At 51.0% G+C, this 57,671-nt stretch carries 48 protein-coding genes (2 of these 48 running past the window's edge); 1 reads left to right on the forward strand and 47 read right to left on the reverse strand.

The window, feature by feature from the left end:
- Nucleotides 1-488 carry the 3' portion of an O-antigen ligase family protein gene (locus AC0LWM_RS04405; protein WP_474673689.1) on the forward strand. It extends 1,942 nt beyond the left edge of the window, so only the last 488 of its 2,430 coding nucleotides appear in the window; its start codon lies off the left edge, out of view; it ends in the stop codon at nt 486-488.
- Between the two features lie 50 nt (nt 489-538).
- On the opposite strand, the gene AC0LWM_RS04410 is transcribed toward AC0LWM_RS04405, so the two are convergent.
- The 47 genes from AC0LWM_RS04410 to atpA form a co-directional block, all read right to left on the reverse strand.
- A complete protein-coding gene (locus AC0LWM_RS04410) occupies nt 539-1,087 on the reverse strand; it encodes a hypothetical protein (RefSeq protein WP_474673690.1) in 549 nt (182 codons plus the stop codon).
- 23 nt (nt 1,088-1,110) lie between these two features.
- On the reverse strand, nt 1,111-3,642 hold the full coding sequence (locus tag AC0LWM_RS04415) for a hypothetical protein (RefSeq protein WP_474673691.1): 2,532 nt from the start codon (nt 3,640-3,642) through the stop codon (nt 1,111-1,113).
- 231 nt (nt 3,643-3,873) lie between these two features.
- The gene (locus tag AC0LWM_RS04420; RefSeq protein WP_474673692.1) at nt 3,874-6,933 is read right to left on the reverse strand and encodes an Ig-like domain-containing protein; all 3,060 of its coding nucleotides are present in this window, start codon (nt 6,931-6,933) and stop codon (nt 3,874-3,876) included.
- Nucleotides 6,934-7,307: 374 nt separating this feature from the next.
- A complete protein-coding gene (locus AC0LWM_RS04425) occupies nt 7,308-7,652 on the reverse strand; it encodes a hypothetical protein (protein ID WP_474673693.1) in 345 nt (114 codons plus the stop codon).
- Between the two features lie 106 nt (nt 7,653-7,758).
- Nucleotides 7,759-11,562: an S-layer homology domain-containing protein gene (locus AC0LWM_RS04430; protein WP_474673694.1), complete on the reverse strand. Its 3,804-nt coding sequence runs from the start codon at nt 11,560-11,562 to the stop codon at nt 7,759-7,761.
- Between the two features lie 341 nt (nt 11,563-11,903).
- Nucleotides 11,904-13,040: an MraY family glycosyltransferase gene (locus tag AC0LWM_RS04435; protein ID WP_474673695.1), complete on the reverse strand. Its 1,137-nt coding sequence runs from the start codon at nt 13,038-13,040 to the stop codon at nt 11,904-11,906.
- 120 nt (nt 13,041-13,160) lie between these two features.
- Nucleotides 13,161-13,859: a WecB/TagA/CpsF family glycosyltransferase gene (locus AC0LWM_RS04440; protein WP_474673878.1), complete on the reverse strand. Its 699-nt coding sequence runs from the start codon at nt 13,857-13,859 to the stop codon at nt 13,161-13,163.
- 103 nt (nt 13,860-13,962) lie between these two features.
- A complete protein-coding gene (gene csaB, locus AC0LWM_RS04445; protein ID WP_474673879.1) occupies nt 13,963-15,120 on the reverse strand; it encodes a polysaccharide pyruvyl transferase CsaB in 1,158 nt (385 codons plus the stop codon).
- A complete protein-coding gene (locus tag AC0LWM_RS04450) occupies nt 15,096-17,297 on the reverse strand; it encodes a DUF5693 family protein (RefSeq protein ID WP_474673696.1) in 2,202 nt (733 codons plus the stop codon). The genes csaB and AC0LWM_RS04450 overlap by 25 nt, the downstream gene beginning before the upstream one ends.
- 157 nt (nt 17,298-17,454) lie before the next feature.
- A complete protein-coding gene (locus tag AC0LWM_RS04455; RefSeq protein WP_474673880.1) occupies nt 17,455-19,170 on the reverse strand; it encodes a phospho-sugar mutase in 1,716 nt (571 codons plus the stop codon).
- A gap of 155 nt (nt 19,171-19,325) precedes the next feature.
- Complete coding sequence (locus tag AC0LWM_RS04460) at nt 19,326-20,438, reverse strand: RNA-guided endonuclease InsQ/TnpB family protein (protein WP_474673697.1); 1,113 nt, start codon at nt 20,436-20,438, stop codon at nt 19,326-19,328.
- Nucleotides 20,439-20,683: 245 nt separating this feature from the next.
- Nucleotides 20,684-21,115: a 3-hydroxyacyl-ACP dehydratase FabZ gene (gene fabZ / locus AC0LWM_RS04465; RefSeq protein ID WP_474673698.1), complete on the reverse strand. Its 432-nt coding sequence runs from the start codon at nt 21,113-21,115 to the stop codon at nt 20,684-20,686.
- A 173-nt stretch (nt 21,116-21,288) separates the two neighbouring features.
- Entirely contained in the window at nt 21,289-21,831 is a 543-nt protein-coding gene (locus AC0LWM_RS04470) for a CDP-alcohol phosphatidyltransferase family protein (RefSeq protein WP_474673699.1), read from the reverse strand.
- 211 nt (nt 21,832-22,042) lie between these two features.
- On the reverse strand, nt 22,043-22,261 hold the full coding sequence (locus AC0LWM_RS04475; RefSeq protein ID WP_474673700.1) for a DNA-directed RNA polymerase subunit beta: 219 nt from the start codon (nt 22,259-22,261) through the stop codon (nt 22,043-22,045).
- Between the two features lie 142 nt (nt 22,262-22,403).
- A complete protein-coding gene (locus AC0LWM_RS04480; RefSeq protein WP_474673701.1) occupies nt 22,404-23,261 on the reverse strand; it encodes a flagellar hook-basal body protein in 858 nt (285 codons plus the stop codon).
- Between the two features lie 13 nt (nt 23,262-23,274).
- Nucleotides 23,275-24,171, reverse strand: a complete 897-nt coding sequence (locus AC0LWM_RS04485; RefSeq protein WP_474673702.1) for a flagellar hook-basal body protein — start codon at nt 24,169-24,171, stop codon at nt 23,275-23,277.
- Nucleotides 24,172-24,415: 244 nt separating this feature from the next.
- Entirely contained in the window at nt 24,416-25,417 is a 1,002-nt protein-coding gene (gene mreB, locus AC0LWM_RS04490; RefSeq protein WP_474673703.1) for a rod shape-determining protein, read from the reverse strand.
- Nucleotides 25,418-25,511: 94 nt separating this feature from the next.
- The gene (gene spoIIID, locus AC0LWM_RS04495) at nt 25,512-25,799 is read right to left on the reverse strand and encodes a sporulation transcriptional regulator SpoIIID (RefSeq protein ID WP_474673704.1); all 288 of its coding nucleotides are present in this window, start codon (nt 25,797-25,799) and stop codon (nt 25,512-25,514) included.
- A 262-nt stretch (nt 25,800-26,061) separates the two neighbouring features.
- The gene (locus tag AC0LWM_RS04500; RefSeq protein ID WP_474673705.1) at nt 26,062-26,766 is read right to left on the reverse strand and encodes a peptidoglycan DD-metalloendopeptidase family protein; all 705 of its coding nucleotides are present in this window, start codon (nt 26,764-26,766) and stop codon (nt 26,062-26,064) included.
- Nucleotides 26,767-26,847: 81 nt separating this feature from the next.
- Nucleotides 26,848-28,062 carry a stage II sporulation protein D gene (spoIID, locus tag AC0LWM_RS04505; protein ID WP_474673706.1) on the reverse strand — a complete coding sequence of 405 codons (1,215 nt, stop codon included), beginning with the start codon at nt 28,060-28,062 and terminating at the stop codon, nt 26,848-26,850.
- A gap of 119 nt (nt 28,063-28,181) precedes the next feature.
- Complete coding sequence (locus AC0LWM_RS04510; protein ID WP_474673707.1) at nt 28,182-29,489, reverse strand: O-antigen polymerase; 1,308 nt, start codon at nt 29,487-29,489, stop codon at nt 28,182-28,184.
- 663 nt (nt 29,490-30,152) lie between these two features.
- On the reverse strand, nt 30,153-31,484 hold the full coding sequence (murA, locus tag AC0LWM_RS04515) for a UDP-N-acetylglucosamine 1-carboxyvinyltransferase (protein WP_474673708.1): 1,332 nt from the start codon (nt 31,482-31,484) through the stop codon (nt 30,153-30,155).
- 159 nt (nt 31,485-31,643) lie between these two features.
- Nucleotides 31,644-31,901 (reverse strand): DUF1146 family protein, encoded by a 258-nt coding sequence (locus AC0LWM_RS04520; protein ID WP_474673709.1) that lies wholly within the window; start codon nt 31,899-31,901, stop codon nt 31,644-31,646.
- Nucleotides 31,902-31,933: 32 nt separating this feature from the next.
- The gene (locus AC0LWM_RS04525) at nt 31,934-34,741 is read right to left on the reverse strand and encodes a S8 family serine peptidase (RefSeq protein WP_474673710.1); all 2,808 of its coding nucleotides are present in this window, start codon (nt 34,739-34,741) and stop codon (nt 31,934-31,936) included.
- 193 nt (nt 34,742-34,934) lie between these two features.
- Entirely contained in the window at nt 34,935-36,041 is a 1,107-nt protein-coding gene (locus tag AC0LWM_RS04530; protein WP_474673711.1) for an Rpn family recombination-promoting nuclease/putative transposase, read from the reverse strand.
- A gap of 77 nt (nt 36,042-36,118) precedes the next feature.
- The gene (locus AC0LWM_RS04535; RefSeq protein ID WP_474673712.1) at nt 36,119-37,657 is read right to left on the reverse strand and encodes an NADH-quinone oxidoreductase subunit N; all 1,539 of its coding nucleotides are present in this window, start codon (nt 37,655-37,657) and stop codon (nt 36,119-36,121) included.
- A 4-nt stretch (nt 37,658-37,661) separates the two neighbouring features.
- Nucleotides 37,662-39,293 (reverse strand): complex I subunit 4 family protein, encoded by a 1,632-nt coding sequence (locus tag AC0LWM_RS04540; protein ID WP_474673713.1) that lies wholly within the window; start codon nt 39,291-39,293, stop codon nt 37,662-37,664.
- Nucleotides 39,294-41,156, reverse strand: a complete 1,863-nt coding sequence (gene nuoL, locus AC0LWM_RS04545) for an NADH-quinone oxidoreductase subunit L (RefSeq protein ID WP_474673714.1) — start codon at nt 41,154-41,156, stop codon at nt 39,294-39,296.
- Nucleotides 41,157-41,229: 73 nt separating this feature from the next.
- Entirely contained in the window at nt 41,230-41,544 is a 315-nt protein-coding gene (gene nuoK, locus AC0LWM_RS04550) for an NADH-quinone oxidoreductase subunit NuoK (RefSeq protein WP_474673881.1), read from the reverse strand.
- Complete coding sequence (locus AC0LWM_RS04555) at nt 41,541-42,059, reverse strand: NADH-quinone oxidoreductase subunit J (protein ID WP_474673715.1); 519 nt, start codon at nt 42,057-42,059, stop codon at nt 41,541-41,543. Before AC0LWM_RS04555 ends, nuoK begins: the two co-directional genes overlap by 4 nt.
- The gene (gene nuoI, locus AC0LWM_RS04560) at nt 42,052-42,504 is read right to left on the reverse strand and encodes an NADH-quinone oxidoreductase subunit NuoI (protein ID WP_474673716.1); all 453 of its coding nucleotides are present in this window, start codon (nt 42,502-42,504) and stop codon (nt 42,052-42,054) included. The genes AC0LWM_RS04555 and nuoI overlap by 8 nt, the downstream gene beginning before the upstream one ends.
- Nucleotides 42,505-42,528: 24 nt before the next feature.
- The gene (gene nuoH / locus AC0LWM_RS04565) at nt 42,529-43,536 is read right to left on the reverse strand and encodes an NADH-quinone oxidoreductase subunit NuoH (protein WP_474673717.1); all 1,008 of its coding nucleotides are present in this window, start codon (nt 43,534-43,536) and stop codon (nt 42,529-42,531) included.
- Nucleotides 43,536-44,636 carry an NADH-quinone oxidoreductase subunit D gene (locus AC0LWM_RS04570; protein ID WP_474673718.1) on the reverse strand — a complete coding sequence of 367 codons (1,101 nt, stop codon included), beginning with the start codon at nt 44,634-44,636 and terminating at the stop codon, nt 43,536-43,538. The genes nuoH and AC0LWM_RS04570 overlap by 1 nt, the downstream gene beginning before the upstream one ends.
- 6 nt (nt 44,637-44,642) lie before the next feature.
- Nucleotides 44,643-45,695 (reverse strand): NADH-quinone oxidoreductase subunit C, encoded by a 1,053-nt coding sequence (locus tag AC0LWM_RS04575; protein WP_474673719.1) that lies wholly within the window; start codon nt 45,693-45,695, stop codon nt 44,643-44,645.
- Nucleotides 45,692-46,210, reverse strand: coding sequence for a NuoB/complex I 20 kDa subunit family protein (locus AC0LWM_RS04580; protein WP_474673720.1), 519 nt, complete (start codon nt 46,208-46,210; stop codon nt 45,692-45,694). Before AC0LWM_RS04580 ends, AC0LWM_RS04575 begins: the two co-directional genes overlap by 4 nt.
- Nucleotides 46,195-46,560: an NADH-quinone oxidoreductase subunit A gene (locus tag AC0LWM_RS04585; RefSeq protein WP_474673882.1), complete on the reverse strand. Its 366-nt coding sequence runs from the start codon at nt 46,558-46,560 to the stop codon at nt 46,195-46,197. The genes AC0LWM_RS04580 and AC0LWM_RS04585 overlap by 16 nt, the downstream gene beginning before the upstream one ends.
- An 82-nt stretch (nt 46,561-46,642) precedes the next feature.
- The gene (locus AC0LWM_RS04590) at nt 46,643-46,831 is read right to left on the reverse strand and encodes a hypothetical protein (protein ID WP_474673721.1); all 189 of its coding nucleotides are present in this window, start codon (nt 46,829-46,831) and stop codon (nt 46,643-46,645) included.
- Between the two features lie 157 nt (nt 46,832-46,988).
- Nucleotides 46,989-47,993 (reverse strand): FTR1 family iron permease, encoded by a 1,005-nt coding sequence (locus AC0LWM_RS04595; RefSeq protein ID WP_474673722.1) that lies wholly within the window; start codon nt 47,991-47,993, stop codon nt 46,989-46,991.
- A 66-nt stretch (nt 47,994-48,059) separates the two neighbouring features.
- Nucleotides 48,060-48,842, reverse strand: a complete 783-nt coding sequence (locus AC0LWM_RS04600) for a hypothetical protein (RefSeq protein WP_474673723.1) — start codon at nt 48,840-48,842, stop codon at nt 48,060-48,062.
- 94 nt (nt 48,843-48,936) lie between these two features.
- On the reverse strand, nt 48,937-50,496 hold the full coding sequence (locus tag AC0LWM_RS04605; protein WP_474673724.1) for a glycosyltransferase family 39 protein: 1,560 nt from the start codon (nt 50,494-50,496) through the stop codon (nt 48,937-48,939).
- A gap of 11 nt (nt 50,497-50,507) precedes the next feature.
- Nucleotides 50,508-51,359, reverse strand: a complete 852-nt coding sequence (locus AC0LWM_RS04610) for a glycosyltransferase family 2 protein (protein WP_474673725.1) — start codon at nt 51,357-51,359, stop codon at nt 50,508-50,510.
- Between the two features lie 205 nt (nt 51,360-51,564).
- The gene (locus AC0LWM_RS04615) at nt 51,565-53,055 is read right to left on the reverse strand and encodes an alkaline phosphatase family protein (RefSeq protein WP_474673726.1); all 1,491 of its coding nucleotides are present in this window, start codon (nt 53,053-53,055) and stop codon (nt 51,565-51,567) included.
- Nucleotides 53,033-53,986, reverse strand: a complete 954-nt coding sequence (locus AC0LWM_RS04620; protein ID WP_474673727.1) for a lysylphosphatidylglycerol synthase transmembrane domain-containing protein — start codon at nt 53,984-53,986, stop codon at nt 53,033-53,035. Before AC0LWM_RS04620 ends, AC0LWM_RS04615 begins: the two co-directional genes overlap by 23 nt.
- A gap of 335 nt (nt 53,987-54,321) precedes the next feature.
- Complete coding sequence (locus tag AC0LWM_RS04625) at nt 54,322-54,720, reverse strand: F0F1 ATP synthase subunit epsilon (protein ID WP_474673728.1); 399 nt, start codon at nt 54,718-54,720, stop codon at nt 54,322-54,324.
- A gap of 27 nt (nt 54,721-54,747) precedes the next feature.
- Nucleotides 54,748-56,154: a F0F1 ATP synthase subunit beta gene (gene atpD, locus AC0LWM_RS04630; RefSeq protein ID WP_474673729.1), complete on the reverse strand. Its 1,407-nt coding sequence runs from the start codon at nt 56,152-56,154 to the stop codon at nt 54,748-54,750.
- A gap of 31 nt (nt 56,155-56,185) precedes the next feature.
- Nucleotides 56,186-57,046 carry an ATP synthase F1 subunit gamma gene (atpG, locus tag AC0LWM_RS04635; protein WP_474673730.1) on the reverse strand — a complete coding sequence of 287 codons (861 nt, stop codon included), beginning with the start codon at nt 57,044-57,046 and terminating at the stop codon, nt 56,186-56,188.
- Nucleotides 57,047-57,060: 14 nt separating this feature from the next.
- Nucleotides 57,061-57,671 carry the end of a F0F1 ATP synthase subunit alpha gene (gene atpA, locus AC0LWM_RS04640; RefSeq protein ID WP_474673731.1) on the reverse strand. It continues 904 nt past the right edge of the window, so the window shows 611 of its 1,515 coding nt (coding positions 905-1,515); its start codon lies beyond the right edge, outside the window; it ends in the stop codon at nt 57,061-57,063.

Raw genomic sequence — 57,671 nt, forward strand, 5'->3', positions numbered from 1 at the left:
CACGTGCACTGAATGCCTCCTTAGAAGGGGTGGCGAAATTACCTTGGGACATCGATATGTATGACCGATCAATGTCACTGCTCTTCGAACACGGTGACAAAGCGCGTTTAGATAAGAAGTCCGATTTACAAAATCAACAGTGGGATAAATTACTCGAGTTATATTCAACGGTTAATCGGAAGACAGAGGAATTAAAATTATTGCCGAAGGGGCAACTTCAGGGAAGGCCATTTGGTATAACACCGAATATGAGTCTCGTTGCTGGCCAAGTTTACTTCATTCGCGGCGATTACTCGAATGCGGTTATAACTTTGAAACAAAGCCTACCTGAAGTTCTCGACAATAAAACCAATGTAAGTCTTGCAAGGTGGTATTTAGCCGCGCTTACGAAGATGAATCAGTCTGATGATGCAGTATACGATAAACTTATCCAAGCTGACCCGAGAGAAAAAGAATATCTTGAAGGCATTGTGAATTACAATTTTTGAATTCCATAATACAAAAACCACGTTTCGATTGAAACGTGGTTTTTGTATTATCATCCCTCAATAGAATAGTTGCCGCGTACTAATACTATAATTCCGTTCTTCTGCTTAGGATCTGGCATAACCCCTCGTCCCTCTCTCGGCACAAGTATGAGATGATTTTTCTCAACGGTTTCCCCGTTCTGTATGTCTAGACCCGATGTTAAATCTGATACTCCGCTGCCATCTGCACTATGAACAACAGCCTTGCCTGTTCTAACAATATATTCAGCGCCTTCAGCCAGAATTAATTTCTGTTTAGCTCCAACTGTAACCACTTCAATATTATTAGTACTTGGATTCTTTTGGTTCATTTCTTTGCGGAAATCATCAAGCATTTGCTGCATTTTTTGTTCATCTACGGTCTGTTTTCCTAATTCCGATTTAACGATCTGCTGAACTTTCTCATCGACATAGCTTTTAGTCACCACAGGGTCAATGATCGAGCCCGGTTTATTACCAGACTCGATTCCTTCCGCATTAGACGAAACAATTGAACCTAATACTATTCCAATCCCCAACGCCCCTAGAACTACGAATATTTTGGGCAACGACTTTATCATCTCTCTCCTCCTACATTAATAATTTAATAGTTTATAGGAAGAGTATAATAATAACTCTTAGTTCCAAGCAAGCGTTTATGTCCTTCAAACTCGTCATAAACATTCACTTTATAGGTGCCGAATAATTTATCCTTAGCTATAGCACCGGCAGTAGCAATAGAATACTCTGCTGTGTTTCCGCCTAAATTCAATATGGAGTCTCCTCCTTCTTCAAGCGAAAACGATTTACTGAATGCAATTCCTGTACTTGTATCTACAATTTCGATATTTAACTTATGGCCTTTTACAACGAAATCATAGTCAGAGTTACGTTTTAATGTGTAATAGAAATGAGCCTTTAAATCTGTAGAGCCTGATAAGGCAGCTTCGAAATTATTAATTGAAATCGTATACGGATAAATACCCAGATCCGTTAAATCTGTTTTTACCGGTTCATCAGCATATGGAATATCCAACTGAGCCGCATTGACAAAATAATTCGGTACTCCCTTAACAGGTGTAAAAGAGTTATCTGTTACCGCTTCTCCAATGATAAGTTTTGTATTTCCTGCACTATAATCCTTAGGAAGCTTGACCCAGATCGCTGTAAGCACCTTTCCTTCAGGTTGTACGATTTCTTCTGTTGATGTAATGGTTGCCGGCAAATATAAGCCATCAGTTGTTTGATAATACGCAATTAATGTTGGCAGATATGTGTTACGTTTCTCTAGATTCTGCTCTACAAGCTCAGCGTATACCAAATTAGTCGTTAATGCATTATATACTTTAACTTTATTTATTAATAGAGACGTATTTCTTCCGGGTTCAGGTACAATATATGGGTCTCCAATACCGATGGTTTTTAACGCATCATTAGCTTTTCCATTTCCCAGCTCTGTAATATCGGCTTTTTCTTCGCCTAGTTTCTCTTGTAGAGATACACTGATAGATTTGTAATCGGCTGTATAAGGTACTTTAGAAACTAGATAAATAATTACTTCTGACATTGGTTTAATGTTCACAGAGTTTTCAGGCACAATTACAAAAGATTTTTCGCTGTCTTGTTTAAAGCCATCAAGATTAAAGAAACCATCTACGGAAATCATTGGCAACGTTTGTAGAGAATTGTTCTTAATTTTGATTTTTGCTGCCAAAACATCCCGATCGTTCATCGGTAAACGTTGAATCGACTGTAATTCAAAATTGTAATCGCCGTTGCTATTCGTGTAACGATACTGTGTACCAACAGTTGGAGTTCCTTTAGACATGTCAGGTAGTTTGTACGACGCAATTGGGTATCTCAACTGGTCCGGTTTATCCTGCACTTTAGGGTTGTATAAAAGAAGAACAGCATTATTAATGTTAATTTCTTTTGGCATCTTGGCCGATAGCACAAATTCTTTATCATTGCGCGGGTTAATCACCAGATTATTAAGTGCATTAGTCGTAATTGGATATGTAATGCCATCTGTCGTACGAATGGCAAATTCATAATTTGGGACCGTAATGGATTTATTTCCGCTATTACTCATATTAAAAGTAACCGTAACATTTTGGCTATTCTGGTTTGTATTATTTAATGCGCGTTTCACTGATGTTTTAAGAGCTGTATTGTCAACAGTCAAGGTTCTTTCCTGGTTAAATGGAGTTACAGTGCTGTCTGTAGTTGCTTTAGGTAACATTAGTGAAGCAAGTGAAGTCGTTATTTTATCAGCTTCTTCCTCTTTAGCAATAACAAGAGACATTTGATCTAAAGAAACATTCTTTCGTAAAAGTGCATTTAATTGAATTTGTTTCTTGTCTTGAGGAAGTAACTTCTCATCCGTTTGTATTGAAGTTGTACTCAGCGGAAATAGAAGCCCGCTTTTGCTTTTCAGCATAAACTTGTAATTTATATTGTCTAACGCAGTAAATCCGATGTTCTCAAGGTATAAATTTAACGAAAGTAGGTTGTGTTCATCAATCCCATTTATGGTAAATCCTTCGACGTTTGCTTTCAGCTTTGCTCCTGAAGTTCTAATAATTCCTTTAGATCCGACTGGAACATCTACACTATAGTTCTTGGGGGCTACAATTTTTCCAATTGTTTTTTCAAAATTACTTGCCGAAAAATCCCATTTTATGATATCGAAGACCAGATCTTCTAGCTTCACATTATCACTTACGTTCATGTAGAAATGAAAAGTTGTAGTTGCATTTGCTAAAATTCTTTTTTTGTCTTTGTCTTGTTGAACTAATACAGGCTTGTACTGGCTTCCATTTTTATTTCTGGCTTTTATCCAATAATCAATGAAATTAATTTCGGAATTATCCTTGTTAGTGAAAGATAGGGTAAATGTAATTGTTTTCCCTTGACCCGTCTGCATCATGTTTAAATCATATATTTCGATGTAGCTTTTTTTCGAAATATTCACCTTATTTAGAGCGGCAGGTCGAAAAATTGTCTCTTTTGGGGCAGCAGCTAGTGTCGTAACATTCGAATTCTGTGCCGCTGCAACATTTGGAATTGCAATTGAGCATACTAAGCTTGCAGCCAGCTGTAAACGCAAAAACTTATTAAACTTCGTTTTTGACATCTTTGATTTTACCTCCATCTTGTTCTAGCTCATTTATTTAAAATTATCATAAATAAATTCAATGAGCACAGGGCTTCTTTGTTCGATTATGTATCGATTTGTTATTTACTTCTTATTAACTTAGACGCTTTATCCCTACGAAAAGTTTCACCACCACCATACGTATTAAAAGAAAAAGAACCTACGTAAACGTAGGTTCTTTTTCTTTTAAATTACGATAACTGTAAGATCTTAGCGAACAGTCACACCGTTAGTGTTAACGTTGAACGCATTATTTTTGTTACCAGCACCGTCTTTCAATCCAAAACCTGGCAAGCTAATTTCAGTAATTGCTTTGCTATAAGTTCCAGAGAACGTGATAACTAATTGACCAGCACCGTTGATTGCAGCAGTGTATTGAGAGTTAGCTACCAATTGACCATCACCATCTTTTACTGTCAAAGCAAGTGCAAGAGCCGTAGGATCTGCTAATACAGTAGTATCCAATGCTACAGCCTCATCAAACGTTACAGTAACAGTACCAGCATTAACGATTACATTTTGGTTAGCTGTTGGACCGATATTGTCAACAAGACCAACCGATGTGATTCCGGAAATCGGCAATCCAGTAGCCGTTTTCGTTCCAGCAATAGTTGTTTTTGCTTTTACATAAACATTTCTTGTTACAGTATCACTAACTTTGTATTGTCCATCAGCTTGCAGCGTTTCATAAACGTTCAGTACAAGATTGGAACCATCAACAGAAATTCCAGTAATTGTGAGTTGTTTATCTGCTGCCACATTCGGGCCAGCTGCAGCATAAACTTCAAAGTCTCCCGCATAAACAGTCGCTGGCATTGTACCAGTTACAGGGATTTTGATTTGGTTTTTACCGGATGCATTAGCAACAGTAAACACAGGAGCACTCTCAGTTTGAGCAGTTGCATTATAAAGCGCTGCTACCATCGTGTTGCCAGCTTTGTCCTTGATATTACGGATGCTGATCGCGTTTGCCGCCGTCAAGTTAAGAACTGTACGAGCTTGATTGTTATATGTCCATGCGTTTCCAGGAATAGTGATGATTACAGTTTGGCCATCTGGAAGCAATTCATAAGATGCAGTTGTAGGCAGGCCAACATATCCTACTCCATTTTCAAGGTATGCATAGTTATTCGAGTCAAGTGCAGTGGAAGGATCGACTGCTTCAGAGAATTTCACAGCGATTGTTCCATTTGTACCAGCTGCATAAGTTACAGAAGTGATCGAAGGTGCAATCTTATCTGGTACAGAAACTGTGAACGCATAAGTCAAGCTTTGATTTCTCAAAGAAGATTTATCTTCCACTTTGTCAACAGTAACGATGTATGGTCCATTTCCTGGAGAAAGATCAGTAATCAAACCGGAAAGTTTAATTTCTTTAGCGTTCGCACCTACCGCTTTAGTAACGGCAACATTAGCACCATCTTTATTTTTAACAGTGATAGTACCACCGGCAGCAGTAGATGTTCCAGGGTAGTTAGTTCCTGGTACGAACACGTCTTTATCAAATTTTACGATAATTTCTCCTTCTTTGGACGACTCAGCAGAAACTGCTACTGGACGTGCAGTATCAGGTGTAGCCGTTACTTGGAACTCGGCTTTAGAAGATACATTGCCAAAGAAGTCAGTTGCGTTCTCAACAAATACTTTTGTTTGAGTCAACGGCAGGTAAGCATGACCAAAGCTATTATCAAAAGTATAAGTTACTTTCGTTTTATCTGCGCTATCAACCTCAACACTGCTTGCAGTGTTTTTAGTCGAACCGTTCATCCAATATACGGAAGCAGATTTAATTTCTTTAGAGTACTTAATCGTTACTTTCTCAGGAGAAGCGCTAACCAGTTCAACAGTAGCAGCTACTTTATCTTCAGCCACAGTGAAAGCAACATCACTAGGAACGGAAGCAAATCCTGCATAATCTTTGATTTTGTTGCTAACAACCGATACTTTGTGTTCGCCAACAGAAAGCGCACTTGCAAGATCGATCGTTACAGTTCTGCCGGATACTTCCGGAGTTCCGGATCCAACAAGATATGCACCGTCTACTTTGTAGTTCGAGAAAATTTTCGTGTCAGCAACATCTTTAACTGGCTCGCTGAATGTAAGAACAATACGCTTATTACCTACAGCGCTAACGCTCTTCAGTTCTGGGAAAGCCAGATCTTTAAATGTAACGTCCTGTTCAAAAGCAGCCATTGCCACGCCGTCTTTGGATTTCACTCCAGAAACTGCAATCTTCTTAGACGTGTTTTGTTGGGATTCTGCTACAAAACCGTCGTATTTGAAGATACGAACAGTTTTGCCGTCTTCAAGTACAGTCAGTGTATCTTTGCTTCCCAGAGCTACCTTGTTAACCAAGAAGTTGTCTTTGTTCAGGGAGTCTGCGTCTACTGCACGGTTGAATGTTACGTCAACTTCTGCGAAGTTATCAGTTTTAGCCGATTCAGCTTGGAAAGCAGCAAGAGTTACTTTAACAGCATACTCTTGACCTTTGTGAGTTACTTTAATTTCAGTTTCTTTGCCAACTTCAAGAGCAGTTGTCAGAGCAACTTTTTCAACTTCTTTGTCCGAGAATGTTACGTTAACATTTTTAGCGTCAACGATTTCATAGGATTCAACTTTAACTTTAGCCGCTTCAATTGCTTGGTAAGCGATGTAAGAAGCGTCTACAAGCAGTCCGCGAAGCGCGTTGCCTTTGAAGTTAGCATCTGCAGGGATAAGGCCAGCTTTAACTGCTGCTGCTACGTATCCTTTAGCCCATGGGGAAGCACTGTTGTCAGCGTCCGTAGGAACTTCAAGTTTCAGAGCGATAGTAAGAACTTTAGCCAGTTCTTCAACCGTTACTTTTCCGTTAGGATCGAAAAGGTCTTTACCTTTACCTTCCATCAAACCGGCTTTAGTAACTGCTTCGATGAAAGGAACGAACCATACGCCTTCTTTGTAGTTCTTGTCTTTGTAAGTAAGTACACCTGTGATTTCTTCCAGGCCATAGAGTTTCGTGATAACTTTCGCGAACTCTGCACGAGTCATTTCTTTGTCAAGGGCAGCGGAACCGTCTGGGTTACCGTTAAATACGCCTTTTTCTTTAAGGAAGTCATATTTGCCTTGCGTGTCCAGTTTCGCTTCGTCAGCAAATGCTACGGATGCGAACATGGAGAACGCCATTGCCGTGGATAGTGCTACGGATAAAATTTTCTTCATAACCTTTTTGTCTCCTCCTCGAATATCTTTCGATAAATGAATGGGTTTTAAATTTGAGCTCGTTTCCCTCATAGCCGATTCACCCCCTTTCCAGAGTTTGAGCGTTGTTAACTATTAAAGGTCTGCGTCGCCGCAGAAACTAGTAAACAAAAAAACGAGATTCTGAGTCCACCCTATCCATTATACAATGGCTTCCATTAGGCGTAAAGTGCTATTTTTGCGCACCTCAGTTTTCTTCGTTTCATAACCACATCATATTAAACGCAATGTTTCGGGAAAAGTTGCGGATGTATTTAATTTTTTTTCCGATTCGTTTAGTTATGTATGTGTTGCTTACGTAAGATAGTATACATCGGTCTATCATTTCCGTCATTACGAAACATTTGCCAATAAATCTGCATGAAAAAAAGACGCCTCGGTGGGCGTCTTATGTTACTCCATAAGGATTAGCGAATACGCATCGCAAGATCGAGTACAGTCTGGCGCGCTTGAGGGTTCGAAGGGATCTGCTCAAACAAATTGTCGAAGTGTTGACGGTTTTCCTTATAGATCTTCTCGTGCTTGATCGTCGAATGTGACCACTTGATCAATTCATTCTCTGCGTCAAGCAGATCGGAGTACGCAGCATGGAAACCCGTTTCAACAACAAGCTTCTCCATCTCGGCTTGGGTTACATCGTTACGCAGCATGCGAGCTTTCTCAACTTCTATCTCCATGATGCGGCTGCACCGCTCGAAGGTTTGCTTGGCGTTCTGATAGTCGGTTTGCGCCTTGGAAAGTATTTTTTTCATAGCGTTCTCCTTTAGTGTAGTGAGGTTGTATAAACCTTATTGTATCGTAAAAGGGGCAATAAATACAAACAGGCTGCCGAAATATGCAGCAGCCTGTCGAAATACGTTAGATTTTCTTCAGTTTCTTCATGATCCTCTCGGCGACAACCGCCGCGTCAGCACGCGTCAGTCCGGACTTCGGATCGAAGCGGAAGGTGGCTTTCGCTTTCGTCGCGCCACTTTGTATCGTATTCTGTATACCTGTAATATAGCCGGCTTTTGATACGGCGAGTACAGCACCTACCGCATAGTAGTCGATGATGTTGGCATCCGTGAACGTCTTTTGCAGCTTGGCCAAATCTTTCTCCGGTGTACCCTGCTTCAAGTTCAAGGCACGCGCAATCATCGTCGTTGCTTCTTCACGAGTTAAAGTGCCGTTCGGCGAGAATACACGCGGAGCTATACCGCGAATAATGCCCTTGCGCACTGCTGTCTCGACGTAGCGGAAATCCCAGAACGTATTGTCCGTGCCAAAGTCTCGCACATCGTCAAACGTCGGATTCTCTGCATCATACTCTAGCGGGATATCCAGAATCTTAACGAGCATGGTTGCGAATTCACCGCGCGTGACGGTGTCGTAAACGCCGAATTCGTTGTTATCCTTCGGTTTCATGATATTCTTGGACATCATGAGCTCAAGAGAGTTACGTGCATAACGATGGCCGATGACGTCATCGAACGAATATCTTACATTCAATACAGCATAGTAACCAAATCCATCGAATGGCGCCGTTACTGTCTTTTTCTTGGCATCAATCGTACCGCCAAGGTTAACCCAGCGCTTATCGTTGTCGACCCAACGCCAAATGCTCAGCCTGTTGCTCGCCGCATTGAGGATTGTCGGATCATATTTCATCGTAATCGTGCCGCGTTGTGTCGGCTCCAGCCATTTGTTGAGCGAGCGCTCGTAGAACTTCGTTTCAGGCTCGTTCGATGCTTTGTATGGAAGCTGGCCGGAAACTAGCTCTTTGTCATTGCCCGCGCTGTCCCGTTTCATATAACCCGCATCAATCCAGTATAGGTCGGAAGCATAACCGAATCGGCTTGGCAAGGTTAATATTTGAATGGCCGACTCGTCGGCATTAATCATTTTCAACTCCCCGTCCAGCGCTCTACCACTTGTGTCTTCCTCGCCTACAGCATTGTAGCGTTTGAGCGTACGTCCATCTTTACGATCGGCTATACCAAACAGAATATTCTGTTTGTCATACAGATCAATCGAAGGAGATACTTGTCCAGGGGTCGGATTCGCTTCTCGCAGCACGGTGCCTTTCGGCAATGCGATCGTTACATCGCCTTTGAAGGCTGTCAGCTTGCCTGAAGCAGGCAGCTGCGTCATATATTGAGCGCCTTGGACTTTCTCCGCGGAGTAGTTCACGACGAAGGACCCGTTAATCTTCGACTTTCCTTGGACAACCGTAAATTTGATCGTATTATTGCCAGCTTTGGTCAGCGGAACGTTGGTGCGGAATATGTCCCGTTTCGCATCCTTCTTCATTTCTGCCTTGCCGATCAGAATCTGATCTGCACCTTCTGCTTCAATACTGACGTTCAAGAAGTTCTGGGTGACCACATTCTCTTGCGGCAGTTTCGGCGAAAGAATCAAGAACGGCGGCAGCTCGCGAACGATCTCCAGCGTCTGCGTCACCGTGGATGTTCCTTTGTGCCCGATAATCATAATATTTCTCGAACCTGACTTCGGCAATATCATCGGATCATCCTTAGGGTCCGATACTCCGAATTGCTTCATGATACGGATTTTGTAATCGAAAACCGGGTCTCCGTTATCATCCTTCATTTCTACGCCATTTTCCATAGCTGGTTCTTTGCTGATGCGGGCTACTTTTGTAGCTTCAGGCGTACCCTCCTCTGGCATCGCATCAATGCTGCCCGTGTAGAGGGTGGTTCCACTAACGGAAATTTCAAGATTTTCGATATTCCTTACGATCGCAATCACATCAAGGTTTTTTTCGTATGTGGTAAATTTCATCTGTCCTGCTGGCTTGAACAAACCACCGGTATCGTTAACGCGTCGGTTGATCTCGTCATACGGAACAGGGAACATGGAAACAACTTGAGGCGTAAACTTGGAAAAAAGGTAGAACGTCAAAGTTGTTGACACCGGAACGCCACCGGCAACCCCGCTAATCGTGATCGTATTCGATCCCGGCTTCATTGGATATGCATCATGGTCGATGACGAGCTCATTGATCCCGTTGACTGCACTGATCGGGATATCCGCTCCATTATACATAACCTTCAACGGATTCGAAGCTAAATCATCATCCGTAAAGTTCACCAGATTGAATTCAAGCTTCTCCAGCTCCAACGAATTGCTGAAAACTGTGTTATTCTGAACGTTCGTAATGTCGATATAGGATGAAGCGACGTATGTGACGGGAATCTCTTCGGTTTCGTTAAAGCTTGTCGAAAAAGTCCAGTGCATCAAGCCGACCGGCATCGCTTTAACCAAGATTACTTTTTTATTGGCCGCATTTTCTATCGAATAGGTCGTCGTATCGATATCGAATGCGGGATCGCCAATAGGGTTACCGGACACTTCGGCAGTCAAGTTAACCATTTCATTATCCGTGCTCGTCGTTACAATCAGGAATTGCCGCGGATTCAAGAATGTGCTTCCGGCAACAAGCGGCGTACTGGAGTCGTATTTAATCGTATTATCTGAATTGATGATCACATTATTGGCGACCTGGATATCTGTAATAAAAGAACCACCTGCCGATTTGTTCTTGAACGTGATCTTCTTGTTGATCTTCTGAGAGCCATATTCACCGCCTGTGATTTCTAGTGTATATAAGCCGTCATACGAAATGTCCAAAGCCACACTATCGAACGAAAAGGTGATAAATCTCGTATCTTTCGTCATTTTAACGGATGGATCGTTCGCAGGCACCGTAACTTCTTGCGTCAGGTCAGGATAAGCCGGATCCGTAGGATCCGTCGGTTCCGAAGGATCTAACGGGCGCGTTAACTTGAATTTAATATCCGCGAAATTTTCAGGCTTGCCTGGCTCATATTTGTATACAACCGATGCACTAAACGGCGATTCCGGGTTGCCTACGAGGGCATCGTTTTCAAGCTTCTGATTATCATTGGAAATAATATTGTACGGCATCGGAGATCCCGTATAGTATACAACGTTACGCGTTAGCGTTTGCTTCATGTTGCCGTTCGTGGCTACGAAGGTCAAGCTGTTCACGCCGGCCTTTAGCGGCAGCTCCGAAGCGACAAACGTTTTGCCGTCGCCGGAAAACATTTTTTTGCCCATGACCGTAACTTCCGTTACGTTCTCCGCCTTCAGAATGACGGATTTGGAATCCACAACCGTTGGTTTGGTCAGGTTGTCGCTTAAGACTCGGCCATCCGCCGATTTAACGTCATATACGATCGGAGCGCTGGAATAGCGGACATAACCACTAGGCGACTGGACCGTATTGCCTAATTTGTTCGACCCGAAGATTGTGATCCGATTTAGACCCGGTTCGAGCTTCACATTGGTAAAGCGGAATATTTTGTCGCCTTCAATGATTGGCTTGACATCTACGCCTTTGCGTGTTTTTAACACTTCTTCTACATAGTCGGATTCGTCGCCGGCGTTTCCGACCTTCTTCAGATTGATACTATCAATCTGATACGAAATGCTCTCTGCATTGACGCCGTTAAACTCACCGACGATATCCATCGTGCCGCTTGTCACCTGATACGGGGCAAGCTTGCTTTCCGAGATGTTAGCGAATGTAAAATATCGGATGGTTGAATCCGCTGCGGACGCAATGCCTGCCGGCAGAACGGATAAGAACAGCGCTACGATCATGATCCAATTTATCGTTTTGCTCCATTTGCGAATCACTAGATTTCCTCCTTTAATTCCATCATGGTTCGAATTTCACAGGGTTCGATGTCGAATTCGTCGGCTTGCCTCCTTTGCGTTCCATTCGAGCACCGCTTGCTGGACAGTATATAACCTTTTTATCGGCTTGTCCGACAAATTTTTTAACCCGAAACGAGATGTAAAAAAATGATAGCATGCAGAATAGCCCCACAAAGTGAGGCTTAGCTTCGCTGCTGATTCAGATATTTACGGGGACCCAAAACAAAAAGCCCCTCCCAGTAGGCTCAGACCTACCGAGAAGGGCTTCAATATCACGTATGGGTTGGGGTTAACAATACGTACAATCCGAATATAACCGATTACTTCGAGCGCGAGTTCGTTTGCGGCTTCACGAGCAAGCGGGCAAGCAGGTTCAGCACAGGGCGTCGCGACTTGTCGACGATGCCGATGACTTCCGCGCCGATCTGCAGGATGAATACCAGGACGCAGATGGCTACGAAAATCACCCAGTTGGCGCTGGTCGCCGTATACAGGATCGACAGCGTTACGGCGCTGGCACCGAAGAATACTGCGATGCCGTAGATCACAAGCACGGTTGCGCGATGGCTGAAACCGAGCTCACGCAGGCAGTGGTGCAGGTGGCCTTTGTCCGCGGCGAAAATCGGGCGTTTGTTGACCCAGCGGCGGACAATCGCGAAGAACGTGTCCGACAGCGGTACGCCGATCACAAGCAGCGGCGCAACGAACGATACGAGCGCGATCTGCTTGAAGCCAAGGAGCGACAGCATGGACAAGCTGAAGCCCAAGAACAAGGCGCCGGAGTCGCCCATGAAGATTTTCGCTGGATGGAAATTGAAAAATAAAAATCCGACGATGCCGCCAAGCAGCAGCGCGCTGAGCAAGATGACCGCTTCGTTGCTCATCAGGATCGCCATGGCCAGGATCGATGCGATCGCGATCCCGGAAACGCCGGCAGCGAGGCCGTCCAAGCCGTCGATCAGGTTGATCGCGTTCGTGACGCCAACGATCCAGAAGATCGTGATCGGGATGCTGATCCAGTTCTCGATCGGTTGAACCGCGTCGCCGAACGGGATGTTGACAAGGTCGATCTTCACGCCGAAGCCGAATACGACTACGCAAGCTGCGGCTAACTGGCCGAGAAGCTTCACTTTCGCCGAAAGCTCGAAGCGGTCGTCGAACGCGCCAACGATGACGATCATTGTGCCGCCGACGAGCAAGGCTTTGACCAGGTTCATATCCGATGCGCTAATAAAACCTTCCGGAAAAAACGGTGCGACGATAAAATACGCCACGACAAATGCAATATAGATGGCTAAACCGCCGAGACGCGGCATGACGGTCGAATGCACCTTGCGGTGGTTCGGCACGTCGATGGCGCCAACGGCATGAGCGAATTTCTTCACAAGCGGTGTCATGCAGATTGCGATGATCAGTGCGGCGATTGCTCCGATTGCGTACAAGTAACCTGTTGCCATTCGTTATCCCCAACTCCCCTTTTTGCGTAACCGAAGCACATTATACTCCGATTGTACGGCAAACACCAATCCCGTTTTCACGCGTTTTTCAGCAAAATTGGCCTATTTTCACTATGATTTTCAAAGTTTTGTAACATTATCTCTGTCGCGAATCACTTTCACGACGAATTGCGGCAGCGCAAGCATGCGGAAGAAGCGTTTCGGCTCCTTAAGCAGACGGTAAAGCCATTCCAGACGAAGTTTCTGGAAAATGATCGGCGCGCGCTTCAGCTTGCCCGCGATAATGTCCAGCGTACCGCCGATGCCCATCATAAGAGGCACCCCCAGCTCGTTGCGGTACTTCCCGATCCAAGGCTCCTGCGTGTCCGCGCCGCGGGCGACGAACAGCATATCGGGCGCAGCCTTACGAATCTCGGCGATGACTTCGGCGTCCTGATCGGCTTTGAAATAGCCGTCGCGGTAGCCGACGATATCAATGCCCGGATATTGCGCTTGCAAACGGCGAGCCGCTTCCGCAACGGTGTCCGGCGCGGTGCCGAGCAAATAAACTTTCCAGCGGTAGGACTCACCGACACGCATCAGATTGTGCATCAAATCGAAGCCGGTGACGCGCTCGGCGACCGGTTGGCCTACGTATTTCGCGGCCCAAACGACACCGGTGCCGTCCGGCACGACCAGATCCGCTTGCTTCATGACGCGCATAACCGACGGATCATCCAGCGCCGCCATGATCATAATCGGGTTCGCCGTGATGACCTGATGTGGTTTGCCGCTCAATATGGCAGCGGTTAAGTGCTCGACGGTATCCTGCATGCTCATTTTCGAAAAGTGAATGCCGTAAATCGGAACGGTCGGCACAAGCAGCGTCACATCTGGAGACGACGCAACCGATGCACCGGCCTTTGCGGCCTTATCAGATACTTCATGTATGGATTGACTTGTCAAGATGTCTCACCCTTTTAAGACGCATATAACGGACGATTTGTTTCGCCGGTTGCTGCGAGTCGTTTTTTAGCTTGTCGATCAGCGGCGCTTTGTCCTGCCGCCATTCGTCGCTGCGGCTCAGCAAATCGGCCGCTTCGGCGGCGAACTGCGACGCGTCCAGCTGCTCCGTCGTGCCGCTCGCGCGCATGTCGAGCCGATGGAGAAACTGATCGATCTTCGGATCGTAGGACACTCCCATGAGGGGGACACGCTGCGAAGCAGCATAGATGAGCGAATGGAGCCGCATGCCGATGAGCAGGTCGCAGACGCTCACTTCGGCGAGCATTTGCTGCGGGTCGGCGTGCGCTTCGCTCACGCTGACATCGCTTGCGTCTCCGAGGCGCGCGATGATGTAGCGCGACGCCTCGGCGTCGTCCGGCATGTGGAACGGCAGGAAGCGCAGATGCGCCTGCCGTTCCGCGCGGAGCCGCTCGAGCGCGGCCGCGAGGCGGTCGAGGTCGGCGCGGTCGGTGCGCCAGAACCGCGCCGACACGCCGACGACGGGGCGCCCCGCGGCCCGCGCCGCGGCTAGCGCGTCTGCGCCGCCAGCGCTTGCTGCCGGCAGCGGCAGCCCCATGACCGGATCGGGCACGACCTCGATCCGGTCCCGGGCTACGCCGATGGCGGCGAGCAGCGCCGCGGACTCGGCGTCGCGCACCGAAACATATTCGCAGCGCCGGAACGCGCTGCGAATGAGCGGGTAGAACAGCCGGCGATGCACCGGCCCTACCCCTTGCGAATAAATAAACGTCGGCTTGCCGAGCCACTGCGCCAGCTTGATGATCCCGGTGTAATACGGGATCGACTTCAACCCTGTCGCATCCTGCAACAGGCTGCCTCCGCCGCTGATCAAGCCGTCGCTCGCGCGAAGTGCGCGCATGACCTCGCCCAGCTTCATGCGGTGCACAGCCTCGACGCCGTACAACCGCGAGGTCAGTGCCGGATCGATCGACAGCACGACCGGCACGATCGTCAAGCCTTCCGCTTCGCCCACTTCGCGAAGTGCGGTCAAAATCGACTTCAACACGGCTTCGTCGCCGCTGTTGTTAAATCCGTAATACCCGGAAATGACTATCCTCTTAGACGTGGCGCCCATCGCTTCCAACACCTTTCAGCAATTTCCCAGATGGCGATCCATACAAGCCCGATGATGAAGCCGAGCACGATGCCCAGCACAACGCGGATGAGCGAGATATGAAGCGGCGTATGGATATGCGCGAACGTGTCGACGACGGACAGCATGCCGAGCGCGCCGATAATATACATATAAATCGCAGCGCGATATTTAATGGACAAATAAATGCCGAGCACGAACAGCGGATGCGCGATCATGAATTCCTTGAAGCGCGGACGAACGCCGAACGTATCCTCCAGCACGACGCGAATGATTTTTTCATACGCCGAGGCCTGGCCTTCATTGCCCGTTCTCGATAAATAATATAAGCCCGCAGCGCCGATTATGCCTGCTGCGATCACCCACAGCACCGTAATGTTCATGTTAAGCAGCTTGCGCACCTTGGTCCACAGCGGTTCGCCCGTAAACAGCACTACATATAGCGCCACCAGCCCGATCGGAGCGACATGAAGCAGGCTTACACCGCGGAACTGCTCGAGCACGAGGCTATACGTTATGTTGTTCAATAATCCGACAACGTAACCAGCTCCGATGAGCGCAACCAGGAACGAGCCCAAATACAAGCCAAGCGAAAGTCTTAAGCGCGACAGTACGCTCATTTCCGTGGTCGGTTCGGCTTTTTTGCCGGGTGTGCTTGCCCCGGCATTCGAACCGGCAGCTCCGCCGGCAGCCGTACCCGAAACTGGTGCGGACGATACCCATACCGCCCCGCCCGATAACGTATATGGCGATTCCCCGGACGTTGAAGCTCCGCCGTGCTCCGCACCCGCGATGACCGGCTTATACCTGCCGCGCACGCTGCGAATCGCAAGCAGAACCGCCAGCGTTGCCGCCGCGATGCCGGCGAGAAGGGCCATGCCTTGCTCCAGCAATGTTTTGGACATTACATAGAGACCGCCTGTCCCAATCAAGCCAAGCACAAAAACCGGCAGCTGCAGCAGAGGGAAGAAGCTTCCCGCACACAGCGCGATCAGAGCCACGGCTCCGAGCAGAACAATCATTTTGGCATAAGGCTGCCAGCTGGAATGTACATAATTGAAAGGCTCCGCAGGACCGATCGGAAATCCTTCGTTCACGAGACGTTGGAGCGCGCCGGTCTGATCCGGCGTTCCTTGCATCGTTTTGATCAGGTTATCGATCGAATCCTTGATCACGCCTTTGTTCGGATCCTTCGTTGCAGACACATGAATAAAAAACATTCGAATATTGCGGTCTTTGGCCGCGAGCGCAAATCGGTCGATCAATGTTTGAGGCGACAGCATCGTGTCTTTGCTCGGCAGCGAATACACTCTTGCTATATTATAGTCGATCAAGTAGGCCAACCGGTTCAAACCGGCCTGCGGCTTGCTCGTTTCGATCGTCGTTATGCCGATGTCGTACTTCTTCAGCAGCTTGGCGAAGGAATCGATATCCTTCTTCGATTGCACCAAATCCTCCGGGTCATATCCAGTCACGGCATCGCCGTCAAAAATAATCCGCTTGACGCCAAGCTCCGACAGGCTCTCCAGCAGCTTGTCCGTTTTTTGCTCGTTATACGGACTTATCCGGTTCGACAGTCGCGCTACGATCTGAAAGCCCTGCTGGCGCAGCTCGCTGAGCGTGATCGGGTCCGGATCCATTGCCCGTATTCTCGCAACCTCCGGAGGCAATTCAATAATTAAGCCGGGATGATCCTGCAGCGTCCAGGCTGACGTCGTCACACCTGTGCGGGCGAACGCATTCTCAATCATCGGCGAGAGCTGCTGCGCCGTACTCGCATCCGAGAAGAGCACGTACGTATAATTGTTGCCCAGATCTCTTACGGTGCTGGACAGCAGTGCGGCTTCCTTGGAAGTCAGAACTTCAAGTCTCTTGCTGCCTTGCAGCTCGTCGAGCGTGCTTTCGTACACCGCGGCCGTCGTTAATCCCGCATCCTTCAGGCGCGCCAATTGCTCGCGAATATATTCGCGCGGCTTCGTCTGCAGCGCTGCCACGTCTTTCAAGTCGCGGTAATCGAATACAAATTCCACCTGTTTGGTCGAATTTTCGGTTTGAATCCGTTCGTACGCGATCGGCATCGCAGCGATCAGACCAACAATGACGAGCAGCCATAGCAGTTTGCGCGCCGGTTTATTCAAGTTTCGTAATACGTTCAGCATGATGTCCTCCTTCAATTGCTCTATGCCGCTTGTTCGGCTCTTAACAAAAATCGCTGGAGATCCATACTCCAGCGATCTTTTTAAATTCTAACATCCCAATTGTCCACTCGACAAATCTTAATCCCGGTACGCACTCCCTAATGGGTAGTAACTGCCCCTAAGCGTCAACCTTCGCCATAACGGCTCGAACCAGATCCGCAATCGCTTGTTCCGAAGCGCTCAAAGACTCTTTGCACACGGCAAAATAGATTTTGATCTTCGGCTCCGTACCGGAAGGACGGAGGCAGAACCAAGAACCGTCCGCCAGACGGTATTTCAGGACGTTTTCTTGCGGCAAGCCATCCAGGCCCTTGGAATAATCGAGAATTTGGTCGACCGGAATGCCGTTAATTTCGGACGGCGCTTCTTCTCTCCAGCGATTCATGATCGACTGGATTTGGGCGATGCCGTCTTTCCCTTTGAGCGTCCGTGATTCCAGTTTTTCCAAGTAGTAGCCGAACGATGCGTATAACTCCTGCAATACGTCGTACAGCGTTTTACCTTGGGATTTAAAATAAGCGGCCGCTTCGCAAATCAGCATGGAAGCGATGACGGCGTCCTTATCCCGGGCATAATTGCCGGCCAGATAGCCGTAGCTTTCCTCGTAGCCGAACAAAAATGTATGCTCGCCCGTTTGCTCGAACTGCGTCATTTTTTCCCCGATATATTTGAAGCCCGTCAGCGTATTGAGTACGTCCGCGCCGTAATGTCTGGCAACGGCGGCGCCCATTTCGCTCGTAACGATCGTTTTGATGACGACGCCGTTGTTCGGCAGCTCGCCGCGTTCCTTCATGCTGCCCAGCAAATAATGAATCATGAGTGCCCCGGATTGGTTGCCGCTCAGCACGAAATATTCGCCTTTGCTGTCCTTCACGACAGCGCCCATCCGGTCGCAGTCCGGATCCGTGCCCACGACGATGTCCGCGCCGACTTCCTCGGCCAGCTTGATCGCGATGGCAAAAGCGTCCCGCTCCTCCGGATTCGGCGATTTCACCGACGAGAATCGGGAATCCGGCTTCTCTTGCTCCGGTACGACGTATACGTTCTGGAAGCCGATTTCCTTCAGCGCTTCGCGCACAGGAAGATTGCCCGCACCATGCAGCGGCGTGTACACGATTCGGAAGTCGTCCGCACCGAGTTCGCCGTTGCGCAGCGCAGCCGCGTTTCGGCTAACCGCAGTGACGGCGCTTATGTACCGGCGGTCCATATCGGCGCCCAGCCACACAAGCAGCCCCTTGGCTTCGGCTTCCTCACGGGAAAGCTTCTTCACAGCGGCAAGCGAGGTCACGCTTTGAATCTCGGCGATGACTTGCTCCGCCTCATGCGGCACAAGCTGGCAGCCGTCTGCTCCATATGCCTTGTAGCCGTTATATTCCGGCGGGTTATGGCTCGCCGTCACGACGATGCCGGCATTCGCCTTCAGGTCTCGAACGGCAAAGGACAGCTCCGGCGTCGGCCGTAGCGATTCGAACACATAAGTCCGAATGCCGTTGCCGGCCAGTACAAGCGCCGCTTCAAGCGAAAACTCCGGCGAATATTGCCGCGAATCGTAAGCGATCACGGCGGACAACTCCGATTTGCCTTGGCCCAGCAAAAACTGCGCCAAGCCTTGCGTCGCCCGTCCAACCGTGTACACGTTCATCCGGTTTGTCCCTGCGCCGATCACGCCGCGGAGACCTCCCGTTCCGAATTCCAGCTCCTTGAAGAAACGATCCTCGATCTCGGACGGTTGTCCGGCGATCGATTGCAGCTCCGCTTTTGTCGCCGAGTCGATGAGGTGATCCTCTAACCATGCTTGATAAACGTCTTGAGCAACCTTTTTCATCCCGAGAATCCCCGTTGCCAAGAAATTATAAAAGTCTATAAATCCTTGTTTGCTTCCCGCTTCAACGTGTCCGCTTTTGCCGGAGCTACTTGCGTTTGGTGTGACACTCCACAGGCGTAAATTCGGATACAACGAATCCTACATATTGGCATAAGCGTTTCGTGCTAGATTGCCAATTTGGATAGGTTGATCGCCGCGTTCATGTCGCGGTCGATCACATGTCCGCAATTGCATTCGTAGGTGCGATCAGAAAGCTTCAGATTTGGCTTGATCTGTCCACAGCATGAACACAATTTTGATGACGGGAACCATTTATCGGCTTGTATGAATGTAGCGCCGATCTTCTCGCATTTGTATTTCATCTGCCGGATGAACTCATACAGCTTCTGTCCGGCAATCGCTCTGCTCAAATGGCGGTTCTTCATCATCCCGCTCACATTCAAATCTTCCATCACAACGGTGCTCGGCTTGGTTTTCGCTATCGCACTCGTCGCTTGGTGAATGTGATTGGTGCGGATATTCGTCAGTCTCCTATGAAGCAAACGAATGGACTTCTCGACCTTTACAATGTTGCACGTCCTGACGAAACGGTTTCCCTCCTTGTTCATTTCGTATTTGCGGGATGCCTTGCGCTGCAACCTGCGCAAACGTTTCTCCGTCTTTCTTACGGCGGCAGACTTGTTGATGTTCTTGAATCTCATTCCATTGCTGCATACCGCTAGTTCTTTAAGACCAACATCGATCCCAATAACCTCGCCCGACGGTTTCGGCCTCTCTTGCTCTTGCCACACACCCACGGATACATACCAATACTTGCCGTCATACGATAATCGCGGATTGCTGTACTTAACCGACTCAGGGATCGGTTCACTCGTTTGCACCCAACCGATCTTTTCAAGATAAACAGTGGTTCCTTCTACCTTAAATCGGTCATAACGACTGTAAAATGCCGGTTTCGATCGTTTCCTGCTCTTAAAATTCGGCTTTCCAGATTGCCCTTTGAACATCTTCTTGTAGGCATCGCATGCATCAATGACGGATTGTTTCGTTGTTTGGGCAGATGTCTCGCTGAGCCACGCATATTCTTCCGTCTGCTTCAGCTTCGTCAGTTCTTTCCGCAGTTCACCGTCATGAATGAACTTGCCGCCTCTCCGGTAGTTTTCTTCCTGTCTAGCAAGCGTCCAATTGTAAACCCATCGGGCCGCGCCGGCTGAACGCCATAACGCTGGTTCCTGCTCAGGAGTCGGTTTGATTCTGACTTTATTCGCAAGAATCATCCTTCATCAACTCCTTGAGCATCTTTTTCGCAGCTATTCGCCCGCTCGCTTTCCCTTAATGTTTGATGTGTGACTCCAACCGTCTTCCAGAGTTCACCAATTACGAATTGTTTCATTACATCACCTCTATAACATTATAACATCAGTCATAGGGTTTAACATTATTTCCCAGAGTTCTGTTTTACTCTTCCCTGCTTCGTTAAGGTTTCATGCTTCCTTTAACACTTATTCAACTTGTTCGTTCCTTATGAAGGATCGGCGAGGGCAAACATCATTTCGCCTTCGGCAACGATTTTGTCGCCGACTTTGGCAACGCCTTGAAATTTGGCGATCGTTCCTTTGGCACGCGTGATCTCGACTTCCAGGCGAAGCGTATCGCCAGGCTTGACCTGTTCGCGGAAACGGAAGCCGTCGATGCCGGCGTAGAAGCCGATTTTACCGCGGTTCGCTTCCAGCTTCAACATGGCTACTGCGGCGACCTGGGCCAGCGCTTCGGCAATAAGAACACCCGGCATAACGGGATGTCCCGGGAAATGCCCCGCAAAATACGGTTCGTTTACGGTGACGTTTTTCAGTCCGACGGCGCGTTTGCCGTCCTCCACCTCGATGATCCGATCGATAAGCAGGAACGGATAACGGTGCGGAATAATTTCTTGAATTTGATTGATATCAAGCATCGTTTCAAGTCTCCTTTCAAATGGCACGTATAAAATCATGATTTTCGATCACAATACGAATATCCCTTCGTGAAACTGCAGTTCATGAAGGTTGAGATAAGAGAGCTTATTTCCGGCGAACGCTGGAGATAGGCTCTTTTTAACAACGAGTTAACCGCCCCTTGCCGTCGGCATCAGCCGTTGATCCGGGTGGAAGCCTCCTGGCTTTCTTGACCGCGGTTGAGCGACAAGAACTGAAAGACGTAGATGATCGACGTGGCAAAAGAAAACACGATGACCGCCCACAAATACGGCACGGCGTACGGGATTTCGAAATAGGCGAACAGGATGGCAAAATAATAGAGCACTGTCGTCAGCTTGCCCATCATATTCGCAGGAACCGTCTTCTTGCCGCGAAAATGAAAAAAGGCCGAGCCCGCAATCATGCCGGCATCGCGCACGAACATCGCAATCGCTGCGGCCCATGGAATATGACCCGAATACAATAAGGAAATGATGACAACGATCATCATCGTCTTATCCGCGAGCGGATCGAGCATGACGCCGACCTGCGTCACTTGCCCCCTCGTTCTTGCCAAATATCCGTCTAATATATCGGTAGCTCCTGCAAGTAAAATAATGAAAAATGCAGTTACGCGGAACTCATTGTAGTACAAGATGCCATAGATGGGGATTAGCGCAAAACGGCTAAGCGTCAGCAAATTTGGCAAATTCATTAGAGCTACCCCCCATTTTCAAATATTCCCCACTCATTATACAACTCTGCCGGGCATATGAAAAGCTTACACGAATACCGGCTTCCCTAAGCAGGACAATCCAAACAATATCTTTAAATCAGGCCACGCCGCACAACAAAAAACCGCCGGATCGGAACCTTCTTGCGCAAAGGTTGATTCGGCGGTCTTCAAAGTCGATAAACGCTGCATGTCAGTCTGCGAACACCAAGTCATATAAGTGCTTCCACGTGTCCCACTTCAACACTTCGTCTCCGCTTTGTTTGCCCAGTACCGTATATCCGGCATACAAGCCTGCAAAGAGAGCCAATATACAGATCACAGGGACGATGAGGATTCGGATCGTTTTGAGCGTAATTTTCGCCCATCGCGGCATAGGTTGACGCGTTTTGGCGGGTTGTTTCGTCATCATTCGTTCCATCCTTACTTTGTTTCTTACCCCTAGGGATAGCCGCAACTAAGAGGAGCCATTATGTTGTACGCGCTGCGCCCCAAAAAAGTTGCAAAAGCCTGTCGCCTAATGCTCGAGATTAGGCGACGGGCCAAGGACGTCATTATCCTCTTAAATTGTTGGCTAACCCCATCATCGTATCGCTGGACGTCAGTGCGCGCGCATTCAACTGATAAGCGCGCAGCGCCGTCATCATATCAGTCATTTCATCCTGCATCTTCACGTTCGAGCCTTCGATAAAGCCTTGATGCACCGCCACTTCGCGGAATTCCGGATCGCTTCCGTCCCAGACGACCTCGCGGAATGTGTCGGTCGCGTTCATGCCTTCCGGCAGCATGTACATGTTGTCGCCGACATGCTGCAGCAGTTTAGGACGCTCCGGCTGCACGATGCGCAGACGCCCGATTTGAATCGTTTCTACCGTGGAGCCGGAATCGCGGCGGCCGGTTATGTTGCCTTGTGCATCAATCGCGATCTGGTACCCATTCGGGATCATAATGGGTTGTCCGTTATCTCCGACAAGCCGGTAACCCTGATTCGTCGTCAGCATGGCGTTGTCGGCATCAACCGGCTGCAGCTTGAAGGCGCCGTCCCGTGTCCAAGCTTGGCGGAAACGAGGCGTGCCGTCCGAACTGTCCAGTACGTTCACCTCGAACATAGCATCGCCCTCGATCGCGACGTCGAGCGGATTGTTCGTCTGCTGAAGCGTACCTTGCGACATGTCGTTCTGTACCGCGGTTACCCGGGAACCCCAGCCCATATTGAAGCCAAGCGGCGACAATCGGCCTTCCCGGCGGAAGCCCTCGGGTTGATCCTTCATGTTCGTCAAAATATCCTCGAACGTCGCTTCCTTGCGCTTGTAGCCATTCGTAGTTATATTCGCCATGTTGTCGGCCGTAATGTCCAGCTTCTGCTGCAGCGCCGACATCGAAACCATGGCGCTGATCATCGAGTTGTTCACCGTACGCTACCTCCTAAATCCGGCCGACTTCGTTGACGGCTTTTTCCAAAGTTTTATCGTAAAATTGGATCATCTTCTGGTTCGTTTCATACGCGCGTGCCGCGGCCATCAAATCGACCATCGATTGTCCGGAATCGACGTTCGAGCGCTCGATGTAGCCTTGCCGTACTTCCACCTGGTCGGCGACCCCGACCGGCTGTACCGTCCCTTGATCGTCGCGGAACTTGTAGTTGCCGTTGCCTTCGCGAATCAATTGATTCGGGTCGTCTACCCGCGAGATGAGCAACTGAATCGGCTGGAGCGTTGCCGCATCGGCAACCGGCTCGCCGGTCAGCGCGCTCGTAAATGCGCCGCGGTTCGTCATCGACACTTCCGATAGAGGTCTGTCGAGCACGATCGGCTGACGGTTCGTTCCCAATACGAGCGCTCCGCCCGATGTGACCAGTTGTCCTTGTTCGTTCAGCGAGAACTTGCCGTCCCGCGTATAGCGCTCCTGGCCGCTTGGGTCCAGCACCGTAAAGAACGCCTGCGGCTGAAAGCGCACCTGGCCGTCCGGAGATACGTATTTGCCCGATGCGTCGAATGCAATATTTTGACCGTTCTGATCTTTCACTTGAATATTCGAAATCAGCGCAAAATCGCCAGGATTCGACGTTTCCGTTACGTCGGCCTGCAAGTAGACCGATAAATTCTCCTCCGCAAATACACCCATGCCCAGCTTGCCGAGCTTGTTGTTCGGCTCAGCGTCCCCGCCGACCATCGACAGCAGCATTTCCGGAAAAGATCGGATGACCGAATTCGATTGCTTGAAACCCGGCGTATTGATGTTCGCGATATTGTTCGTTACCGTGTCGTGGCGGCGCTGCTGTGCGATCATGCCGGCCGCGGCCGTGTATAGTCCTCTGATCATGTTGGGCCTCCTAAAGGTTTCCGAAGGAAACCACATCGTAAGCATAAGCTAAGTTTTCCGAAGGAAAACTGGCGTCGTAAGCATAAGCTAAGGTTTCCGAAGGAAACCACATCGTAAGCATAAGCTAAGCATATATACCCCTTATATCGGCAGATGCTTCCGAAAATGTGACCCCTTCGGCCAAGGATAAACGGCTAGCGCCGTCTTTTTCGGCGCATTCGTTTACCGGAGAGCCTTGTTGCGATTAGCCCAGCTTTTTCTTCACGACCTTGTCGAGGTTGTCCAACATAATGCCAGTTCCTTTCACGACGCAATGCATCGGATCTTCCGCAATCAGCACCGGCACCTTCAGCTCTTCCGCCATTAACTGATCCAGGCCGTGCAGCATCGCGCCGCCGCCTGTCAGAATAACGCCGCGGTCGATAATATCCGCCGACAGCTCCGGCGGCGTCCGCTCCAGCACCGATTTGGCCGCGGCGACGATGGACGAAATCGGCTCCCATAACGCTTCCTTCACTTCGCTGGAATGGATCGAAATCGTCAGCGGCAATCCAGTTACCATGTCGCGACCGCGAATATCGATTTCCTCGTCCCGGTATTCCGGGAAAACCGTCCCGATTTTAATTTTGATGTCTTCCGAAGTCCGTTCGCCGATCAGCAGTTTATACTTATTTTTAATATATTTCATAATCGCCGCATCGAACTTGTCCCCCGCGACTTTAATGGAAGAGGCGGTGACGACGTCGCCCATCGACAAGACGGCTACGTCCGTCGTCCCCCCGCCAATATCGACAACCATGTTGCCGCTAGGCTGGAATATGTCCATTCCAGCCCCGATCGCTGCGGCCTTAGGTTCCTCTTCCAGGTATACATCGCGCGCCCCGCTCCGTTCCGCTGCTTCGCGAATCGCTTTCTGCTCGACGGACGTAATGTTCGTCGGGGCGCAAATGAGAATCCGGGGATGACTGTACCATTTTTTGCCGCCGATGCGGCTAATGAAGTGCTTGAGCATCAATTCCGTAATTTCAAAGTCGGCAATGACACCGTCTTTCAGCGGACGAATAGCAACGATATTGCCCGGCGTACGGCCCACCATGCGATGCGCTTCCTCTCCAACGGCAAGCACCCGCTTCGTATCGCTTTCGATGGCAACGACGGAAGGTTCGTCTAGCACTACACCCCTTCCTTTTACGTGAATCAGTACGTTCGCCGTACCCAGGTCAATTCCGATATCCTTGCTGAACATAACGACGGTATCCTCCAAAAGTAGTTTTGTTGTAATTGTAATACATTCGATAAAAAACGCAAAATTCCTCCATTTTTTTCGTTGTATTATTGAATTACGCCCTACCGGCTGTTACCGCTTCCCTTTTTTTGCCCGTCGATTTTTTGTACTTGATCTTGGTTGCTTCTCCTCCCCTCAAGTGTCGGATCGATTTGTGGTATTCGAGAATGTGCTTCACTTGGTCTGCCAAATCGGGATTGATTTCGGGCAATCTTTCGGTCAGATCCTTATGCACCGTACTTTTGGAGACTCCAAACTCTTTCGCGATGGTGCGAACCGTGTTCTTCGTCTCGACGATGCAACGTCCGATTTTAATGGTTCGCTCCTTGATGTAATCGTGCACGCCCTCGCCTCCCTGCTCCCTGAGATAGTTTGGTACATTATATGAGGGGTGTGCCTAGATATTCTTTGTTTCCAAGCCTGACAAGCCTAAATCTGTACAATTATTTCACGGGAAGCGCAAAATAACCCCACAAAGTGGGGCCTGGCTTCGAAGAAGACTCAGGTACTTTGCGGGGACCCCAAAACAAAAAAAAGCGCAAAGCCGGAGGTGTTGACCTCCAGCCTTACGCCTTGCCATACGCGGTGTATGTACTTGCTGTACCTTATTTCTTCAACAGATCTTTCGGGTTAACCGGCTTGCCGTTGCTTTGCACTTCGAAGTGCAGGTGAACGCCTTCCTTGCTCTCCAGCTCGTTGCGTCCGGCCATTGCGATCGGGTCGCCTTGCTCCACTTGGTCACCTTGTTTCACTTTCACGTCGGCGAGGCTTTGGTAGATCGTTTTCAGCCCGTTTTCGTGGGAAATTTCCACGACCGTGCCGACATAAGGAAGCTGATCGACCAGGGTGACTTTACCTGCGAGAGCAGCGAGCACTTCGAACGTTTTGTCGTCCGCCGTCGCGAAGTCGGTGCCTACGTGCGCTTGCCACGTATTGTCGAATTCGTACATCGCCGCTTCCTTCTCCTGGTTCGTGCCTTTCTCATCATAGAAAAGCATCGTAGGCTGCACTTCATTGGTGTCCTTGACCGGCCATTGCATCGGCTCGCTTTGTGCGATCACTTCCTGTGCATCAGGGTTCTTGCTCACATCGTGACTCTCATCGGTTGTAACGACCTTCGAGTCACCGAGCTTTGGCCCCTGATACAGCCAGATGATCGCTACGATGATTGCTGCTGCGGCCATATACGTTGCTGGAAAAACCCACTTCTTCGCTAACAGCCTCTTCCAAGCGGACGTTTGTGCAACTCCCTCGCTAGATTTGGGAGACGTCTCTTGGGTTTGTTTCGGTTTGTTTTGGTTTTCATTCATGTTTATATCACCTCGGTAACCATTGTTGCCACAATATCTAGCTTTATACGTGAGGTGATGAGATTTTTTGAGACTCGAATGTTATGAGATCGGGGTTAGTAGCTTCGAAGCTTGCTCAATGTCAATCCCGGTATAGTAGTGTTTCAAAATTTGCTCCGCCGTCTTCCCTTCCTTCGCCATGCCGTTTGCGCCCCATTGGCTCATGCCGATCCCGTGGCCGTAGCCGTACGTGGTAATCTCGATTTTGCCGTCGCGAAGCTTCCAACTAAACTGCGAGGAGTTGAGCCCTAGCTTCTCTCTCACTTCCCGCCCGATGAACGTCTTCCCTGCGATACGAACCGACTTGATCCGATGGCCCTCCGACCGTTCCAACACGGTTGCTCCCGAAGTTCTGGCGCTCGCCGCTACGGCTTGCGGAATGCCTAGCTTCTTGTAGGCTTCCGTCGCGTTCAGCACGACCGACTCCTTGAAGCGCGGCGCGATCGCTTCGTCCCATGGACTCGGTACGCTGCGAAGATAAGGAATATAGTCGCGGAAATAATCCTCCGAATTTTCGGTATAGCCATTGCTTGTCGAGAAAAATACCGCCTGGATCGGCTCCCCCTGATATGTGGCGATCATCCCTTGCGTATCGTTCACCGCGCGGTTGAGTTTATCCATGTTGGCGGCATAGGCCGCCTTACCCCAGCGCGCCTTAAGCTGCTTGTCGGTCGCGTAGACCTGGTGCTTCACCGTGTCGGTGACGACCGCCCCGCCGCTTGACGCTTCCGCGGGAAGGCCGCTGACGTCGCCGCTCACGAGCCTGCGGACGATGTACGTGCGGGCGGCGATCGCCTGCGCTTTGAGCGCCTCCGGCTCGAATTCGATCGGCATTTCGGCCGCCACGACGCCGCGCACGTATTGCTCCAGCGACACCGAGGCGATTTTGCGCTCGCCGCTCAAGTAGACGCTTACCGTGATCGGCTGCTTGTCCTCTTGCTTTAACTCGACTTGCGGTTGTGCCGGTACCTTTCTCTCACTCGGAGCTGAGAACCGGTTTACGAGAATGCCGATTGCAAGGACGGCAACAAACGACACCAGCGAAAGTCCTAGCGCCGTCCATATCGCTTGCTGCCGGAGCGCCTTGCGGCCGAACCCGCGGATGCCCGGAGCCGAAAACGTGCGCAACCGGGACAGGATACCTGCCGGCTGCTTGGGTGCGCCGCTCTCCGGAGCTTGTCTGCGCGGCCGGCTTCGCCGCATTCGAACGAATCGCCCGATATTCAACTTCCGAATAAGCTGCCGCCACTTGTTCATGTTCGTTCCTCCGTCTCTTGTTTCTATCAGCTGATACCCTCAGTTTATGAGGGCGGTAGAGGTGATAGAACCTTGAGATTGGGAGTGGGCCGGGAGAGAGAGTTGCCAAGCAAGTGCGATCAGGTGTTGCCAGGAATAATAATCCGCCGCTCTGCTTCCGTCAGCGGAAGGTCTTTCTTTTTCATTTTTCTCCTGAAGACTGCCACCAATACGATCCAGATTGCGAATATTGGAGCAAATGCCGGCAAATGAACGGCAAGGAACAGAATTGAAATAATAATCGTAAGAATGGAAACGATATTATTCCTGCAGCTATCCCCTAATCTGCATAGTAGGGAAATGAATAAGGGACCGAGCAGCATGCCAAACCAACCGAAGTTGGATATCGCTTCTTCCAAAATGCTCGTTGTATAGCCGTAAGGCCATAACTTCGGTTCTACAAAATATACTGCAGAGGTTAAATATTTTGCATAGGGTAACGGCTTATCTTCCCACATTGACCTTGGGACGTACATCAACAGATCAAAAAAAATGCTTTGCCCTCTGTACTCTAAAACCTTCAAATGATTTAACTCGTAATAAATGACCAATTTTGCGACATGGTCACGGCCAAAATCAATTCGCATATTCTCGTATACTTCACTAAACTGCCTTGAGTCACTGTTATCGAAACGCACATTGTTTTGGTATGCATTCGAATAGATAAAAAAACCTATAATCACGACTAGGGAAGCAATAATAAATCTAGATCCTATTAACGCTTTCTTTTTCCACAATACGAGCAGAAGCAATACGATGGTCATAATGACGATGTATCTTTTTCCATTCATCCATATTGCGATGAATATCCATGGGGCTAAAGAAACAAAACAGGCCATCATTTTGTTCCTCTGCAGCAAGAGTAGCATGGCGGCCGCAAAAATACTTAATGACGTCGCAGTCTCTACAGCCGAATGATAATCCCGTTCAGCTCCTTCCAAACCAAAAGCAGTCGCAGCATATTGTAAATAAATCAACGGATTTGGGGCAAATAGCGCAATAAGCATCGGACTGATCGAAACAATACGAAGCAAAATCTTCAGTATTTGATAGTTCTTCTCCTTTTCATCATGGGATTGATTTTTATTGTTATGCGGCAAATCTCTTTTTTTACCTGTAAGCCACCATATCACCGGTACAATTGAAATATAGAAACAATAAACTAGAGAGGTCGTACTATCCCTTGATGCAACAAAAAAGCCGATCCTTGTAGCATAATCCGGTTTTCCTAATACGACATCCAAAATTAAATGGACTGCAAAAAAACAAAAAAATACGATCATGACAAAGTTTATAGCATGTCTTTCTCCTTTTATAATGAATAATAATGATTTAACAGTCCAAAATCCTACCCACAAAAACGTCAGTATATTGATGAAATCCAACAAATGATACTCTCCCCCCTATTATTCGATACCGAGTATGTCAATGAGTATGCCACAATTCGGCCGATTGCAAGAGTGAGTTAGGTTTCAATTGTGTTTAGTCAATCCAGATTATTCACACAGCAGCCACCATGAGCATGAAAGCCTGATTCGACCCAGGGTATACCTTTTTTGTACATTATTATTTAACCTTCGCTCGTCGCCGTATTGGCCTTTAGTCCGTTAAAAACCCTGTTCACTGGAAATTTCCCTTATTTTTCTTATATAAAAGATAGACCTTTTCGGCTAACTGCCTCGTCAAGTTTCACCGCTTGCAAATCCTGTTCTGAAGCCTTTTTCGGGATATCTATAGATTTCGTAAAGAGAATTCTTTCATCGTCTTTCGGTTTCCTAACGACAAACCGATAGGTCGATTCAGCTAACCTAGGTCTTGAAGTCGAATCGCTTGCATAAAAAGCTTGCAGAAGGTATGACGTCTTTCGACATTTTTCACGACGGACAGGTGTTCACGCGGCACGGTCTTCGCTTCACATTCTTTAGCTAGAGATGCCGTAAAGCACAAAAAAGCTCCAACCGCATCGGTCGGAGCTCCGATAATTCTGTTTATTTTTGTGTTTTTTACGCAAAAAAAGCTCCGGGGAACTTGAACCCCAGAGCTTTCTGTTTTTATGCCCAGGTCGGCTGTACGGTGAACATCGGCCGATCTTTCGTCTCGACTTCCATTTCCGCTTCCAGCGCTTCCGGTGTCATTCGGCGCACGTCCGCGCCGATGGCGCGAAGCTTCTCCGCGATATTGACGTAACCGCGGTCGATATGGTGGGTACCGGTAATTTCCGTTTCCCCATCCGCTGCGAGCCCCGCAAGGATCAATGCGGCGCCGGCGCGCAAATCGGTCGCGCATACTTTGGCGCCATACAGCTTCGTATTGCCGTTGATCACGGCCGTACGGCCTTCGACTTTAATTTGTCCGCGCATGTTCTTAAATTCGTCCACATGCATGAACCGGTTTTCGAATATCGTTTCGGTCACGACGCTTGTTCCGTCGGATACCATCAGCAGTGCCATCATCTGCGACTGCATGTCGGTCGGAAAGCCCGGGTAAGGCAGCGTCTTGACATCGACGGAACGCAGCTGCCGCTTCACATGCACGCGAACGCCGTTTTCGTCCGGCTCGACCAGAACGCCCATTTCCTGCAGCTTGGAGATGACCGGATTCAAATGATCGGCGATGGCGCCTTCGACGTAAACGTCCCCACCCGTTATCGCCGCGGCGATCATGTACGTTCCCGCTTCGACGCGGTCGGGAATGACGGTGTGAGTTACGCCACGCAGCTTCTCCACGCCTTCGATCCGGATGACGCCGGTGCCTGCGCCGCGCACTTTGGCACCCATCGCATTCAAGTAGTTCGCCAAATCGACGATTTCCGGTTCTTTGGCCGCATTTTCAATAATCGTCGTTCCCTCCGCGAGGGTTGCGGCCATCATAATATTTTCGGTTGCGCCTACGCTGGCGAAATCCAAATATATTTTCGCACCTTGAAGCTTGCCCTTCACTCTTGCTTCAATGAACCCTTGACCAAGGCCGATTTGGGCGCCCATCGCTTCGAACCCTTTCAGATGCTGATCGATCGGACGGGTGCCGATCGCGCAACCGCCTGGCAAAGCGATTCGGGCAACGCCAACGCGCGCCAAAAGCGGACCCATCACGAGGAAGGACGCTCTCATTTTGCGTACAAGTTCATATGGAGCTTCGTAAGAAGAAAGTTTCTCCGCGTTGACGCGGATCACTTCGTTACGATATGTAATGTGAATGCCTAGTGATTCAAGTACTTTATTAATCGTTAGCACATCGTCAAGCGGAGGTGCGTCACAAATCACGCTTTCTCCCGCTTCTCCTAGTATCGAGGCTGCGATAATCGGCAGAACGGAATTTTTGGCCCCGCTCACTTTTACCGTGCCCGACAATCGATTGCCGCCGCGGACGATTATTTTGCTCATTTTATTGCTTCCCTCCGCGCTTTACGTTATCCCTTAAATCCGCGTTTGTCCAACCTACATATTACCATTGTCGTCTTTAGGTATACAAGCGTTATTTTTTGGATAGGTACAGTCATACTACAATTGTTGACATCATTCCGCTTTGTTATTCGACATGATTTATGAAAATATCCCTTTGAGCAGCATCGACCACTGCAAGTAATCGATAATGAACTTGGCGATGCCGTACCCAAGCGCAACGGCAAGCATCATTTGCAGCAGCTTGGCTTGCCCGCTTTTGGGCTGGCGCATGAAGACGTCCAGACGGAACGCCTGCAGCGCCCACCAGGCTAGAGCGATACAAACGAGCACGATCGTAATGTAGAGCAAGCTGCTCGCTCCGGCCATATTTTTAACCTCGGAAAACGGATCATTCATCATGCTTCACACCTTTTATCGGAACATTACAATTATTTAATAAGTACCTTAAGTAGTATATATGCGAATTCTGCGCGGCTCGCTGTTTTATCCGGCTTGAACAAATCTCCCTCGTAGCCTTGGATCTGGCCTTTTGCCTTCATCTCCCGGAGCATCGGAGCCGCCCAATGGCCCGCCGAAACGTCGCGGAAAGGCGCTCCGCCGTCGTTGTCGCCTTTCAAATGGAGGGCGTTGCCGAGCATCACGGCCATTTCGGCCCGGGTCACAAGACGGCTTGGCGCGAAGCCGCCGTCTCCGTCTCCCTGAACGATACCCGCGCTGCTTGCACGCATAATGGCATCATATGCCCAATGCTGCTTATTCAGATCATCGTAGCTTAAATTTTTGCCTTTGGGCAGATTGAATGCCTTGACGATCATCGCCACCGCTTCGGCACGCGTAATGCCGCTTTCCGGCTCGAACGTATGATCGCCGTACCCATTCACGATTTTGCGGTCGCTGAGCTCGGTAATCGCTTTTTCCGCCCAATGTCCGTGAATGTCGGTATACCCGCCGGCAAGCGGGGAAGCCGCGACGCTAAATTCGTACAGCTGCCGCTCGAACGGGCGGTCTGCGGTCAGTTTGACGTAATACGTCCCCGCTTTTAATACCTGCGCCGATTGCAGATCGGTTCGTGCCTTGTCGTTTTTGCTAGTTGCGATTGGCTTCTGTGCTTTATCGTACAATGCTAGAGTCATTTGCCGATCATAAGGGATATTGGATAAGCTCAATCTTACATAGCTTGATTGGGCCAATGTGAATTTGAACCAGTCGCGGTCGTCCGCATCGTTCAATACACCGGTGTATTCCGTCCCAAAACTCATCGTTGTCGCTTCATACGCACGGTTGTTCGGTTCGTTCGGGTCGGTATATTGCGTCAAATAGTCGATCGTTAGCGAATATTCGCCATTTACCGCGTTTGGCTTCTGCGCGATCGAATTGGCGACGCGGATGTAGTATTTCCCAGGCAATACGGGGATGACCTCCGACTCCTCCGCTTCGCCTTCGCGCGCATTGTCGATTATCGTCAATTTGGTGCCTTTGCCTTGGATTTCGATGAGCGGATCAATGCGAACCGTATCGGTATCGACCATGACGCGAAGCGTTCCTTTTTTGTCGAACGTAATGGAGTACCAGTCCTGATCATTGTCCCGGTGGAACGTGCCTTTGATCTTCTGGCTTCGTGCAGGCAACGCAAAAGCTTGATACTGCTTGTCATTGTCTTCAAAAGGATCCGGCGAGATTTGGAAAATCGGCGTCAGCTTATATTTAACATTGGACTTGGACTTCGTGTCGGTCAATTGGATATGAATGTAGTTTCTTCCTTTTTTCATTATAAGGGAAGTGGTTTTGTTTTGCACGTTGGCGTACGTTTTGCCTTCCGCCCGGTTGCCTGCAAAATGCGTCAGCTTGATGCTTGCGGGCAAATCAATGGTCGTAAGGCTCAGCTGTACCGTTCCGTCGTATGGCGAATCAATGTAAAACCAATCCGGATCGGCGCCGCCGGCAAGAGCAGCCGAAATCATTTTGCCGAGCGGGAGCGGTTTGGCACGGTCACGGCTATTGTTATTCTCGTAAATATCGTCCGAAGGCTCGGTTGTCAAGGCACGGTCTGCCCGCAACAATCCGTAGCCGGTGCGCGAATCCCACCCCGGCGCAGCGACATCCTCCGCCGTCTGCCGCAGCAGATTGCGGACTTGGTAAGGCTTCATCGCAGGGTTCTTCGCCAAAATCAATGCCGCAACGGCAGCGACCTGCGGCGCGGCCATGGAAGTCCCTTGCTCGAATTTGTAGCCGCCGCCAACCGCTGTTGTATAAACCTGCCAAGGCGCGACAATATCGATTTCCGAACCGCCGTTCGATTCTTCTTCGATCTCGTTGTTCGGCGTTATGCCTCCGACGGCGATAACCGTCGGATTGGCCGCAGGATATTTGATTTGCATCTTCTGCTTTAACTCTTTGCCGTCATTGCCGGTAGCGGCGACGAGCAGCACGCCTTTGTTCTCGGCATACTCGGCTGCGCTGCGCAGCTCCTGCGAATAACGGTACAAGCCTACGGACAATACGACGATTTTAGCGCCATGGTCCACCGCATAACGGATGCCCTCCACCAGCTTGTCTTCATCGCCGAAGCCGGTAGAGTCGAGCGCCTTGATCGGCATGACTTTCGCCGACCATAACAAGCCCGTCGTGCCGACGCCGTTGTTGCCCACCGCCGCAATGACGCCGGCGACCTTCGTCCCGTGTCCGTTATCGTCTTGAGGCGTTTTGCTGCGGTCCAGCAAATTTACGCCGCCAACAAGATTCGCTTTCAGATCCGGGTGATTCAAATCCACGCCGGTATCGATAACCGCAATCGTTATCGCGCGGTTCTCGTGGACGACATCCCACGCCTCGGTTGCATGAATCTGCTCAAGATAGCGCTGCGCGGCGAACAGTCCATCGTTCGGCCGGGCGAGTGCCCGTACGCCACGCGATTCCGAGGGCGCTGCCGCTTTCCGCGAATTCGGCGTCAATACATCGTCTTCGGTAGCGAAGGCGGAAGTATTCGCTTCAGTTTCGGCTTCGGATTTGTCCGTCGCGCCTTTAGGAGCGGATGCGGCAATATCCGCTGCGGGTTCAGCGGCTGGGGGCGGCGACGCCGGCTGAATGCCATCCGCCGCGATCGACAAAGTCGACACCGCGCGATCCGATGCCGGAACCGAAAGTTCGGCCCCGGCCGGCGGCATTTCACTTAAGCAGGCGTTGCATATGAAAATAAGAACGACCATCTGGGCAATGATCGTTTTCGTTTTGTCCATAGTACTTCTGTCCTTCGAATTTTGGTAGAAAGTATAATATTCTACACCGGCCGCCGATTCCCTGCCCTTAAATAAAAATAGGATATAAATACCACTTTTTGTATGACGGGAAAGAAAAAACCCCTTCTTTAGAAGGGGCCTAATCATGTATGAAGTCAGGTGTGCCGATCAAGACTGCTGCCAGTTTCTTCATCTATTCCTCGGCGATATAATGTTCTATGAGAGATTTTGCCTCTTCGATCGTATGCACCATGAATAAGCGCTCTGCCAGCTTGGCTAACCGATTCGCATCGTGAATGCGTCTTGCCTGTTCCTGCAGATCACTTGAGTTCTTGCCAAAATGCGCATTCAAATACATGCAAATTACGTCAGTTAAAGTTTCAATCTTGCCTTCAATCTTGCCTTCAATCTTGCCTTCGGTCTTCCCCTCAATCCGTCCCTTTTCCTCTGCCTTCCTCTCCCAGTACATTTTTAATTCCATGATTTTAACCTCCTCTTGTGGGTTAAGTTTGTGAATCTCCCGTTGCAACTGCCGTTCTTCTTCATCATCGTTCCAAATTAAATAAGTATCGAAAAATCGGGAAACAAGCGTCAAACGAGCAGGATTGAGCGACATTCGAGAAATCATCCGCAAAAATTCGAGCTTCACTTGAATCCTTTCTTCATCTGAATACCCCATCTTGCTAAGCAGCGCTGCCGCGACAGGGTTGTCTTGTTTAATATAGTCCCGCCAGTTCTGTTGGCGTAATTGTATTGTATGATAGCGAAATTGTAGCACATCCAAAAATGAAAATCCGAGTGAAAAACCATCCGGTTCCGTTCGCGAATCATCATAGCTAAAAATAGCTACAGGCAATATCGGCTGTCGGTATTTCTCGTAAAGTCGACTAAAATATATGAACATCCGTTCATGAAAGGATGTCTGCACATATGCCTGCGGCTCAACATGAACAATGACGATACTGTCCTCGCCTTTCATTCGCGTTTTGACAAGCAGATCGACTCGACGTTTCTCTCCCACTACGATGTCGGTAAATAATTCCTCGGACAAGAACGAAAGCTCTGAAAAATCAATCTCCTCATGTGCCTGCGGAAAAAAGCAAGCATGAACTCCTCGAAAAACTCCCGAATTAATTCTTTGAACAACCGATCGTGGTCTATGGACATCGGACTTCTCCCTCCATTGTACCCCTGCGATGGTGGATTGACAAGAAGACTGGGTGTTTTCGGGAACATGTGTTCCTATTTCATCGTAACATACTTTTTGAGGATCAACAAGCTGGTTGTCCGTATAAAACAAAGAACCTTCCTAGCCATGTGTTATGGTTAGGAAGGTCCTTCTACTCATAGACTCCGTGCAAAACTCTACTACCGCACCTACCGAATGAAGAAATCGCTGCCGAGCGAGAAAATGCTGTTGATATAGTCCAGCAGCATGTTCGGGAAAAACCCGAGCACCAGCGTTACGACCACGCACAGCCAAACCGTGATCCCGAGCGGCTTCGCAATCCGAATTTCGGATTCCTCGCCCTGGGAGCGCATGAACATTTGGCGAATAACGCCAAAGTAGAAATAATACGATACGACGCTGGATGCAACCATGACTCCCGCCAACCAATAATCATGCGACTGTGCAGCGCCGAGGATAATGAACAGCTTGCCCATAAAACCGCCGGTGACCGGCAAACCCGCCAGCGACAACAGCAGGATGACCATCCCCACCGCCGTCATCGGCGCCCGGTAATACAAGCCGGCGTACCCTTTCAACTCGTCGTGGCCGGATGCGCGGCTGACGATCATCAGAACGGCGAAGGCACCGATATTCATGAACAAGTAAGCGACCAAGTAAAACGTAAACTCGGAAAAGTTCGACGAGTGAACGCCGCCAAGCTGAACTGCAAGCGGAACGAGCAGGTAACCTGCATTCGCCACACCCGATAGCGCCAGCAGGCGCTTGACGTTTTTCTGCTTGAGCGCCATCGTTGTCCCGACGATCATGGCGATCGCCGCAAGCACCTTCAAGGCAAGGAATACGTCGGTATGCATCGGTACGTCGGCGTCACCCAGTTGCCAATAGATACTGTAGATGAGCCGGAACACAAGCGCGAATCCCGCTCCCTTGGAAACGACCGCAAGGAATCCCGTGACCGGCGTCGGCGCACCTTGGTAAACATCAGGCGCCCACGTATGGAACGGAGCCGCCGCGATTTTGAAGCCAAATCCGGCCAGCATCAGGAAAAAGCTGACGTACAGCAGCGGTTTGACGCCATCAAGGTTCGCTGCAAGCGCCGAGCCGATTTCCGCCACATTCGTCGTGCCGGACAATCCGTACAGGAACGACATGCCATATAGAATAAAGGCCGAGGAAACGCCGCCCATAACGACGTACTTGAATGCGCCTTCCGTCGATTCGATCTTATGCTTGCGCATGCCCACCAGCACGTAGGTCGTGATGCTAAGCAGCTCCAAGCCGACGTACAGCGTGATCAGGTCGCCGGAAGAAGCCATCATCATCGCGCCTAGCACCGCAGGCAAGTATAAATAATAATATTCTCCCTCGTGCGGAATTTCGGACGCGTTCACCGAGCCGATGCTCATAAAAATGACAAGACCGGTTCCGACCAGGAAAATCAGCTTCATCAAGTTCGCAAAATCGTCGATGCGATAGCTTTGGCCAAGCAATTCGATCGCTTGGGCCGTCGTCCCGTCGCCCGGATTCATATCGAGCATTCGGATGACAACGAACGTGATCGAGACGGCAATTGCAACGAGCGTCAGCCAGCCGATACCTATTCGGCTCGCGCTTCGCGGCAGAAACAAATCGAGCAGGGCAAGCAATAGCGCCGCGACGACCAGCGTCAATTCCGGCGCGAGGTAGGCCCAATCGCCGAACGTGAGCGTTTGCGCAGTTTGCATGGGACTAACCTCCTATCTTCGTTTCAATGCTTTTTAGAAACGGCTCGAAGCTATGCTGCAGCGGTTCGGTGAGCACCGACGGATAAATGCCAAGCAGCAAGATGAAGGCGACAAGCGCAATCATCGGAATCGCTTCGATCAGCCGCGCATCCTTCAGCTCGCCGTAGCTCTCGCGCATCGGACCGTATGTAATGCCAAGCACCCCGCGCAGCACGTATACGGCGCCGAGAATGATGCCGAGCGCGCTGACTGCTGTAATGATTTTCATCGTATCAAACAGTCCGAGGAAAGCGAGGAACTCGCCGATAAACCCGGATAACCCCGGCAGTCCGAGCGATGCCAAGCCGCCGATCAGCAGGATGCCGCTGATGAACGGAATCGATTTTGCCAAGCCGCCTAGCTTATCCAGCATGCTCGTGCCGGTCCGTTCGTAGAGGCTGCCCACGATTAGAAACATAAGCGCGGAAATCAAACCGTGCGACACCATTTGGAATACGGCGCCTTCGAGACCGATTTTGTTCAGCGCGGCAATCCCGAGAAGCACGACGCCCATGTGGCTAATACTCGAATAGGCAAGGACGAGCTTGAAATCTTTTTGGACAAAAGCAAGGACCGCGCCGTACAAAATGTTGATGACCCCCAGGATGGCGAGCACGATCGCCCACTCCTGCGCTTGATGCGGGAACAGGAAGACGCCGAAGCGAATTAACCCGTACGCGCCCATCTTGAGCAAAATGCCCGAGTGGATCATAACGACCGAAGGCGGCGCTTCCGTATGGACGCGCAGCATCCACGTATGGAACGGGAAAAACGGCAGCTTGATGCCGAATGCAACTAGCAATGCGATAAACAGTCCCCAGCGCATATTTTGCGACAAATACCACGGATTGTCTTGTCCGAGCTTCTCCGGACTTAAGTTCACCGTCGATTCCGGGTCCAGCAGGTTTTTGGAGATAGCCGCCATATCGCCCGTATACGTAAGATGCACCTGCTCCGGATTTTGCTGATCGATCACAAGCCCCGCCGTCGCGGTCATCACGATAAAAGCGATTAGCATGATTGCAGAGCCGAGGCCGTTATAAACAAGAAACTTGTTCGCCGCCTTTTCTCGCCCGCCGTATCCCCAAATGCCGATCAGGAAAAACATCGGAATCAGCGTCATTTCGAAGAACACGAAGAACAGGTACAGATCGCGCGCCATAAACACGCCTAACATCCCGATTTCAAGCAGTAAGAACAAGATGTAGAAGGTTTTCCACCGTTTCTTGATGTATACGGAAGCAAGCGCCGCCATAACCCCGATGAGTGCAGTCAAGACCACGAGCGGCAGCGACAGCCCATCCACCGCCAGATGATAATTAAAGACGAAAGAGTACACTTTGACCGCCGCCGCTAAGCCGACTTCTTTGTTCAGCGGAATGTCGATCCAACGCATGTTTTCCTCGTATTGCTGCTGATCGGTACCATGACTGAAATCCGAGTACAGCCATATGGACAAAATGAGCGGAAGGAGCGTCGTGATGATCGCCGCCGTTTTGATCCAGCGTCCTTGATCCTTCGGCATGAACATAATGATCAGAATGCCGATGAGCGGAGAGAAGGCGATGAGCGATAAAATCGGAATGTCTGCGAGCATCTACCAGAACCTCCTTCCAACAAGGGCAATCGTCAGGATAAGAAATCCGAACAAGGTAATAAGTCCGTAGGTTTGCACTTGCCCGTTCTGCAATCGGACGCCCAGCTTGCCTACGCCTACCGTCGCGCCGGCGACCAGCCGGACGATGCCGTCAACGATAAAGTCATCGATCGCTTGCAGCACATGCCCGATCGCACGCAGCGGCGTCACAATGATGGCTTGATAAATCTCATCGATAAAATATTTGCGGCTGAGCAACGTATTGAGCCACGGCGGCGATACGGCCGCCTCTTGGCGCCGGGAGCCTTTGCCGTAAATCGCCCATCCGGTATAGATGCCGAGCAGCCCGACGACTGTCGAAACGCCCATGACGACCCAGTTCACATGTTCTTCCGCTTCCCCGCCGAGCCATTGTCCGAACCAGCCGTTGAACGGCGTGAATACGAAGCCGGCGCCAATAGCGAGTATTGCGAGCAGGATCAGCGGCAAAGTCATCGTGCTCGGCGATTCGTGCGCATGGTCGGCCGCTTTGGACTTGCCCGTGAAGACGAGGAAAAATAACCGCGACATGTACAGCGCCGTGAAGAAGGCGGCGACGATGCCTACGACGAACAACAGCATGTTACCGTCATAAGCCGCGGCCAGGATCGCATCCTTCGACCAGAAGCCGGAGAACGGCGGAATGCCGGACAACGCGAGCGCGCCGATGCCGAACGTCCAAGCCGTTATTTTCATTTTGGAGCCAAGTCCGCCCATTTGCGTAATGTCTTGTTTATGCACGGCATGAATGACGCTGCCTGCCCCCAAGAACAGCAGCGCTTTGAAGAACGCGTGGGTGAACAGATGGAACATGCCGCCCACCATGGAACCGAGGCCAAGCGCCATCATCATGTAGCCCAGCTGGCTGACGGTCGAATACGCGAGCACCCGCTTAATATCGTTTTGCGCGATGCCGATCGTTGCGGCGAATATCGCCGTGAATGCGCCGACATAAGCGACAACTTCAAGTGCGGCGGACGATGCCAGGAATATGTCGTACGTCCGGGCAACCAAATAAACACCCGCGGCAACCATTGTTGCGGCGTGGATCAACGCACTGATCGGCGTTGGGCCTTCCATCGCGTCCGGAAGCCACGTGTGCAGCGGGAACTGACCCGATTTGCCGATCGCTCCAACGAAGATCAGGATCGCGATCCAAGTCGTCACCCCGGCCGAGATCGTACCGGTATGATCTCCGAATACGTTATGGATCATGTTGAAATCCAGCGCATGGTTCGGCATGTACCAGAACAACAGCAGGATCGCGATGAACAAACCGACGTCGCCGATCCGCGTGACGATAAACGCCTTCTTGGCCGCCGCTTTCGCTTCCGGCTTCTCGTACCAGAAGCCGACGAGCAGGAACGAGCAAACGCCGACCAGCTCCCAGAAGATATACAGCTCCAGCATCGTGTTGGAGATCACGAGCCCCAGCATGGAGAATGTGAACAGCGAAACATAACCGAAAAACACCGAAATCCGCGGATCGTCCTTCATATACCCTCGGGAGTATATGTTGACGAGCAAGCTGACGAAGGTGACGACGAGCAGCATCAGCGCGTTCAAGTTCGTCACTTCAAAGCCCATGACGAGCCGGACGTTGCCGATGACAAGCCAATCGAAATCCGCCGAATATTCCGATACCTCGTTTGCAGCCCGTTCGAAGAAAATGATCGCCGCGAGCACGAACGAAGCGAACGTGCAAACGATGCTGAGCCACACGCCCGTTTGCTTCATGCCCTTGCCGAGCGCCGTAATGATCACAAACGCAAGCAGCGGAAATACCGGGACTAACCATGCGTATTGCGAATAGATCGCGTCCAAGTGTGATACCCCCTAAAAGTTTTCCGTGAGGAAAACTTACTTCGTAAGCAATGGCTAGGCTTCCACCCAACTCTTAATGCTTCATCGAGTCGATCTCGTCGACGTTGGCCGTTCCTTTGTTGCGGAAAATCGCGATCAAAATCCCGATGCCTACCGCCACCTCGGCCGCGGCGATCGCCATGTTGAACAAAGAGAAAATTTGTCCGGTCAGCGACGGATGCAACCCATACTTGGAGAAAGCAATCAGGTTCAAGTTAACCGCATTGAGCATCAGCTCGACGGATAGCAGAACGATAACCGCGCTGCGCTTTGACAATGCGCCGTACAGCCCGATGCAGAACAAAATGGCCGCAAGCGTCAAATAAGACGATAAAATGCTCATCGTCAGTCGGCCTCCCTTTTTGCCATAATGATCGCGCCGATAAAGGCGACGGTCAGCAGGACGGACACAAGCTCGAACGGAATGACGTGCTGCGTGTATAGCAGCTTACCGATTTCAAGCGTGTTGTCGGCGCCTGCTTGAAAAGCCGGCGCTTTCGGAAAATCCGTTTCCCGGATCGCATAAAACAATAGTCCGAACAGCCCCAGCGCGCCGATGAACAGCAGCACATTGTGCGTCGAGCGCTTCGGTTCGTCGGTCTGGTCGTGGCGCGTCATCATAATGCCGAAAATCATCAAGATCGAGATGGCGCCCGCGTAAATCAGCACCTGCACGAAAGCGATAAATTCCGCATCAAGCAGCACATACATACCGGCGAGACCGATGAACGAGAAGGCTAACGCAACGACCATATGCACCACTTTGGTAAAGCTGACCATCAGCACCGCTCCGGAAATGATGCACACCGCCAAAATGAAGAAGGCAACAAATTCTCCGGTCAGGTCGATGTTGAAGTTAAACATTCGCTTTCGCGCCCCCTTTCGGCATCGCCGAATTGTTCTCTTGGCGAATGTTCTTCGTATTGTTGCTCAGCCATTCCTTGTCTTTGAACAAATCGTCCCGGCTGTACGTCGACAGCTCGAAGTTGTTCGTCATAACAATCGCTTCGGTCGGGCAAACCTCGGTGCACAAGTCGCAAAGAATGCATATTTCAAAATTGATATCGTACGTGTCGATGACCTTGCCTTTTTTCTCGGGATCGGGATTCGCTTTGCCGGTGAGCGTAATACATTCGGTCGGACAAGTTTTGGCGCATAGGTTGCAAACGATGCATTTATCCGGATCGAAATATTGAATGCCGCGGAAACGGTCAGGCATCTGCAGCGGCACGTCCGGGTACGCGTAGGTCACTTTTTTCTGAGTCATCGTTTTGAATGTGACGCCGAGTCCCTTCAATAAGCCTTTCATCCTGTGTTCACCCCTTCTGCATCGTTATTTGATAAACAGTTCCATATACAGCGCAGTCACGAAAATATTCACGAGCGATAGCGGTAGCAGCACCTTCCAGCCAAGTCCCATCAGTTGGTCGATGCGAACCCGCGGCAGCGTAGCCCGGATCCAGAACAGGAAAAACACGACGAACACAAACTTGAGCAGGAACCAGAAAATGCCCGGAATGACATCAAGGAACGGCAGCGGCGCATGCCAGCCGCCAAGGAACAAGATCGTCGTTAGCGCGGCGATCGCATAAACGTACACATATTCCGCCAGCATGAAGAAAGCGAAGCGAAAACCGCTGTATTCGACATGGTATCCGGCAACAAGCTCGGATTCCGCTTCCGGCAAGTCGAACGGCGTCCGGTTAAGCTCGGATACGGCCGCGATGATGAAGATGACGAAGCCGAGAATTTGCGGCAGGAAGTTCCACTCCCAGAACGCATTGCCTTGATGCTCGACGATCGTCCGCAAATTCAAGCTGCCGCTAAGCATCACACAGCCTGTAACAGAGATGACGAGCGGCACTTCGTAGCTGATCATTTGCGCTGCGGAGCGCATGCCGCCGAGCAGCGAATATTTGTTGTTCGACGCCCAGCCGCCGATAACAATCCCAATCGTGGAAATGCTGGACAGAGCGGCGTAATAGAGCAGACCGACGTTCAAGTCGGCAAAATACCAATTTTGCGTATACGGAAACGTAGCCAGCACCGCAAAAGCAGGAATGTAGGTTAACGCAGGCGCCAGGATGAACAAACTGCGATCCGCTTTGCGAGGGATTGTATCTTCCTTCATCAGCAGTTTGGCGATATCCGCCACGGTTTGAAGCAATCCGAACGGGCCGACGCGGTTCGGACCGATCCGCGCCTGCATCCAGCCGAGCACTTTGCGTTCATAATAAATCGCGTAGGTCACGAAGCCGAGAACGATGACAAGAAGCAGAACCCCGCCAAGGACAAACAAGGAAAACGTGCTCAGCGTCAAGCTTTGATCCAGCATGCCCATCAGCAGTCAACCTCCCCTACCACGATATCAATGCCGCCCAAAATCGTAATCATGTTCGTCATCGATTCGCCGACAAGCAATTTCGGCAAAATTTGCAAATTGACGAACGACGGTCTGCGGAATTTCAGCCGGTACGGCTCCGCCTTGCCTTTCGAAACAATATAACAGCCGATCTCGCCGCGCGGCGATTCGATGCCGACGTAAGTTTCGCCGGCAGGAGGACGAATGACGCGCGGAACCTTGCCCATCGTTTCGCCTTCAGCCGGGAATTGCTCTACGGCCTGCTCCAAGATGCGCAAGCTTTGAACGATTTCCTCCAGGCGCAGCAAGTAGCGGTCATAACAATCGCCGTTGGTGCCTACGGGCACGTCGAATTCGAAACGGCTGTACAGGCTGTACGGTTTGGCTTTGCGCAAATCCCAATTAACGCCCGTGCAGCGTAAATTCGCCCCGCTCAAACCATGATTGATGGCGGACTCGGCATTGTACTTGCCAATGCCCTTGATCCGGTTCAAGAAAATTTCGTTGCCGCTGACTAGGTTGTTGTATTCATTCAGCTTGCTGCGCATATGCGGAATGAATTTGCGGACCTTGTCGATCCAGCCTTCCGGCGCGTCCCACTTCACTCCGCCCACTCGCATGTAATTGTAGGTAAGGCGGGCGCCGCATAGCTCGTTAAACAAATCGATAATGATTTCGCGTTCGCGGAATGCGTACAAGAACGGGCTGATCGCCCCAATATCTAACAAGTATGTGCCCCACCATACAAGATGGCTGGCAATACGCTGCAGTTCCATCACGATCAAGCGCAGGAATTCGGCCCTTTCCGGCACCTCGATTTGCATCATCGTCTCCACCGCATGGACGAGCACATAATTGTTCGTCATGGCGGAGACGTAGTCCATCCGGTCCGTATAAGGGATAATTTGCGTGTAGGTCAAATTTTCAGCCAGCTTTTCCGTGCCGCGGTGCAAGTAACCCATAACGGGGATTGCTTCTTTGATCACTTCGCCATCGATTTTGACGATAAGGCGAAACACGCCGTGCGTGCTTGGATGCTGGGGTCCGACGTTAAGCAGCAGTTCTTCTGTGCGAATCACGGGCGGTTACACCTCCGGGTCCAGGGGTATATAATCTTTGCGCAGCGGATGCCCGACCCAATCGTCAGGCATCATAATGCGCCGCAGATTGGGATGGCCCGGGAAATCGATGCCGAGCAAATCGTAAATTTCTCGTTCGTTCCAGTTGGCCGTATGCCAAATGGGCGTCACGGAATGAACCGACGGATTGTCGCGGTCGGCTTTTACCTTGACGCAATATTCTTCTTTGGAGGAAATCGACACGAAGTGGTACACGACTTCCATATGCGTTTCGTGATCAACGCCCGCGACGTTGCGCAGGTAGTCCATGCCGAAGTATTCATCCGATTTCAGCAGTTCCGCGAGGCTCAGCCAGTGGTCGTTCTTAGCGACCAAGGTCGGCAAATGACGATCCATCTCATTGATAAAAGCTTGCTCCAGCGCATCAGCGGATACCTTCGCCTGTATAATTTTGACGGCTTCGTCCAGCTTCGGCTGGTTCGGGGATGGCTCCTTCGGTTTATCCGACTCGCCCTCCGTCGCTTTCGCTCGTGCAGCCGCTCTTGCCGCACGCGCCTCAGCCGCGGCTTTCGCCTTCGCTTCTTTGTCGTCGTCGCCGGCTGCCTCACCGCCCGCTGCTGCCGGCGCTTCGCCTCCGCCTTCCGCTGCCGCTTTCGCAGCCGCTCTCGCCGCGCGTGCTTCCGCTGCAGCCTTCAGCTTCGCTTCGCGCTCCGGGTCGACCGGCGCGTCGCCGCCCGCTGCTGCCGGCGCTTCGCCTCCGCCTTCTGCCGCCGCTTTCGCAGCCGCTCTCGCCGCGCGCGCTTCCGCTGCAGCCTTCAGCTTCGCTTCGCGCTCCGGATCCACCGGCGCGTCGCCGCCCGCTGCTGCCGGCGCTTCGCCTCCGCCTTCGGCCGCTACCGGAGCCTCAGGCGACGCCTCTTTCGCCGGCTCCGCTGGCGATTCGGCAGTTGCGTCGACTTTAGCTTCTTCCGCCCTCGCATCGCTCGGGCTGCTTTCCGCTTCTGGCGAAGCAGCCGTGTCTTCCGGCTTCAATTCATTTTCTTTGTTGTCTTCGCTCATTGATTCGTCACCCGCTTCCCGGTTTTCGCCTCATAGCGAATTTTCTCCTGAAGCTTGTTAATGCCATAGATCAGCGCCGCCGGATTCGGCGGGCAGCCTGGAATATACACGTCAACCGGAACGATCTGGTCAACGCCATTGATCACCGAATACGATTTCACATAGGGGCCGCCTGCTGTTGCGCATGAGCCCATCGCGATCACCCACTTCGGCTCCGGCATCTGATCGTACAAACGTCGAAGCAAAGGCCCCATTTTTTTCGTAACGGTGCCCGCAACGATCATAACGTCGGATTGCCGTGGGGACGTCCGGAAAATAACGCCGAACCGGTCGAGGTCATAATGCGATGCCCCCGTGCCCATCATTTCAATCCCACAGCATGCCAAGCCAAACGTCAGCGGCCAAAGCGAGTTGCTGCGCGCCCACGCCTTTAGCTGCTCCAGCGTGCCCATAAATACGTTGCGTTCCAGCTCTTTGCGTTCATCCAATGTAATTGACGCTAAATCGAATTCCATTGCAGCACCTTCTTCTTCCAAGCGTAGATGAGTCCTATCGACAGCATGACGACAAAAATGATCATCTCGACAAGCGCAAATAGCCCCAATTGGTTGTACGCGACAGCCCAGGGGTATAAGAAAACGGTTTCTACATCAAAGATGACAAACATGAGCGCGAACAAATAATAGCGCACATTAAACCGGATATGGCTTTCGCCGATCGGTTCGTTACCGCTTTCATACGTCGTTTGCTTCGGATCGTTCGGCTTATGGGGCCGAAGCAGCCTTCCTACCGCCAACGCGACGACGGGCAACAAAATGCCGAGCACAACGAAAATCGCCACAATGACATAGTTGTTCGTGTACATCTCCATCGAATCGCCTCCACTTTTTATATATAAAGTTTGATGGGCAGCATTATTATTATTACTATGCGATCATAAGCATTTTTTATGGGTGTTCACAAAATTGTTGATAATCATCCACTTCATCATCATAACAAAAGCCTCTATTGGAGTCTATACGAAGATGTGCGACCCAGCCTTTAAATGTTGCTTTTGTTGCCGTGCCGAAGTATCTTCTCGATGCCATCCTTGCACGTAAAACAAAAGCCTCTATTGGCTTCTTAGCCTCGTCCACCCGCAACACTCCCCCCCTGAAAAATTTCCCATCAATATACATACAATACCACATAACATGCAAAAAGTCGCAAGAGAAAAATGATTCTCTGCGACTTTTTCATTACAGCTTGCGGGTATGCAATTATCTCAAACGAAATGCCGTTTAACCGTTCGGCCTACTGGTTAACAGCCTGATGTCTCCCGCCCAATTGCTGCTCCGAACTCTTTGCATCTTTAACAGCTTGTTCCGAGGGTGTTGCTGCAATACGCTTCTGGCCGGCTTCCGCCGCCAGTCTCGACTTTTTCTTCTGCCGGATCATCAAGACGAATACGACAAAATAATATCCCCAATAAATGACGAACTCTTCAACCGACGGATTTTGCGTGTATCCGAGGAACGATTTCATGAACAAGCCGACTTGGCCGTTGATCAAAGGCTGGCTGCCCGTATCGCGCACATATTGCTGCTCGTCGATCGGATGCTCCGGCATAATCCCGGTGATGTTGTAGACTTCGCCGATCTCTCCGCCGGCCGTGCGATACACGCTGCCCATCAAGCCGATGTCCTGCAAAATTCCTACCGCCTGCACGAGCAATCCGGCCGCGATCAGCATGAGCAGCACGCTGGTCGATCGAAAAAAAGTGCCAAGCGATATACGCCGGGTTCCTTTGAAGAACAGGTACCCCACAATAAGCGCCAAAATGAGACCGAGCAGCGCGCCCCAGCTGGCAATCGCCTTCTGAATGTCTCCCTGGCTGACGGCTGCGAAGAAAAACACCGTTTCGACGCCTTCGCGTACGACAACGAGAAACGAATGCACAACCATATTAATGATGCTGCCGGTCGTTAAAATATGCGAAATTTTCGACTGGGTTTTGCCTTGAATGTCCCGGCTTTGCTTCTGCATGAACAGGATCATATGCGTAAGCAGCGCGGTCGACACGAACATGATGCCGAATTTCAAATACGTCTGGCTGGCCATGCTGGAGAAGCCGGTCAGCACAACCTGGAACACGAGCGCCACCCCATAGCTCGCAACGATGGCGAGAAAAACGCCGAGCCAAACCCACTTCGTCCAGCGGGATTGGTCGATTCGTTTCAAATACATGACGATAACCCCAACGATCAAGATCGCTTCAAGCGCCTCGCGAAATGTGATAAGAAATGCTTGCAGATTCAACGTTGTCACTCCTTCGCGTCTTAGGCACCCGATCCCGGGCGTCATGCCGCGCTTAACTTTTATCCCTTAGAATAGTCCTTTTTTCTTGGCAAACCATACGGACAATGCACCGATAACGATAACGCCGCCGATCAAACCGAAGGTGAGGAGCGGATTCGTTTTGTTCGTATGCTCCATCGGGGCATGCTGGGCGTCCGGATTAATCGTTTCGTTCGCCGTTCCTTTTCCGTCATCCTTCGCTCCCGCTTCAGGCTTGTAAGGGAACAACGGCTTGACGGTATCGTAAACGTACAATACGTTTTTCTTAAACTGTTCCGGCTTCGATTCTTTCTTGCCCGCACCGAACAAACCGGGGTTTCCAAGTGCCTCCAACGCGGCGTCGAAAGCCTGATCGAGGCTTTTCAGCTTGTCGGCATCGGTAATTTGCTCTTGCACATACGGCTGCAGCACGACATATGTCGCTTTGGCCTTGGCGAGCAGCAGTTTGGCATTGGTATAGTCATTCACATCTTTAAGCGCATATTGGAACCGCCGGTCCAAGTTCATCACCAGCAGCGCTTTATAGTTCGTGATGGTCAAATCCTTATCGTGCGCCTGTATATTGGCACTTAGCGTTTTGGCCACTTCTTCGCCGAAATGCGAAGATATTTCCGCTTTTCTTTCGTTATGCGCCGCAAGCGCCTTGTCCCAATCGGGTGTCGGCGCTTCAAGACTCGCTATGACGAGTTTGAACGTTTCCGCAACTTCATCGGTATTGGCGTCGCCGTAGGAATAAGCCGATGCCGTCGACGGCAGCAGCAGAAAGGCTGATAGTAGAAGGAGGCCGAATAGTCTGGTTAACTTGTGCATGAGTCTGGTACCACTCCCGATTTTTGCTTCCGAGCAAATGATAATCATTTTCATTGTAAATGTCAAGATGTGAAATGCGCTAGTTCTAACAATATTATGAATTACCCAGCCATTCATATACTTCAATCGTGCCGTAAACCGGATCGAAAAGCGGATCCGAACGGTAAACGCCGATTAGCTTGACCCGGCCCGCAAGCGAGCCGACCTGCGTCTCGAAACCGTGCAGCACATGGTCCGTCAATAAAATGCGCCGATGCTTGCTCGCCGCGACTTCAGACAGGAAGTAAGCGTACGTTTCGATTCGCTTATGGTCAAAAGGTACATCCATATATTGCAGCACGCGCGTCTCTTCCCAGGTATACAGCGTGAACGGCTCCGCGCCGCTGTCGTAGGCTTCCGTCAACGCGGCGGCCAGTTGATGGACGGCGGGCGGTTCCGTCGCCTGCCGTTCGATGAGCCGGACGCCGACGACGAAGTGAAACGACAGCGTCGCGGCGATGAGCAGATGTGCGGCGATCCGGAGGCGCGCACGGCCTTTGGCGGCGTGCAGCAGCGCGAATAGCAGCGCCAGCAGCAGCGGGCCGAGAAGCGGCGAAATATGCCGCGGCTTCTCGATGTTCTGCGCGGCGAACGCCCACGCGCCGTAGGCGGCACTCAGCGCGAGCAGCAGCGGCAGCAGGCGGCGGCCCGGCTGCGTCGCGCTAGGCGGCTCGGCTGCGCCCCTGCCGGCGCCGGAGCGGCGCAGCCAAGCGAAGCCTGCGGCAAGCGCCGCGAGTGCGCCGAGCAGCGCGGCTTCGCCGGCGGAGCCCGCCAGCAGGCCGGTGCGGAGCACGTTGTCGCCGAAGAAGCGTGCGACGCGCTCCGCAAGCGGCATCGGCGTTGCGGCGACGCCGCCGCCCCACTCGCTGAAGTGGCCTGCGACGAAGGCGGACGCCAGCTTCACGAAGCCGAGAATGCCGCCTTCGGACAAAGCCAGGCCGAGCACCCAAACGCTTTGAAACAGCACAAGCCATATCGCGTAAAACAACAGCCGCGGCCAATAAGCTTGTTTTTGGCTTACTTGGGGCAAGTTGAAAGCCCGCCAATCCACATACCATAACCACAGGACGCCGATTCCAAATGGGGCAAACGACAAGCGTATGCCCATCAGAACCCCGAACAACGCTAGCGGCAAAACCATGGCACCCATCGTACGCTTCTCCGCGGCTCGTATAAGGCTCCACAGGTACCACCATAACACGGCAATACCCGCCGCTTCGGACATCGGCTGCGTCGACAGCAGCCACAAATAAGGCAGCGTGACAACGCACAAAGCGGCAAGCAAGCTGCTTGCCCAACCGAAATACCTCCGCCCCAGCAGTGTGATCGGAACGACCGCCCCCGTGCTCATGAGCACGTTGAAGACGGACAACGCCTTTGCCGGATTGTCTACGATCAGCCGTACAAGCATACCTCCGAGGACAAAATAAGGATATCCCGGAAAATGCGGCTGCATCGCGAGCAGATCGAACCGGTCCAGAGCGAGCGCAAAATCGACCTCGTCCCAGCTCCGGACAATTCCGCTTGCATAAAACAGACTATCCGCCAGAAACGCCGCGCATCCGGCAGATAGGATGATTAACAACAACGTACTCATGCGTTGTCCGAATAACATTCTTGCTCGCCTCATTTACTCGGCATTGGGTCTTCAGGCAATCTCGGTTCGCCAGCGTTAACGGCCGAGACAGACTCGCTTACATCATGGCTATTCCCGGCTCTTGAATCCTCAGAACCTTTGGAGCTTTGCAATCCCTGCATCCCATGCAACTCCACTTTCTTAACGGGACGCAGCATTTCCTTAACAATAGCGGGAATGACCGAAGTGACATATGCGCGAAATTTGATGAACGATTGCCCTTTCGTCCGTACCTGGTACCGAATCGGAATTTCTTGCATCCGAAAGCCTTTGCGAACCAAATTTAGGGTGAGCACCTGCGCATAGTTGTAGTCGTGGATAATTTCCGCATGCTCCATTGCTTGCCTGGAAAAACCGCGCATCCCCGATTGCCCGTCATAAATCCAGCGCTGGATGAACAGCATTTGCAACAGCGTAAAGCAGTAGTTGCCGAGCCTCCGATGCAGCTTCATGCCGCGAATTTCGCCTTTAAACCGCGAGCCCATCGTATAATCGGCTTCGCCTTGAATGATAGGCGCGAGCACATCGGGAATTTGCTCCGGCGGATATTCATTGTCCGCATCGATCATGAGGCCGATCGCCGCATCCATCCGGCAGCATTCGGCAAGACCCTCGCGCACGGCGGCTCCGAGGCCGCGGTTCGTAGGGAACGACACGACGCGATCCGCTCCCGCCGCCTTAGCCACGGCTACCGTCCGATCACGCGATCCATCGTCGATGACGAGCACCTCAACCTGATAGTCCGGGAGAAAATGCCGCGGGATGCGCGAGATGACGGTGCCGATCGATTCTTCTTCATTATGTGCCGGCAAAAAAACGACGATTTTGTTCCGTTCGCTCACGACGATTTCCTTTCTATTTCCGCAAAATTTCCTGTGTTGATCTACATTAAGCTTGCATCTACTTCCGCGCTTATATTCCTACAAGCCCTTATTCATGCTCTTGTTCTGCTCTTATTCTGCTCTTGTTCCTGTTCTTATTCTGCTCTTGTTCCTGTTCTTGTTCCTGTTCTTATTCCGCTCAGTCTCTTGCTCTCTACGCAAATACCTATGCCTTAACCTTTGCTCCATCCGCAATCGCATCAAGCAGCACCGGTCCTCGGCTATGGCTTGGATATGGGCTTCCGAGTAAATAAGCGAGTGTCGGAGCGACCGACACGAGCGAGTGCTTCTCCTGAACCCGCTTGCCGCGTTCGATCGCGGGTCCATGCAGGAAAAACGGCACATACCGCTCGCCTTCGTCCAAATGTCCGTGCCCGCCGATGCCGTCCGCTTGTCCATGATCGGCGCAAACGATCAGCGTCGTGTCGTCCATCATGCCGCGTTGGTCCATCCAGCCGACGAACTCCTCTACAAGCCGATCGGCCTCTTCGATCTTTTGGCGATACTCCTCGTACAAGGCGCCGCGGCTATGCCCCGTCTGATCGGTCGCGATCAGCTGCACGATCAGCAGCTCGGGATTTTGCTCGGCCATAATTTTTTTCGCGCGTTCGATAATGTTTCGGTCCGCTTTGTCGTTATGCATAACGGCGGTCACGCTCTCGACGTCGTCGCCCATCGAATCGATCAAATGCGCGATGCCGAGCAAACGGCCTTTTTTGCCAACCTTGCGCAGCGAATCAAAAATACTTTCGACCCGAATGCCAAGACGCCAAACCATATTCGAACGAATGCCATGCTCGCGCGGATACGTCCCCGTGAACATCGACGAGAAACATACGACCGTACGTGCCGGGTACACCGTTTCCATCTGCTCGTATTCGGTCCCGTTACTCCGCAGCCCTTTCAGGAAAGGCGCATCCGCTTCCTCAAAACGATCCTTGCGCATGCCGTCGATGACCATGACGACAACGCGTTTACTGAGCGCCTTCTGTGGCGACGGAGCGTTCGACGTATAGCTCGGAATCTCCTTCGGCTTCCAATCGAATAAGTTACGATGCAGCACGAAGGCATAAACCCATACGCCAACCGTCAACCAAACGAGCGGCTGCCAATCCAACTCCGAAAAAGCAGCACCGATTCCATCCAAACCGGCTTCGGCAAAATATCGATAATATACGTCCCACACAAACAACAGCAGCAAAAACTTCGGCATCTGCTCCTGCGCATTGCCGCTCGTGGAATCGCTGTTCTTCAGCACAAGCTTCCAGAAACGCGTGAAATTCAACCACGACGTACCAATGCGCAAATGATAATATAATGTGCCCCAGAAGAGCACGGTGAAGAAGAAAAATAACCCTAACGCCACAAGTCCCAATATAACATCCGGTTCATGCCACATCAGCAAGGCCGCGATAAGCGGAAACCACAAATAGTTGCGAAGCATCAGCGGAAAATCAAACACATAATAAGCGGCCAGCAGCGGGATGATCAGCACCAGCCCGAGTCCCGCGGACGCCCAAAATTCGGGCATTCCCCATTGATTCGCACGATACAGCAGAAACGTCCCCACGACAAAAATCGGCGTAAACGGCTTGCCTTCGTTGAGCATATTCCAGCACCTTGCGGCGATGATTTCAAACATGGACGCTTGTTTCATGTCGACTTCCCTTCCTTTTCCCTATTCGCAACCATCCGCGCAAATCGAGCCAGCGCACCGGCGTTCGAATGAGCGCATACAATCCGACTGCATATGAAAATACAAACTTAAAGCTGTGCGTCATCACCGCAACCGTGAGCGCAGTTTTCCAATCGATTCCCAGTATGGCCAAAGAGCCGCTCATCGTGCTCTCATACGTGCCTAGGCCACCAGGCGTGACGTGAAACACTTGTCCGGCAATCGTCATGCTGTTCGCCCAGACGAGCTGCCAGATTGGCACATCCAGCGCCAGAACGCGAATGACGCCATAAATCACGGCGCCCTCCAGCAGCCAGCTAACCGTTACTGCGGCTACGATGACGAGGCCGTCACGGGTTGACGATACTTCGCGCAGTCTTTGCACATGCTTTCTCAGCGGGGCCCAACGGCTTAATCCCGATAGCTTGAAAAACAACACCATCATCAGGCCGAAGCCGATAACCGCATATAACCATAGCCAAGAGGTTCGAAGCCCGAGACATACCGCGCCGATTCCGCCGAATAATCCCAATACGAGTATATCCAGCGTCCGCATGGCGACCACCGAATGAACGGCGGTATCCCATGTCGTTTCCGTCCGCTGCATGAGCACTCCCGCCCGTACCGCATCACCTGCTTTGACCGGGAACAAATGATTCGTGAATAAACTGTAAAACAAAGCATTCAAGTATACGCCAAAAGGCGCCGGAACACAGGCATACCGTTTCCATGCCACCGCTTTGAATCCAAATGAAAGTCCGTACCCTGCCACCATGACAGCCAGCCACCCCGGTTGCCCGGCAAGCATTCGAATATGGCCTGCGAGCTCGCTCCAATCAAGCAAGCGCCATGTCATATAAACGGAAACGCCGATCAAGACGAAGCTTATAACGCCTAACAACCATCTGATCATCTAAAATATCGCTCTCTTCGCACATGGCGAGGAAGATTCACCATCATGCATCATATATTTTATCGGTCCATCCATGTACCGATGGAGGAAGACGCAAAGCCGCCTTTCCTGAATGAGAAAAATTCTCATACCAAGCCGTCTATTAGTATAGTTCGTTATGCCTGGAGCGTCAACATACTTGGGCTGATCAACGGCGAGGTTATTACTGGCAGGGGATCCCTAGTCCTTTTCTTCCATACAAAAAAAGAGCCGCGAACGGCTCTCTTTCTTGCCCGAATGATCGGACTTGCTCCCCGCAGCCGCTCACGATGCCGTGAGCGCTCGGGAAACCAATATTACATACCGGACACTTCGATTCGCGTAATCGCACGCTGCAGCGAAAGCTCGGCGCGGCGGAAATCGTAATCGTCCTTCTTGCCGGCGAGACGTTTCTCCGCGCGCTCTTTCGCAGCTTGCGCCCGCTCGCGATTAATATCGCCAGGGAGCTCCGCGCTTTCCGCGAGAATAACGACTTTGTCCTTGCGTATTTCGATAAAACCGCCGTGAACGGCGATCACTTCTTCTTTACCGCCGATTTTCGCGCGGACAGGAGCAATCTTCAGCGGAGTGACGAGCGGGATATGATGCGGCAAGATGCCGAGCTCTCCGTCTGCGCCCTTCACGCTGACCATTTCCACGTCCTTCGCGTATACTTTACGCTCCGGCGTTACAATCTCGAGTAATAAGGTACTCACTGGGATACCTCCTAAGCTACCTGCAGATTACAGGGTCTTCGCTTTCTCAACGGCCTGTTCAATCGTACCGACGTTGTGGAAAGCCGGTTCCGGAAGATCGTCGTGTTTGCCTTCAAGAATTTCTTTGAAGCCGCGAATCGTATCTTTAACCGATACCGCGATGCCTGGGATGCCGTTAAACGCAGCGGCAACGTGCAGCGGTTGCGACAAGAACAACTCGATGCGGCGTGCGCGGGCAACAACCAGTTTGTCTTCCTCGGACAATTCATCCATACCGAGGATTGCGATAATGTCTTGGAGCTCTTTATAACGTTGCAGAATCCGTTTTACGCCTTGAGCGACGTTGTAGTGCTCTTCGCCTACAACCTCAGGCGCCAGGATCCGGGAAGACGATGCGAGCGGGTCAACGGCAGGGAAAATCCCTTTCGCCGCGATGGAACGCTCCAAGTTCGTCGTTGCGTCCAAGTGAGCGAACGCCGTAGCCGGAGCAGGGTCCGTATAGTCGTCCGCCGGTACGTAGATCGCTTGGATCGACGTAACGGAACCTTTTTTCGTTGTCGTAATCCGTTCTTGCAGCTGACCCATTTCCGTTGCCAGCGTAGGCTGGTAACCTACCGCCGACGGCATGCGGCCGAGCAAAGCGGATACTTCGGAACCCGCTTGGGTAAAGCGGAAGATGTTGTCGACGAACAGAAGAACGTCTTTGCCTTCTTCGTCACGGAAGTATTCAGCCATCGTCAGACCCGACAAGGCAACGCGCAGACGCGCACCCGGCGGTTCGTTCATTTGTCCGAATACCATGGACATTTTGCTGATAACGCCGGTTTCCGTCATCTCGTGGTACAAGTCGTTCCCTTCGCGGGAGCGTTCGCCAACGCCTGCGAATACGGACAAACCGCCGTGCTCGGAAGCGATGTTGTGGATCAGCTCTTGCATCGTTACCGTTTTGCCGACGCCTGCGCCGCCGAACAAACCAATTTTACCGCCTTTGGAATACGGAGCCATGAGGTCGATAACTTTGATGCCGGTTTCCAGCATTTCCGCTTCCGTCGTCAAGTCTTCGAATTTAGGCGCTTCTCTGTGAATCGGCAGCTCCAGCGTACGGTCCGCTGCTCCCGCTTCGTCGATCGGATCGCCGAGTACGTTGTATACGCGTCCAAGCGTTGCCGGTCCAACCGGTACCATGATCGGTTTGCCCGTGTCGACCGCTTCGAGTCCGCGTACCAGACCGTCGGTGGAAGACATCGCAACGCAGCGCACTGCATTGTCGCCAAGATGTTGAGCTACTTCAACCGTCAGGTTGATGTCGCGCTCGGTTGCCGTTTGCGCTTTTCGCTCAATTTTGATCGCATTATAAATTTCAGGCAGGTGTCCGCGTTCGAACTCAATGTCAACGACGGGACCCATTACCTGTACAACGCGTCCTTTGCTCATTTCAGTCCCTCCTTATTATCCTAACCCGATCCTACGACAGCGCGTTCGCGCCTGCCACGATCTCGGAAATCTCTTGCGTGATGGCGGCTTGACGCGCACGGTTGAAGCTGAGCGTAAGTCCATCGATAATTTTCGTGGCGTTTTTCGTCGCGTTGCTCATCGCCGTCATCCGGGCTCCGAATTCGCTTGCCTTACCGTCCAGCACTGCGCTGTAAATGAGCGTTTCCGCATATTTAGGCAGCAGCACCTCGAGTACGCCTTCCGGCGACGGCTCATATTCGTAGCTGATGGAAGCTTCGTTTGTGCTCACGTCGCCGAGCGGCAGCAAACGCATTTCCGTCGGAATTTGCGAGATAACGCTTTGAAATTTGTTATAAACGATTACGAGCTCGTCGTATTGTCCTTCGATATAGTTCTGAACCGCTGTTTGCGCGATCGACTTGATGTCGGCAAACGTCGGCGTATCGGATAATCCGGTAACTTCCTCCAAGATCGGCATATTGCGTCGCTGGAAAAAGTCGCGGCCCTTCCGTCCGATCACGAACAGAACGTATTCGTCGTTCGATTTATGCTTCTCGCGAATCGTCGACATCAGCCTGCGCAGCACGTTGGCATTGTAACCGCCTGCCAAGCCGCGGTCGGAGGTAATAACGAGATATCCCGTCTTTTTCACTTCGCGGCTTTGCAGCATCGGATGCTTAACATCCTTCGAGCCCGCCGCGATGCTCGCGACGACTTCTTTCATCTTATCGGCATACGGACGTGCAGCCTCAGCGCTGCTCTGCGCACGCTTCAAACGAGCGGCCGCAACCATTTCCATTGCCTTCGTAATTTGTTTGGTGCTTTGTTTGCTCTTGATCTGGCGTTTTAATTCGCGAAGTCCTTTAGCCAATGTTGTTCACCGCCTTACACTGAAGTGGCGAAGCTCTTCTTGAACTTGTTGATCGCCTCAACCAACGCTTTATCGTTATCGCTGGTCAGATCTTTCGTATCGCGAATGGACGCGAAAATTTCCGGATGGTTTGCTTCAACAAATTGCAGGAATCCAGCTTCGAAACGAAGAACGTCTTTGACTGGAATGTCGTCCAAATGACCTTTAGTTACCGTGTAGATCGAAACAACTTGTTTCTCAAGCGACATCGGCTGGTTAACGCCTTGTTTGAGCAACTCCGTTGTTCTTTCACCGCGGTCCAGACGAGCTTTCGTTACCCGGTCGAGGTCGGATGCGAACTGTGCGAAAGCTTGAAGGGAACGGTATTGAGCCAAGTCAACGCGAAGCGTACCGGCAACCTTCTTCATCGCTTTCGTTTGTGCGGAACCGCCGACGCGAGATACGGAGTTACCGATGTTTACGGCAGGACGTTGGCCCGCGTAGAACAGCTCGCTCTCCAGGAAGATTTGTCCGTCCGTAATCGAAATTACGTTCGTCGGAATATATGCGGAAATGTCGCCCGCTTGCGTTTCGATGAACGGAAGCGCGGTCAAAGAACCTGCGCCCTTCTCGTCGCTCAATTTTG

It is taken from the genome of Paenibacillus sp. sgz302148 (assembly GCF_056120465.1).

Coding starts and splice junctions, on each gene's coding strand:
- AC0LWM_RS04410 (WP_474673690.1), bottom strand. CDS start 1,087: ATGATAAAGTCGTTGCCCAAAATATTCGTAGTTCTAGGGGCGTTGGGG.
- AC0LWM_RS04415 (WP_474673691.1), bottom strand. CDS start 3,642: ATGTCAAAAACGAAGTTTAATAAGTTTTTGCGTTTACAGCTGGCTGCA.
- AC0LWM_RS04420 (WP_474673692.1), bottom strand. CDS start 6,933: ATGAGGGAAACGAGCTCAAATTTAAAACCCATTCATTTATCGAAAGAT.
- AC0LWM_RS04425 (WP_474673693.1), bottom strand. CDS start 7,652: ATGAAAAAAATACTTTCCAAGGCGCAAACCGACTATCAGAACGCCAAG.
- AC0LWM_RS04435 (WP_474673695.1), bottom strand. CDS start 13,040: ATGGCAACAGGTTACTTGTACGCAATCGGAGCAATCGCCGCACTGATC.
- AC0LWM_RS04440 (WP_474673878.1), bottom strand. CDS start 13,859: ATGAGCATGCAGGATACCGTCGAGCACTTAACCGCTGCCATATTGAGC.
- csaB (WP_474673879.1), bottom strand. CDS start 15,120: ATGGGCGCCACGTCTAAGAGGATAGTCATTTCCGGGTATTACGGATTT.
- AC0LWM_RS04450 (WP_474673696.1), bottom strand. CDS start 17,297: ATGCTGAACGTATTACGAAACTTGAATAAACCGGCGCGCAAACTGCTA.
- AC0LWM_RS04460 (WP_474673697.1), bottom strand. CDS start 20,438: ATGATTCTTGCGAATAAAGTCAGAATCAAACCGACTCCTGAGCAGGAA.
- fabZ (WP_474673698.1), bottom strand. CDS start 21,115: ATGCTTGATATCAATCAAATTCAAGAAATTATTCCGCACCGTTATCCG.
- AC0LWM_RS04470 (WP_474673699.1), bottom strand. CDS start 21,831: ATGAATTTGCCAAATTTGCTGACGCTTAGCCGTTTTGCGCTAATCCCC.
- AC0LWM_RS04475 (WP_474673700.1), bottom strand. CDS start 22,261: ATGATGACGAAACAACCCGCCAAAACGCGTCAACCTATGCCGCGATGG.
- AC0LWM_RS04485 (WP_474673702.1), bottom strand. CDS start 24,171: ATGATCAGAGGACTATACACGGCCGCGGCCGGCATGATCGCACAGCAG.
- mreB (WP_474673703.1), bottom strand. CDS start 25,417: ATGTTCAGCAAGGATATCGGAATTGACCTGGGTACGGCGAACGTACTG.
- AC0LWM_RS04500 (WP_474673705.1), bottom strand. CDS start 26,766: ATGAATGAAAACCAAAACAAACCGAAACAAACCCAAGAGACGTCTCCC.
- spoIID (WP_474673706.1), bottom strand. CDS start 28,062: ATGAACAAGTGGCGGCAGCTTATTCGGAAGTTGAATATCGGGCGATTC.
- murA (WP_474673708.1), bottom strand. CDS start 31,484: ATGAGCAAAATAATCGTCCGCGGCGGCAATCGATTGTCGGGCACGGTA.
- AC0LWM_RS04520 (WP_474673709.1), bottom strand. CDS start 31,901: ATGAATGATCCGTTTTCCGAGGTTAAAAATATGGCCGGAGCGAGCAGC.
- AC0LWM_RS04525 (WP_474673710.1), bottom strand. CDS start 34,741: ATGGACAAAACGAAAACGATCATTGCCCAGATGGTCGTTCTTATTTTC.
- AC0LWM_RS04535 (WP_474673712.1), bottom strand. CDS start 37,657: ATGCAAACTGCGCAAACGCTCACGTTCGGCGATTGGGCCTACCTCGCG.
- AC0LWM_RS04540 (WP_474673713.1), bottom strand. CDS start 39,293: ATGCTCGCAGACATTCCGATTTTATCGCTCATCGCCTTCTCTCCGCTC.
- AC0LWM_RS04555 (WP_474673715.1), bottom strand. CDS start 42,059: ATGTTTAACTTCAACATCGACCTGACCGGAGAATTTGTTGCCTTCTTC.
- nuoI (WP_474673716.1), bottom strand. CDS start 42,504: ATGAAAGGCTTATTGAAGGGACTCGGCGTCACATTCAAAACGATGACT.
- nuoH (WP_474673717.1), bottom strand. CDS start 43,536: ATGGGCATGCTGGATCAAAGCTTGACGCTGAGCACGTTTTCCTTGTTT.
- AC0LWM_RS04575 (WP_474673719.1), bottom strand. CDS start 45,695: ATGAGCGAAGACAACAAAGAAAATGAATTGAAGCCGGAAGACACGGCT.
- AC0LWM_RS04580 (WP_474673720.1), bottom strand. CDS start 46,210: ATGGAATTCGATTTAGCGTCAATTACATTGGATGAACGCAAAGAGCTG.
- AC0LWM_RS04585 (WP_474673882.1), bottom strand. CDS start 46,560: ATGTACACGAACAACTATGTCATTGTGGCGATTTTCGTTGTGCTCGGC.
- AC0LWM_RS04600 (WP_474673723.1), bottom strand. CDS start 48,842: ATGCACAAGTTAACCAGACTATTCGGCCTCCTTCTACTATCAGCCTTT.
- AC0LWM_RS04605 (WP_474673724.1), bottom strand. CDS start 50,496: ATGTTATTCGGACAACGCATGAGTACGTTGTTGTTAATCATCCTATCT.
- AC0LWM_RS04615 (WP_474673726.1), bottom strand. CDS start 53,055: ATGAAACAAGCGTCCATGTTTGAAATCATCGCCGCAAGGTGCTGGAAT.
- AC0LWM_RS04620 (WP_474673727.1), bottom strand. CDS start 53,986: ATGATCAGATGGTTGTTAGGCGTTATAAGCTTCGTCTTGATCGGCGTT.
- atpD (WP_474673729.1), bottom strand. CDS start 56,154: ATGAGCAAAGGACGCGTTGTACAGGTAATGGGTCCCGTCGTTGACATT.